Annotated in this window: 67 protein-coding genes and 2 tRNA genes (2 of these 69 cut by a window edge); 36 read left to right on the top strand and 33 right to left on the bottom strand. The window is 31.1% G+C overall.

Features of this window, described 5'->3' with window-relative positions; translation table 11 throughout:
- The 4 genes from radB to K4897_RS03610 all read left to right on the top strand — a co-directional run.
- Positions 1–408: the 3' portion of a DNA repair and recombination protein RadB gene (gene radB / locus K4897_RS03625; RefSeq protein ID WP_019265676.1), read on the top strand. Its footprint begins 297 nt before the window's first position; only the last 408 of its 705 coding nucleotides appear in the window; its start codon lies off the left edge, out of view; the stop codon is at positions 406–408.
- 65 nt (positions 409–473) lie between these two features.
- The gene (locus K4897_RS03620) at positions 474–1,661 is read left to right on the top strand and encodes a pyridoxal phosphate-dependent aminotransferase (protein ID WP_250416750.1); all 1,188 of its coding nucleotides are present in this window, start codon (positions 474–476) and stop codon (positions 1,659–1,661) included.
- Between the two features lie 2 nt (positions 1,662–1,663).
- Complete coding sequence (locus K4897_RS03615; protein ID WP_019265674.1) at positions 1,664–2,419, top strand: DUF362 domain-containing protein; 756 nt, start codon at positions 1,664–1,666, stop codon at positions 2,417–2,419.
- A gap of 5 nt (positions 2,420–2,424) precedes the next feature.
- Positions 2,425–2,802: a putative zinc-binding protein gene (locus K4897_RS03610; RefSeq protein ID WP_019265673.1), complete on the top strand. Its 378-nt coding sequence runs from the start codon at positions 2,425–2,427 to the stop codon at positions 2,800–2,802.
- On the opposite strand, the gene K4897_RS03605 is transcribed toward K4897_RS03610, so the two are convergent.
- Both K4897_RS03605 and K4897_RS03600 read right to left on the bottom strand, forming a co-directional pair.
- Complete coding sequence (locus K4897_RS03605) at positions 2,799–4,577, bottom strand: ribosome biogenesis/translation initiation ATPase RLI (protein WP_019265672.1); 1,779 nt, start codon at positions 4,575–4,577, stop codon at positions 2,799–2,801. The two genes, K4897_RS03610 and K4897_RS03605, sit on opposite strands and share 4 nt — an antisense overlap.
- 150 nt (positions 4,578–4,727) lie before the next feature.
- Entirely contained in the window at positions 4,728–5,090 is a 363-nt protein-coding gene (locus K4897_RS03600) for a hypothetical protein (RefSeq protein ID WP_019265671.1), read from the bottom strand.
- Between the two features lie 125 nt (positions 5,091–5,215).
- Here K4897_RS03600 and pth2 point away from each other — a divergent pair, with 125 nt between their 5' ends.
- From pth2 to K4897_RS03570, 6 genes are all read left to right on the top strand, one after another.
- Positions 5,216–5,554: an aminoacyl-tRNA hydrolase gene (gene pth2 / locus K4897_RS03595; protein WP_250416747.1), complete on the top strand. Its 339-nt coding sequence runs from the start codon at positions 5,216–5,218 to the stop codon at positions 5,552–5,554.
- 67 nt (positions 5,555–5,621) lie between these two features.
- Positions 5,622–6,278 (top strand): delta 1-pyrroline-5-carboxylate synthetase, encoded by a 657-nt coding sequence (locus tag K4897_RS03590; protein WP_049780185.1) that lies wholly within the window; start codon positions 5,622–5,624, stop codon positions 6,276–6,278.
- Complete coding sequence (locus K4897_RS03585; RefSeq protein WP_011954006.1) at positions 6,279–6,440, top strand: zinc finger domain-containing protein; 162 nt, start codon at positions 6,279–6,281, stop codon at positions 6,438–6,440.
- Between the two features lie 24 nt (positions 6,441–6,464).
- On the top strand, positions 6,465–6,734 hold the full coding sequence (locus K4897_RS03580; protein WP_019265668.1) for an elongation factor 1-beta: 270 nt from the start codon (positions 6,465–6,467) through the stop codon (positions 6,732–6,734).
- Between the two features lie 158 nt (positions 6,735–6,892).
- Positions 6,893–7,366 (top strand): MarR family winged helix-turn-helix transcriptional regulator, encoded by a 474-nt coding sequence (locus tag K4897_RS03575; RefSeq protein WP_019265667.1) that lies wholly within the window; start codon positions 6,893–6,895, stop codon positions 7,364–7,366.
- Between the two features lie 92 nt (positions 7,367–7,458).
- Positions 7,459–8,712: a tripartite tricarboxylate transporter permease gene (locus K4897_RS03570; protein ID WP_019265666.1), complete on the top strand. Its 1,254-nt coding sequence runs from the start codon at positions 7,459–7,461 to the stop codon at positions 8,710–8,712.
- Here K4897_RS03570 and K4897_RS03565 read toward each other — a convergent pair.
- Complete coding sequence (locus K4897_RS03565) at positions 8,709–9,662, bottom strand: SAM-dependent methyltransferase (protein WP_250416746.1); 954 nt, start codon at positions 9,660–9,662, stop codon at positions 8,709–8,711. The two genes, K4897_RS03570 and K4897_RS03565, sit on opposite strands and share 4 nt — an antisense overlap.
- A 112-nt stretch (positions 9,663–9,774) precedes the next feature.
- Here K4897_RS03565 and K4897_RS03560 point away from each other — a divergent pair, with 112 nt between their 5' ends.
- Together K4897_RS03560 and K4897_RS03555 are read left to right on the top strand one after the other, a co-directional pair.
- Positions 9,775–11,244, top strand: a complete 1,470-nt coding sequence (locus K4897_RS03560) for a CpaF family protein (protein ID WP_250416743.1) — start codon at positions 9,775–9,777, stop codon at positions 11,242–11,244.
- 4 nt (positions 11,245–11,248) lie between these two features.
- Positions 11,249–12,166: a type II secretion system F family protein gene (locus K4897_RS03555; RefSeq protein WP_250416741.1), complete on the top strand. Its 918-nt coding sequence runs from the start codon at positions 11,249–11,251 to the stop codon at positions 12,164–12,166.
- Positions 12,167–12,174: 8 nt separating this feature from the next.
- Here K4897_RS03555 and K4897_RS03550 read toward each other — a convergent pair whose 3' ends face one another.
- The 4 genes from K4897_RS03550 to K4897_RS03535 all read right to left on the bottom strand — a co-directional run bounded on the left by K4897_RS03550 (position 12,175) and on the right by K4897_RS03535 (position 15,595).
- Positions 12,175–12,897, bottom strand: coding sequence for an ABC transporter permease (locus K4897_RS03550; RefSeq protein WP_250416738.1), 723 nt, complete (start codon positions 12,895–12,897; stop codon positions 12,175–12,177).
- Positions 12,898–12,922: 25 nt separating this feature from the next.
- Positions 12,923–13,645, bottom strand: a complete 723-nt coding sequence (locus tag K4897_RS03545) for an ABC transporter permease (protein ID WP_019265797.1) — start codon at positions 13,643–13,645, stop codon at positions 12,923–12,925.
- 9 nt (positions 13,646–13,654) lie between these two features.
- Positions 13,655–14,599, bottom strand: coding sequence for an ABC transporter ATP-binding protein (locus K4897_RS03540; protein WP_019267736.1), 945 nt, complete (start codon positions 14,597–14,599; stop codon positions 13,655–13,657).
- A 279-nt stretch (positions 14,600–14,878) separates the two neighbouring features.
- Positions 14,879–15,595 carry a DUF4012 domain-containing protein gene (locus K4897_RS03535; protein ID WP_019265660.1) on the bottom strand — a complete coding sequence of 239 codons (717 nt, stop codon included), beginning with the start codon at positions 15,593–15,595 and terminating at the stop codon, positions 14,879–14,881.
- 1,873 nt (positions 15,596–17,468) lie between these two features.
- On the opposite strand from K4897_RS03535, the gene feoB reads away from it, so the two are divergent.
- From feoB to K4897_RS03520, 3 genes are all read left to right on the top strand, one after another.
- Positions 17,469–19,484: a ferrous iron transport protein B gene (gene feoB / locus K4897_RS03530; protein ID WP_250416734.1), complete on the top strand. Its 2,016-nt coding sequence runs from the start codon at positions 17,469–17,471 to the stop codon at positions 19,482–19,484.
- A 228-nt stretch (positions 19,485–19,712) separates the two neighbouring features.
- Positions 19,713–19,943: a FeoA family protein gene (locus K4897_RS03525; protein WP_004032343.1), complete on the top strand. Its 231-nt coding sequence runs from the start codon at positions 19,713–19,715 to the stop codon at positions 19,941–19,943.
- Between the two features lie 35 nt (positions 19,944–19,978).
- Positions 19,979–20,179 carry a hypothetical protein gene (locus K4897_RS03520; RefSeq protein ID WP_019264515.1) on the top strand — a complete coding sequence of 67 codons (201 nt, stop codon included), beginning with the start codon at positions 19,979–19,981 and terminating at the stop codon, positions 20,177–20,179.
- On the opposite strand, the gene K4897_RS03515 is transcribed toward K4897_RS03520, so the two are convergent.
- The 8 genes from K4897_RS03515 to K4897_RS03480 all read right to left on the bottom strand — a co-directional run bounded on the left by K4897_RS03515 (position 20,169) and on the right by K4897_RS03480 (position 26,470).
- Positions 20,169–21,014, bottom strand: a complete 846-nt coding sequence (locus K4897_RS03515; protein ID WP_250416731.1) for an ATP-binding cassette domain-containing protein — start codon at positions 21,012–21,014, stop codon at positions 20,169–20,171. The two genes, K4897_RS03520 and K4897_RS03515, sit on opposite strands and share 11 nt — an antisense overlap.
- Before the next feature lie 15 nt (positions 21,015–21,029).
- Positions 21,030–21,860 carry a cobalt ECF transporter T component CbiQ gene (cbiQ, locus tag K4897_RS03510; RefSeq protein ID WP_250416730.1) on the bottom strand — a complete coding sequence of 277 codons (831 nt, stop codon included), beginning with the start codon at positions 21,858–21,860 and terminating at the stop codon, positions 21,030–21,032.
- Positions 21,861–21,922: 62 nt separating this feature from the next.
- Entirely contained in the window at positions 21,923–22,228 is a 306-nt protein-coding gene (locus K4897_RS03505; RefSeq protein ID WP_019264512.1) for a PDGLE domain-containing protein, read from the bottom strand.
- Entirely contained in the window at positions 22,229–22,870 is a 642-nt protein-coding gene (gene cbiM, locus K4897_RS03500; RefSeq protein ID WP_019264511.1) for a cobalt transporter CbiM, read from the bottom strand.
- Positions 22,871–23,117: 247 nt separating this feature from the next.
- Complete coding sequence (gene msrA / locus K4897_RS03495) at positions 23,118–24,161, bottom strand: peptide-methionine (S)-S-oxide reductase MsrA (protein WP_250416727.1); 1,044 nt, start codon at positions 24,159–24,161, stop codon at positions 23,118–23,120.
- A gap of 36 nt (positions 24,162–24,197) precedes the next feature.
- The gene (locus K4897_RS03490; protein ID WP_250416726.1) at positions 24,198–25,484 is read right to left on the bottom strand and encodes an oligosaccharide repeat unit polymerase family protein; all 1,287 of its coding nucleotides are present in this window, start codon (positions 25,482–25,484) and stop codon (positions 24,198–24,200) included.
- A 12-nt stretch (positions 25,485–25,496) separates the two neighbouring features.
- Positions 25,497–26,285 carry an adhesin gene (locus tag K4897_RS03485; protein ID WP_250416723.1) on the bottom strand — a complete coding sequence of 263 codons (789 nt, stop codon included), beginning with the start codon at positions 26,283–26,285 and terminating at the stop codon, positions 25,497–25,499.
- 17 nt (positions 26,286–26,302) lie between these two features.
- Entirely contained in the window at positions 26,303–26,470 is a 168-nt protein-coding gene (locus K4897_RS03480) for a 4Fe-4S binding protein (RefSeq protein ID WP_019264507.1), read from the bottom strand.
- Between the two features lie 175 nt (positions 26,471–26,645).
- On the opposite strand from K4897_RS03480, the gene K4897_RS03475 reads away from it, so the two are divergent.
- Both K4897_RS03475 and K4897_RS03470 read left to right on the top strand, forming a co-directional pair.
- Positions 26,646–26,728, top strand: a tRNA-Leu gene (locus K4897_RS03475).
- A gap of 33 nt (positions 26,729–26,761) precedes the next feature.
- Positions 26,762–26,834 (top strand) — tRNA-Thr (locus tag K4897_RS03470).
- A gap of 51 nt (positions 26,835–26,885) precedes the next feature.
- Here K4897_RS03470 and K4897_RS03465 read toward each other — a convergent pair.
- The 7 genes from K4897_RS03465 to hmd form a co-directional block, all read right to left on the bottom strand.
- Complete coding sequence (locus K4897_RS03465) at positions 26,886–27,446, bottom strand: UPF0254 family protein (protein WP_094516212.1); 561 nt, start codon at positions 27,444–27,446, stop codon at positions 26,886–26,888.
- Positions 27,439–28,077 carry a hypothetical protein gene (locus tag K4897_RS03460; RefSeq protein WP_250416721.1) on the bottom strand — a complete coding sequence of 213 codons (639 nt, stop codon included), beginning with the start codon at positions 28,075–28,077 and terminating at the stop codon, positions 27,439–27,441. Before K4897_RS03460 ends, K4897_RS03465 begins: the two co-directional genes overlap by 8 nt.
- A 48-nt stretch (positions 28,078–28,125) precedes the next feature.
- The gene (locus K4897_RS03455; RefSeq protein ID WP_019266435.1) at positions 28,126–28,821 is read right to left on the bottom strand and encodes a Nif3-like dinuclear metal center hexameric protein; all 696 of its coding nucleotides are present in this window, start codon (positions 28,819–28,821) and stop codon (positions 28,126–28,128) included.
- Positions 28,822–29,607, bottom strand: coding sequence for an SAM-dependent methyltransferase HcgC family protein (locus tag K4897_RS03450; protein WP_250416718.1), 786 nt, complete (start codon positions 29,605–29,607; stop codon positions 28,822–28,824).
- Positions 29,608–29,610: 3 nt separating this feature from the next.
- The gene (locus K4897_RS03445) at positions 29,611–30,090 is read right to left on the bottom strand and encodes a DUF3236 domain-containing protein (RefSeq protein WP_250416716.1); all 480 of its coding nucleotides are present in this window, start codon (positions 30,088–30,090) and stop codon (positions 29,611–29,613) included.
- A gap of 9 nt (positions 30,091–30,099) precedes the next feature.
- On the bottom strand, positions 30,100–31,098 hold the full coding sequence (hmdB, locus tag K4897_RS03440) for a 5,10-methenyltetrahydromethanopterin hydrogenase cofactor biosynthesis protein HmdB (RefSeq protein ID WP_250416713.1): 999 nt from the start codon (positions 31,096–31,098) through the stop codon (positions 30,100–30,102).
- Between the two features lie 150 nt (positions 31,099–31,248).
- Positions 31,249–32,262, bottom strand: a complete 1,014-nt coding sequence (gene hmd, locus K4897_RS03435) for a 5,10-methenyltetrahydromethanopterin hydrogenase (RefSeq protein ID WP_004032326.1) — start codon at positions 32,260–32,262, stop codon at positions 31,249–31,251.
- Positions 32,263–32,771: 509 nt separating this feature from the next.
- Between hmd and hmdC the strand changes: the two genes are divergently transcribed.
- The 8 genes from hmdC to phoU all read left to right on the top strand — a co-directional run bounded on the left by hmdC (position 32,772) and on the right by phoU (position 40,230).
- Positions 32,772–34,274: a 5,10-methenyltetrahydromethanopterin hydrogenase cofactor biosynthesis protein HmdC gene (gene hmdC / locus K4897_RS03430; RefSeq protein ID WP_019264500.1), complete on the top strand. Its 1,503-nt coding sequence runs from the start codon at positions 32,772–32,774 to the stop codon at positions 34,272–34,274.
- Between the two features lie 98 nt (positions 34,275–34,372).
- Positions 34,373–35,179, top strand: coding sequence for a hypothetical protein (locus tag K4897_RS03425; RefSeq protein WP_019264499.1), 807 nt, complete (start codon positions 34,373–34,375; stop codon positions 35,177–35,179).
- Positions 35,180–35,184: 5 nt separating this feature from the next.
- On the top strand, positions 35,185–36,066 hold the full coding sequence (locus K4897_RS03420) for a phosphate uptake regulator PhoU (protein ID WP_019264498.1): 882 nt from the start codon (positions 35,185–35,187) through the stop codon (positions 36,064–36,066).
- A gap of 163 nt (positions 36,067–36,229) precedes the next feature.
- A complete protein-coding gene (locus K4897_RS03415) occupies positions 36,230–37,039 on the top strand; it encodes a phosphate ABC transporter substrate-binding protein (protein ID WP_019264497.1) in 810 nt (269 codons plus the stop codon).
- A gap of 15 nt (positions 37,040–37,054) precedes the next feature.
- A complete protein-coding gene (gene pstC, locus K4897_RS03410; protein ID WP_019264496.1) occupies positions 37,055–37,930 on the top strand; it encodes a phosphate ABC transporter permease subunit PstC in 876 nt (291 codons plus the stop codon).
- Complete coding sequence (pstA, locus tag K4897_RS03405) at positions 37,927–38,775, top strand: phosphate ABC transporter permease PstA (protein ID WP_019264495.1); 849 nt, start codon at positions 37,927–37,929, stop codon at positions 38,773–38,775. Before pstC ends, pstA begins: the two co-directional genes overlap by 4 nt.
- A 3-nt stretch (positions 38,776–38,778) precedes the next feature.
- On the top strand, positions 38,779–39,528 hold the full coding sequence (gene pstB / locus K4897_RS03400; RefSeq protein ID WP_019267721.1) for a phosphate ABC transporter ATP-binding protein PstB: 750 nt from the start codon (positions 38,779–38,781) through the stop codon (positions 39,526–39,528).
- A gap of 9 nt (positions 39,529–39,537) precedes the next feature.
- Complete coding sequence (gene phoU / locus K4897_RS03395) at positions 39,538–40,230, top strand: phosphate signaling complex protein PhoU (protein ID WP_019266431.1); 693 nt, start codon at positions 39,538–39,540, stop codon at positions 40,228–40,230.
- A 30-nt stretch (positions 40,231–40,260) separates the two neighbouring features.
- On the opposite strand, the gene K4897_RS03390 is transcribed toward phoU, so the two are convergent.
- The 7 genes from K4897_RS03390 to K4897_RS03360 form a co-directional block, all read right to left on the bottom strand.
- Positions 40,261–41,106 (bottom strand): fumarate hydratase, encoded by an 846-nt coding sequence (locus K4897_RS03390; protein WP_019264492.1) that lies wholly within the window; start codon positions 41,104–41,106, stop codon positions 40,261–40,263.
- A 90-nt stretch (positions 41,107–41,196) separates the two neighbouring features.
- A complete protein-coding gene (locus K4897_RS03385) occupies positions 41,197–41,442 on the bottom strand; it encodes a 4Fe-4S binding protein (protein ID WP_019267719.1) in 246 nt (81 codons plus the stop codon).
- 13 nt (positions 41,443–41,455) lie between these two features.
- Positions 41,456–41,959 carry a 4Fe-4S dicluster domain-containing protein gene (locus tag K4897_RS03380; protein ID WP_019264490.1) on the bottom strand — a complete coding sequence of 168 codons (504 nt, stop codon included), beginning with the start codon at positions 41,957–41,959 and terminating at the stop codon, positions 41,456–41,458.
- Positions 41,960–41,972: 13 nt separating this feature from the next.
- Positions 41,973–42,839, bottom strand: coding sequence for a pyruvate synthase subunit PorB (gene porB / locus K4897_RS03375; protein ID WP_019266429.1), 867 nt, complete (start codon positions 42,837–42,839; stop codon positions 41,973–41,975).
- Positions 42,840–42,841: 2 nt separating this feature from the next.
- The gene (gene porA / locus K4897_RS03370) at positions 42,842–43,987 is read right to left on the bottom strand and encodes a pyruvate synthase subunit PorA (RefSeq protein ID WP_019266428.1); all 1,146 of its coding nucleotides are present in this window, start codon (positions 43,985–43,987) and stop codon (positions 42,842–42,844) included.
- Positions 43,988–43,998: 11 nt separating this feature from the next.
- A complete protein-coding gene (gene porD, locus K4897_RS03365; RefSeq protein ID WP_019264487.1) occupies positions 43,999–44,241 on the bottom strand; it encodes a pyruvate synthase subunit PorD in 243 nt (80 codons plus the stop codon).
- 25 nt (positions 44,242–44,266) lie between these two features.
- Positions 44,267–44,791: a pyruvate ferredoxin oxidoreductase subunit gamma gene (locus K4897_RS03360; RefSeq protein ID WP_019264486.1), complete on the bottom strand. Its 525-nt coding sequence runs from the start codon at positions 44,789–44,791 to the stop codon at positions 44,267–44,269.
- A 215-nt stretch (positions 44,792–45,006) separates the two neighbouring features.
- Between K4897_RS03360 and K4897_RS03355 the strand changes: the two genes are divergently transcribed.
- On the top strand, positions 45,007–46,611 hold the full coding sequence (locus K4897_RS03355) for a dihydropteroate synthase-like protein (protein ID WP_019264485.1): 1,605 nt from the start codon (positions 45,007–45,009) through the stop codon (positions 46,609–46,611).
- On the opposite strand, the gene K4897_RS03350 is transcribed toward K4897_RS03355, so the two are convergent.
- Positions 46,608–46,856: a hypothetical protein gene (locus K4897_RS03350; RefSeq protein ID WP_250416710.1), complete on the bottom strand. Its 249-nt coding sequence runs from the start codon at positions 46,854–46,856 to the stop codon at positions 46,608–46,610. The genes K4897_RS03355 and K4897_RS03350 overlap by 4 nt on opposite strands.
- 90 nt (positions 46,857–46,946) lie before the next feature.
- On the opposite strand from K4897_RS03350, the gene K4897_RS03345 reads away from it, so the two are divergent.
- The 8 genes from K4897_RS03345 to K4897_RS03310 are packed head-to-tail and all read left to right on the top strand — an operon-like array spanning position 46,947 to position 52,798.
- Positions 46,947–47,804 (top strand): MoxR family ATPase, encoded by an 858-nt coding sequence (locus K4897_RS03345; RefSeq protein ID WP_019264483.1) that lies wholly within the window; start codon positions 46,947–46,949, stop codon positions 47,802–47,804.
- 13 nt (positions 47,805–47,817) lie between these two features.
- Positions 47,818–48,975: a VWA domain-containing protein gene (locus K4897_RS03340; RefSeq protein ID WP_019264482.1), complete on the top strand. Its 1,158-nt coding sequence runs from the start codon at positions 47,818–47,820 to the stop codon at positions 48,973–48,975.
- 8 nt (positions 48,976–48,983) lie between these two features.
- Positions 48,984–49,901 carry a TIGR00269 family protein gene (locus K4897_RS03335; RefSeq protein WP_250416707.1) on the top strand — a complete coding sequence of 306 codons (918 nt, stop codon included), beginning with the start codon at positions 48,984–48,986 and terminating at the stop codon, positions 49,899–49,901.
- A gap of 4 nt (positions 49,902–49,905) precedes the next feature.
- A complete protein-coding gene (locus K4897_RS03330) occupies positions 49,906–50,109 on the top strand; it encodes a MoaD/ThiS family protein (protein WP_250416705.1) in 204 nt (67 codons plus the stop codon).
- Positions 50,110–50,976: a DUF89 domain-containing protein gene (locus tag K4897_RS03325; protein WP_250416702.1), complete on the top strand. Its 867-nt coding sequence runs from the start codon at positions 50,110–50,112 to the stop codon at positions 50,974–50,976.
- 29 nt (positions 50,977–51,005) lie between these two features.
- Positions 51,006–51,446 carry a thioredoxin family protein gene (locus K4897_RS03320; RefSeq protein ID WP_019264478.1) on the top strand — a complete coding sequence of 147 codons (441 nt, stop codon included), beginning with the start codon at positions 51,006–51,008 and terminating at the stop codon, positions 51,444–51,446.
- 9 nt (positions 51,447–51,455) lie between these two features.
- Complete coding sequence (locus K4897_RS03315) at positions 51,456–52,067, top strand: cytochrome c biogenesis CcdA family protein (protein WP_250416700.1); 612 nt, start codon at positions 51,456–51,458, stop codon at positions 52,065–52,067.
- Entirely contained in the window at positions 52,064–52,798 is a 735-nt protein-coding gene (locus K4897_RS03310) for an NAD(P)-binding domain-containing protein (protein WP_250416698.1), read from the top strand. The genes K4897_RS03315 and K4897_RS03310 overlap by 4 nt, the downstream gene beginning before the upstream one ends.
- Here K4897_RS03310 and K4897_RS03305 read toward each other — a convergent pair.
- Positions 52,788–54,068, bottom strand: coding sequence for an adenylyltransferase/cytidyltransferase family protein (locus K4897_RS03305; protein ID WP_250416695.1), 1,281 nt, complete (start codon positions 54,066–54,068; stop codon positions 52,788–52,790). The genes K4897_RS03310 and K4897_RS03305 overlap by 11 nt on opposite strands.
- Positions 54,069–54,092: 24 nt before the next feature.
- Positions 54,093–54,575, bottom strand: coding sequence for a DUF308 domain-containing protein (locus tag K4897_RS03300; protein ID WP_250416692.1), 483 nt, complete (start codon positions 54,573–54,575; stop codon positions 54,093–54,095).
- A 137-nt stretch (positions 54,576–54,712) separates the two neighbouring features.
- Here K4897_RS03300 and K4897_RS03295 point away from each other — a divergent pair, with 137 nt between their 5' ends.
- Positions 54,713–56,005 carry a DUF6056 family protein gene (locus tag K4897_RS03295; protein ID WP_250416690.1) on the top strand — a complete coding sequence of 431 codons (1,293 nt, stop codon included), beginning with the start codon at positions 54,713–54,715 and terminating at the stop codon, positions 56,003–56,005.
- A 38-nt stretch (positions 56,006–56,043) separates the two neighbouring features.
- On the opposite strand, the gene K4897_RS03290 is transcribed toward K4897_RS03295, so the two are convergent.
- The gene (locus tag K4897_RS03290; RefSeq protein ID WP_019264472.1) at positions 56,044–57,126 is read right to left on the bottom strand and encodes an archaeosine biosynthesis radical SAM protein RaSEA; all 1,083 of its coding nucleotides are present in this window, start codon (positions 57,124–57,126) and stop codon (positions 56,044–56,046) included.
- 191 nt (positions 57,127–57,317) lie between these two features.
- On the opposite strand from K4897_RS03290, the gene K4897_RS03285 reads away from it, so the two are divergent.
- Positions 57,318–57,671: the start of a radical SAM protein gene (locus tag K4897_RS03285; RefSeq protein ID WP_250416944.1), read on the top strand. 438 nt of this gene lie beyond the right edge of the window; only the first 354 of its 792 coding nucleotides appear in the window; its start codon is at positions 57,318–57,320; its stop codon lies off the right edge, out of view.

The following is a 57,671-nucleotide window of genomic DNA, read 5'->3' as shown; positions in this document are numbered from 1 at the left end:
GAGCAAAATGAAAATCTTAAAACTATTGAGCTTTGGATTAGAAAACATCATGATGATGTTGATTTATGTGTTTTGGATTCTGCTGTTGCTCTTTATCGTGTTGATGATATGAAATCTTCAAGGCTTAATAAGGAATTAGGTAAACAGATGGGTATTTTAGCTAAAATAGCTCGTAATTATGATGTTGCAGTTGTATTGACTAATCAAATTTACAGCTCTTTTGATGATGATAACAAGGATGCTGTTAAAGCAGTTGGTGGAACTATTTTACAGTACTGGAGCAAAACCATAATTCAACTGGAGCGAAATGAAGAGTTCAATAAAAGAATAGCTACTTTAAAAAGACATAGAAGTATTGGTGAAGGTAAACAGGTTACTTTTAAAATAGTGGAAAGAGGAATTATTTAAACATTAATTTTATAAATAACTTAAAATAAATAATTACTTTGGAATTTTATTGTTATGTGATTTTTATGAAAAATAATTTAAGCAGTCATGGGGAAGACAGTATAAAACATCCTAAAAAGAAATTTGAAAAGGTTGTAAGAGTTCCCCCTGAAGGATATGATTCTTCAAATGATTTTTTTGAAGATGTATTCATGGATAAAGATATGATTTGGATGGGTCAAAACACAAATCATTTGCATGGTGATATTATAGCTGATGCTATGGCTAGTTGCGCTAAAGCTAAAGAATACTGTAAATATCCTCCTCCAGAAGGATTTTCAGAGCTTAAGCAATTAATTTTAGATGATTTAGGTTTTGAAAATTCAGATATTTTATTAACTGCCGGAGCTACTGAATCATTATACCTTTGTATGCAGGCATTATTGGGACCGCAGGATAATGTAGTCATGTCTGATCCGGGTTATTTAATTATCGGAAACTTTGCAAACAGATTTGCAGGTGAAGTAAGGTATGTGCCTGTTTATAATGAGGAATGCGGTTATAAATTAACTCCTGAACTTCTTCGTGAAAATATGGATGAAAACACCAAAATGGTAGTTTTAATCGATCCGTTAAATCCGTTAGGTTCAGGTTATACTGAAGAAGAAATAAAAGAGTTTGCTGAAATAGCTATTGAAAATGATATTTATCTTTTAGATGATGTAACCTACAAGGATTTTGCAAGAAATCATTATCTGGCTGCAAATTATGCTCCTGAACAAACATTGACTATTTACAGCTTTTCAAAAATATTTGGAATGGCTGGTGTTAGGATTGGAGCAGTTGTTTCAACTTCAGATATCATTGATGTTTTAAAAAATGCTGTTGTCAATGATTTGGGAGTTAATATAATTGCTCAGTATGGCGCAATTGCCGGTTTAAAATCCAAAAGCGAATGGGAAGATAAAATAAAATCAATCACTTTCAATAATCAAAAATTAATTAAGGAAGTTGTTGATGAGATTGATGGTGTATTTTTACCGGTTTATCCGTCTGAAGCTAATATGATGGCAATTGATTTATCTGGTGCAGGTATAAGTCCAAAAGACATGTCAAATTACTTACTTAAAAGAAAAATATTCACAAGGGAAGGAGAATACACCAGTAATTTATTTGGTGATAATTATTTACGTATAAGTTATTCCATTCCTGAGGAGCAAGTAAAAGTATTCTGTGAAGAATTCCCTAAAGCTGTTGAAGCATTAAGGAAATAATTATGTGTTTCGAAATTACGGATGAAGATTTTAGATTTAAATATCATCATCCGCTACCTGATTTTTATAAAGTTTCAAATCCTGCAAATCCCAAAACCCAAATTGATAATTCTATTTTAAAAGATTTGGAAAACTTAGCTATTGAAAATAATTGTGCAGGCATTAGCTATTCTAAATTAAGTGATGAATTTAGGGAAGAATGGAATATTGATTTTGACAATGTTATTATTTTTAAATATCTGATGTCTCCTGAAATTTTGGAAATGGAACCCTCAAAACTAAAATGTAAACTTACAGATGATGAATTTCAGGAAATCGGCCGTAAGATGTATGGGTTTGCTGATTTTTTAAGGAAAAAAGGATTTGCTGCAGAGTTGCTTAATCCGTTAGATGATGAAATCAGTTTAAGGGCAATAGCTATGCAGTCAAATGATGCGGTTATTACAAGAAGCAATATGTGTCTTTTTAAAGAGGGTTTAAATATCGGATTTTTTATGATTCACACATCAATTGAAAATTTGCCTTTCAAAAAAGAAAATGACATGTGCTGGGTTGGAGAATTTTGTAAAACCTGCGGAAAATGTATCAGAAAATGCCCTGAAAATGCATTTGATGAAAATGAGCTGGTACTGAAAAAAGTTTGCACTGCTCATAGGGAAGGATGCAGTCAGTGTATGCTGGTTTGTCCATTTTATAAAAAAGGTTATATTAAAATAAAGCAAAAATATGATAAAAGAGTAGCTAAAAAGAGAGGTTGATTATTATGAGTGATAAAATAGCATTAGTGTCATGTAGTGGATTAAGTCCCCTTGGTTTGGTAGTAAGAGCTGCTACGGTGGAATTAGCTCTGGATAATGAAAATATTGTTGCAGCATGCATAACTGAATATTCTGCACAACCAAATCAATGCAGTCCTATTCTGGAAGGTGCAAAAGTAGTATCAATAACAGGATGTACGGATGATTGTGTTTCAACTATTCTAAAAGAAAAAGACATTGATATAATGAGGAATATTGATGCTGAGTCAGTTGTCAAAGAAAATGATTTGAATCCTAATGATTCAGTCAGGTTAGATGATGATGGTGAAAAAGCCGTTAAGGCTTTAAAAGATTATATTTTAAAAGAATTGGAGAATATTTAATCTGATAAGTAGTAATATTCTCCTTTTTCTTTTTGTTCACGATCAAGATAGCTGTCTAATTTATTGACTCTTGGTCTTTTTGTTTCTTTATCTCTTCTGAATGTAATATTCAGATTTCCTAAAAATTCGTTCATGGAACTTCTTAAATCTGTTGGTTTGGATGCATGTCCTTCTAAACCCGGAGTACCGTTAAATACCATTGCCCTGTCTGATATATAATCGATAAATACAATATCGTGGTCTACAATAAGTGATGCTGCATTTCTGCTTTCTACCATCTTTCTAATGACTCTTGCAGCTATCAGTCTTTGTTCTACATCTAAAAATGCAGTAGGTTCATCGAAAAGATAAATTTCAGCATCTTTTGAAAGTGTTGCAGCTATTGCAAGTCTTTGAAGTTCTCCTCCACTTAACTTTTTAACTTCCTTTTCAAGCATATCTTCTAATTTAAAAGGATCCATAATCTCACTTTTAAAGATATTGCTTCCGAAACTTGGTGCATTCATGTATAAAAAGTCGCTGACAGTTCCTTCAAAATCAGAAACTATATATTGTGGTTTGTATGCTATTGTAACTTCTGTATCTACTTCTCCACTTGTTGGTTCTTCCACTCCAGCCAGCATTTTGGCAAATGTGGTTTTTCCGATACCGTTTGAACCGAATGCAGTTACAATTTCGTCATGGAAAATTTCTCCAGCATCTGCAGTTAACTTAAACCCTCCATAATCCTTACTTAAATCGGAATAGCTGGATAATGACTCCCCTTCATCTTCGGGAGTTGGTGGTCTGATTGTAAATTCAATAGGGTTTTTTCTTATTCTTACATTTTCTTCAGCTAAAAATCCATTTATGTATGCATTAATTCCAATTCTAACACCTTTTCTACCTGATACAACACCATATCCTCCAGGTTCACCAAATAAAACATGTATATTGTCAGATAATGCATCTAAAGTAGCTAGATCGTGTTCAATAACTAAAACACTTTTACCGTCTTGGGCAAGTGAACGAATTACTTTTACTGCATTTAATCTTTGTGAAACATCCAGCCATGATGTAGGTTCATCGAAGTAATAGAAGTCTCCTTCTCTTAAAACAGTTGCAGCTATAGCTACTCTTTGGAGTTCCCCACCACTTAAGTTTTTCATTTCACGGTCTAAAACATTATGAAGATCTAATTCATCACAAACATAATCTAATTTTCCTCTTTCATCAACGTTTGTAAGCAAATCACTTACTTTTCCTTTTACAACTTTGGGAAGCTGATCTACCATTTGAGGTTTTAAAATAGCTTTTATTTCTCCAGCAGCTAATTTTGTAAAGTAGTTTTGAAGAGCTGAACCTTTATAATGTTCAATTACTTTATCCCAATTATTCTGGGGGTTTTCATAATCTCCTAAGTTTGGAATTAAAGTTCCAGATAGTATGTTCATTATTGTTGACTTACCGATTCCATTTGGACCAAGCAAACCTAATACGCTGCCTTCAGTTAAACTGGGGAGTCCGAATAATTCAAATTGGTTTTGTCCGAATCTATGAATTGGTTCTCCTATAGCTTCAGGCAAGTTAATAATTGAAATAGCATCAAATGGACATCTGTTTGTACAAATACCACATCCTTCACATAATTCTTCAGAAATTAATGGCTTGTTAGTGTTTTCATCAATGATGATAGTATCTTCATCCATTCTAACTCCTGGGCAGTAATCAATACAAACAAAATTACATTTCTTGGGTTGACATTTGTCTTTGTCTAATATAGAAATACGACTCATTTATATCTCCTTTAATTAAATAATAATAAAAATAAAAATTAATAGTATTTTTATATTAGTTTTTTTTCATTTTTAAAGGATTTGGTCATATATTATTTAAGTTTTAAATTAAAATTTTAAAAAATAGTTATGGAAGGTTAAACTTCCATTTTAAGCTTTATGATAAAAGTACACAGTTGCAAACCCTTCGTTAGGAGCTCTTCCTCTATTTATAACAGTATCATCTCCGTCCAATAATGAAATTGTGGAAGGTCCGCCTCTATATTGATTAAATGTTATACTTGCAGAATCTATCTTTCCCAGGTTGATTGTTCTGGAACCGTTTCCTTCTATAAGTGAATGATGTCCGTCAACTATAAGGTCAAGTCTCCATGTTCCGCCACTTTCAATCTTGATTTTAAAATCGCTTTTGTCATCTGTTTTTGAGGAGTCATTTTCTGAAATAAATGCAGGTATTGTAAATGCAGCTATTATACAAATCGCAATTATTATTACAATAACTTTTTTATTCATAAGTACACCTCCTTATTTAAGTAAATTTTTTTCACTTAAAATAGTAATAATCTATATAAACATTATAGGTATTATACTTTATTGAAGCTAAAATTATTTAAATAGACACATAGAAAAATGTGTGTATGAAACAGGTGATGGTTGTAAGAAGAGATTTAAAAATGGGGAAAGGAAAAATTGCAGCTCAATGCTGTCATGGTTCTATAGGTTCCTATAAAAAAACAGATTCTAAAATAATTAAAAAATGGGAAACAGATGGTTATGCTAAGGTTGTTTGTAAAGTTGATTCTTTAGAAGAATTGCTGAACCTTAAAAAAGAAGCGGATAAAAACAATGTTTCCAATTATCTGGTAGTTGATGCTGGAAGGACTCAGTTACCTACATCAACTACAACAGTTTTGGGTATTGGGCCTGATGAGGATGAAATAATGGACAAGATAACTGGGGATTTAAAACTTTTGTGAGTTTCATTTAATTTAATGATAGCTATTTTTAATTAAACACATAGTAAATTAGGTTGGGGATATCATTATCAAACAAGTTGTTAAAATTGGGGGAAGTTTATTTCCAAAAGATGCAATAACTCTGGCTAAAAAACTGGAAAATACAAATTCTTTAATTATTTTAGGTGGGGGAGAATTTGCTAATTTGATAAGAAAATATGATTCATACTATCATTTTTCTGATGAAACTAGTCATAATACTGCGATTGAATGTATGGATATTTTATCTAAATTAGTCAATGATAAGGTAAACTCTACAAAATTGGCATATACTATTGATGAAGCTGAAGAAATTTCAGATAAGGGATTTACTCCTATTTTCAGTGTTTCTGAATTTTTAGAAAAAGAAGATCCTTTTGAATGTTCATGGGATGTAACTTCCGATTCAATTGCAGCTTATGTTGCACACTCTTTAAATGCAAAGCTTTTAATAGTAACAAATGTAAATGGTATATATACCCGAGAACCTAATGAAGAAGGTTCGGAATTTATTAATGTCATTGATGCAAAAAAACTACTGACTTTTGATGAAACATCAATAGACTTAATGTTGCCTTCTCTTTTACTTAAATTCGGGGCTGATTGTTTTGTTGTAAATGGAAAGTACCCTGAACGGGTGTTATCTCTTATTGATGATAATATAGATAATTATAATTTCGATTACACACAAATAATAGGTGATTAGATGAAAGAAGTAGAATGTATTTCATGTAAACAAGAAATTCCATTAACCGGACCTTTCGTTGAATTTGAATGTCCTGTTTGTGGAGCAAAAATAGCAAGATGTGAAAAATGCCGTACTTTCGGTCATGCTTATAAATGTGAATGTGGTTTTGAAGGACCATAAATACTTATTAATGGAGGAATATTGATGGGTGAAGTTGTAGCAACTTTAAAAATCATGCCAGAAAGTCCTGATGTAGATTTAGAAGCTTTAAAAGTAGCTATTCAAGCAGCTATGCCTGCTGAAGCAGAATTCCACAAAATTGAAGAAGAACCAATTGCATTTGGTTTAGTTGCATTAAACCTCATTTTCATTATTGAAGATGGTGAAGGTGGAACAGAATCTACTGAAGAAGCTATGGCACAATTAGCTGATGTAGCTAGTGTAGAAATTACTGATACTAGAAGATTAATGTAAATCTTCTTTTTAATTTACTTTTTTTTATATTTGCAAATTATTGTTGTACATAACAACATTTATATATTATTTTTCAAAAAAATTAAACCAGTTAATAATTATTGATTAGTTTCAATAGGTTATATATGGTTTTTTATAAATTTTAATGGTGTTTTTCAATGTATACAACAGATGATCTTATTAGATTAAGTCCCCATATGATTTGTCATATAATAAGCCTGCATTCTTTCCATGATATTTTTATTAATCAGTATCTCAAAGAATTTGATATTAATAAAAATCAGTATTATATGCTGATGCATATCTTTTATAATGATAGTTCAACCCAGTCAGATATTGCAACAGCCTGTTTTATGGACAGGTCTGGAGTTTCAAGGGCATTTGGTGAACTTGAAGAAAAGGGAATTCTGACCAGAACTTATACTGAAGAAAATAAAAGAGCTTATAAAATTGACCTCACTGAAAAAGGAAGAGTATGGGGTAAATTTTTCCGTGATAAAGAAGCAGAATGGGAAAATGAAATTGCAAATGAAATAGAAATGTCTAGGGGAGAGCTGCTTGTAACATTAGAGAGATTAGCTTTAAAGGCATTGGAATTTGACAGACAAAATGTTGATAATTTCAAATATTAATATTCTTTTTTTGAAGCATTTTTTTAAAACTAGCTAAATATTCTCATTTGAATTAAACAAAGTATAAATTATAGTTAGTTTAATCAATAGCTATGTTAGAATTAGTATTTGCTTGTTTTATAGGAATTTCAATTGGAACTTTAACTGGAATGATTCCGGGGATTCATGTCAATACTGCCGGCGCAATACTGTTTGCATCATCTACATTTCTTTTAGGGTTTCTATCTCCGGAATTTTTATGTGTTTTAATGGTATCAATGTCTGTAGCTCATGCATTAACTGAATTTGTACCTTCAATGCTTTTAGGAGTTCCACAGGAAGGAACTGCAACATCTGTTCTTCCCGGCCATAGAATGGTTTTGCAGGGAAGGTCAAAGGAAGTTATAAGAATAGTGGCTATTGGGGGATTTGGGGCAATTGTAATTACAATTTTGATGATGCCTGTTTTTGCAATAACCTTGCCTTTTTTACATGAGCTTACAAAGCCATACACTTGGATTATTCTGCTCTCAGCTTCAGTTTATTTAACTTATGCACTTACGAACTCAAAAAGAGACTTTGCATGGTCATTACTCCTGTTTTTACTTTCAGGAATTTTGGGATGGACTATTTTTCAGACTCCAATTTCATCAGGTGTTTCCTTGATGTGTATTTTTTCAGGATTATTTGGAATAAGTACTATTTTATTTAGTTTAAATGATAATTCAACTATTCCTCATCAGAACAATTTTTATGAGCTAAACATAGATTTAAATAAATTTAAAAGCATTTTTGCCGGAGGAATTACAGGAGCTATTTTGGGATTCCTTCCGGGTTTCGGTCCTGCTCAGGGAACTGTAATAGCTCAGGCAGCCAGCGGTACAAATGATAATTCTGAAGATGATACAGTTAATTTTTTACTGGCTACTTCAGGTTTGAATATTTCAGATTGTCTTTTTTCTTTAATGGCAATTTATATAATTGGAAATCCCAGAAGCGGCATTGCAGTTTATATGTCTTATTTAATTTCAGACATGTCCATTAACCATCTGATGATCTTTATTTTTGCATCATTAATAGCAGTTTCAATATCTTTGGTTCTATGTTTAAAATTAGGTGATTCTTTTTCAAAGTTAATGGGTGGAGTTGATTATCGTAAATTATCAGTAGCTGTGATTATTTTACAAATTGGGATTTTATACATTTTCACATTATATTATAAAGCCCCGATTTTTTATATGGTGCTGGCTTTAATTACATCAACTGCTCTTGGAATGCTGCCTCATTATATTGGAGTTGGAAAATCTCATCTGATGGGAGTTTTAATAATTCCAGCTATTGTAATTTATATGCAAATGTTTATTTAGATTATTAATACATTGTCAGCTATTTTCTCGGCTTTTTTGATAATTTCTTCAATATCTGTCTGGGGATAGCTGTCAATTACACACAAATCACATTTTTCAACTTCCAAATCTTCAAATGCTTTATTGTAAATTTCATAATTTCCGAGTATTTCATTAACTTCAAGATTAAATTTCAGATTTTCAATAGCTTCGCTGTAAATATCATTGAATATTACTTTTTCAAATCCGTATTTGAGCAAATAGATTCCAATTGATCCGTTACCGCACATTCCATCAATAGCTATTCCTTTTTTGATATTGCTGTTTTCCAGGTAATTGTGAAGCTTAATCAGCTTTTCTTCTGTTGTTGGTGCTACTTCAATATGGTGCTGGTGCTGATTTTTGTTTATAATTATTTTTTCCAGTTCGGCCTCATTTTTAATAAGTGTTCTCATAACATCTGAACGCTTATCACAGCCGGAGAGTAATTCAAAGTTTTTTATAGGGGAATCTTTGTTTATCATGCCGTTTACTTCTTGAGGATTTCCTTTTAAAACTCCTTTTACTTCATCTACTTCATTGTTTAATCTTTCGGCAACTTTTTTATTGAAATCAGGGTGGATTAAAATTACTGAATCCTTGCCTATAAACTGTGCCATCTGTGTTGAATAATAAAAGCTTGGAAGTGGAATCGGGCTGTGCCTTCTTAATGTTGCATTTTGAGGAACTATTTCCTCTTCAATCATTATTTTTAGAATATGGCTCATTACAATGTCAATAGGCCTTTTTCCGCATTCGCATTTTTTATAATCTGAATCAAGCTTATTGAAGTCAATTAATTCATTTATTGGACTGAATTTTTTTATTGTAATGTCTTCACACTTTTCACATGGGTTTAAATCAGCTATTTTGTCAGCTATGTTTTCTTTTGTTGTAATACAGTTTTTTCCACAGAAGCAGTTTTGTGTCATATTCTTGTATATTGATGTTAGTATGTAATTATTATTTGGAAAGTAATAAAAAATTTATTAATTAGTATTACTAATGTCTAAAATAGATTTAAAATCGTTTTAGGTTGTAAATATGAACAATAATATAATTAAAAAGCAATTTGGCAGTATTGGGGGCAATTTTGATGTTGTACCACAATATAATGTTTTTAAACAAAAATACTCTTCTGAAGAAAAACTTCTTTTAAGTGAACTTCGTGAAAATTTAGTTGATTTAGCTATATCATCTGATGAATCTCTTCAGGTAAATGAAGACAAGCTATTGAATGATATTAAGAACTTTTTATTTGCAAAGTTGGCAAACAACTCTCAAAATAATGACATTTCAAATGAATATTTAGACAACTTAGCAAGAAAGCTGTTTCAGGATCTTGTAGGTTATGGTGAAATTGACCCGTTAATTCGTGATGATAATCTTGAAGAGATTATGGTAATAGGTATAAATAAGCCGGTTTTTGTTTATCATAGGGAATATGGTATGATGAAAACGAATATTCTCTTTAAAGATGCTGATGAGCTGATGAACCTGATTGATTCCATAGCCAGACAGATAAATCGCAGAATAGACCAGGAATCACCAATTTTAGATGGTCGCCTGTTGGACGGTTCAAGAGTTAATGCAACAATTCCTCCAATTTCAGCAGACGGTCCGTCAATGACTATACGTAAATTTAAAAGAGATCCGTTAACTATAATTGATTTAATAAACTCAAAAACAATTTCAGTTGAACTTGCAGCATTTTTCTGGCTGTGTTTTGACGGTTTGGGAGTAAAATCAGCTAATGCAATAATATCAGGGGGAACCAGTTCAGGAAAAACCACAACATTAAATGCATTATCTTCATTTATAAATCCGAAAGAGCGGATAATTACAATTGAAGACACTCTGGAGCTTCAAATACCTCATGAACATGTTATTAGAATGGAAACAAGACCTCCAAATGTTGAAAACAAAGGTGAATTAACAATGAATGACCTGGTTAAAAACTCACTAAGACAAAGGCCAGACAGAATAATCGTTGGTGAAGTTAGAGGAAGTGAAGCAATTACACTTTTTACAGCACTAAATACAGGACATTCCGGATTTGGAACACTTCATTCAAATGATGCAAGAGAAACAATCACAAGATTAACAAATGCTCCAATGTCTGTTCCGAATATTATGATTTCAGCTATTGATTTTATAATAATGCAGAACAGAATTTATAAACCGGATGGGGTGTCATTTAGAAGAATAAGTGAAGTTGCTGAAGTGTCTGGAATAGAGGAAGGTGTAGTTCAATTAAACAAAATTTTTGAATGGGATCCTCAAAGTGATACAATTAAAAATGTGGGAATTGCCAGTAAAACATTGGCTGAAATAGCTAAAGTCAGTGGAAATTCCTTAAACAGTCTTCATGAAGAAATCAAAAACCGTGAAATTGTTTTGCAGCATATGGTTAATCAGAATATCCGTTCAATCAGAGATGTCAGTACTGTTCTGGAGATGTATTATCTGGACTCTCAAAAGGTTTTAAATAGAATTTTATTGACTGGACAGTGATAATGTGTTTGGCAATTTCTTTATAATTGTAGCTGATGTGTTTTTAGATATTTTTAACTTTTTTAAAAATTTCAATTTTAAAAATATAAAACTTCCTAAAAGAAATAAGGTAAAAAAAGAGTTAAATCCCAAATTATTTGCTAAAATTAATTTCACTGAAGTCAAAAAACAAAAAGAATCCCAGAATAAACTGTTAAATAAATCACGAAAAGTATTCTTGAAATATTTTTTAAGAAAAAAAGCAATAGCTATTGGGGTTTTAATATTTTTCATATTGTTTATAACTGCAGAATTTGAAATTGCAGGAATTTATTTAACGTTAATGGTTATGATTTATATTTTTATGCTGTATTTTCCAAAAATCAGTCAGAAACATAAATATGATGATTTGAATTTTGAATTGCCTTATGCTTTAAGGCATATGGCAACTGAACTAAAGGCAGGAAAAGGATTGCATGATACATTGCTTACTGTATCTATGGCAAATTACGGATCTCTTTCAGGGGAGTTTAAAAGAGTTTTAAAAGAAATCAAATATGGTAAATCAAGTGAAGATGCATTGATGGGAATGTCGTGCAGAGTATCATCAGAGGGTTTGTCAAGAGCAGTTCATCAGATTGTAGGAACTTTGAGAGTTGGCGGAAATTTAGCCGGCAGCTTAAATGTGATTGCTGAAGATATTTCATTTGATATGCAGATTAAACTAAAAGAATACTCTCAAAAATTAAATGGTTTTATTCTGATTTATACTTTTGTGGCTATTCTGGCTCCTGTTATAATTTTAATCATGTTAATGGCAGCATCAACAGTTGTGGGGGATATTGTATCTGGAGAAATGGTACTCATAATGTATATGTTCTTTTTCCCGTTGATTGTAGTTTTCATGGCTTTGTTCATTAAAAAAATGGAGCCAAAAATTTAAAGGGATGTTTATAGGTAAACATCCTTTTTTGTAAAGTAGATATATGAAATTGTCATTCCGATTGCAAATGTGGCCAGTATTATAGCTAGTGAAGTTGCTGTGCTGCAGGAATAGTTGGATATTTCATTTGATCCGATCAGATAAGGACTGCACCATGGAATATATGGAGTATATTTGGTTGAATAAACAAATAAGTTTATAATACTGAATATAGCACCTGTAACCATTGAAAAAACCATATTTGGCATAATCAGTGAAAGAAATACAAATGGAGAAAAGCTTAAACAGAGTAAAAACACTGAAATTAACATTTCCTTATAGCTATTTAATCCAGCAGACAGTGTAATATCTGAAATTCCGCCGAAGTATGCAGCAAGTACAGTGCCTGTAAATGTAATTGTAGTGATTATAAATGTCCATATGAAAAACATCAGATATTTTCCAAACAGCAGTTTTGTTTTAGATAGTGGAGCAGTTAATACTGTTTTTAAAGTATGTTCCGTGTATTCTCTACCAAAAAGATAAGCTATAATAATTGTAAATATGATTATATAAAACAGTGCACATGCATAAGTGGCACAATAGTCAAGCAGACCCTGAAATGTTGCATATTCTCCTGTAAGAAGAGCAATATAGAGTAAAGCAGGAATGCTAAGTGCTCCAAGAACGGTCAGCAGGAATATTTTTGAATGTTTCAGTTTTATAAATTCTGTCTGAATAAGTGTTATCATTGTAAAAACCTCTGTTAAAGGATGTTTAAATGTAAACATCCTTTTTTGTAAAGTAGATGTATGAAATTATTGCTCCTGCTGCAGATGCTGCTAATATAATAGCTAGTGAAGTTGCTGTGCTGCAGGAATAGTTGGCTATTTCATTTGCTCCGATTAGATATGAACTGCTCCAGGGAAAATAGGGAGCATACTTGGTTGAAGAAATCATGAGATTTCCAATGCTGAATGCAGCCCCTGTAACCATTGCAGCTACCATGTTCGGCACAATCAATGATAAAAACACAAATGGGGTGAAACTTAAAAATAACAAAATATTTGTAATAAATATTTCTTTACAGCATCCAATAGCTCCTGTTAGTGTTATATGGTTGACTCCACCAAGATATCCGAAGATACATGTGGATAAGAATGTAATAGCTACTAAAATCATCGTCCATATGAAAAACATCAGATATTTTCCTAAAATGAATTTTCCACGGGATATGGGAATTGTCATCATTGTTTTTAAGGTATGTTCTGTGTATTCCCTTCCAAATATGTATGAAACTACAATTGCAAAAAGAACAATATTAAACATTGATCCTGTAAACTGATTACATGCCCGAAGCATACTTTCGAATCCGTCAGCAGTTCCGCTGATTAAACTTAAATAAAGCAGGAACGGAAATGTAAGTGCTCCAAGAACAGTCAGCAGGAATATTTTTGAATGTTTAAGTTTTATAAGTTCACTTTGAATAAATGTCATCATAATAATCACCTATGAAAAACGTACATCATTGCCTATGAGTCTTGTAAAGAATTCTTCCAGGTTTTCTTCACATAATATTAATTTTGATACTTTAATCCCGGATTTAACAAACTTTTCATTAATTTCATCTCTTGCATCCAAATGACTAATTAAACGGATTAAAAGAGTATTTTCTGGAGTTTTTGTAACTGCAAAATCAATGTTTTCTCTAAATCCTGTTTGTTTAAGAATTTCTGAAGCTAGCTGAATGTCTGAAACTTCAAAATCAACATACTTATTTAATCTGTTTTCCAGTTCTTTTTTAGACAGTTCTTCAATGAGATTTCCATGGTCCATAACGCCGATAACATCGGCAATATGTTCAATTTCACTTAGGATGTGGCTGGAAATAAGAATTGTTGTTCCGTAGTCATTCGCCAATGTTTTTAAAAGGGATCTTATTTCTTTAATTCCAACGGGATCCAGTCCGTTTATAGGTTCATCTAAAATCAACAAATCAGGACTGTGCATTATAGCTGCAGCTATTCCCAATCTTTGTTTCATGCCTAAAGAAAAGTCTTTAAATTTTTTATATTTTGCATCATATAAACAGACAAGATTCAGAACTTCATCTATTGTTTTTCTGTTGTAATTGCCTCTTAATTTAGCTATTATCTTTAAATTTTCAACTGCATTGAGGTTTTCGTAAAATCCTGGAGTTTCAATTATGGATCCTGTTTTGGAGTAATTTTCTTTTTGGTGTTTTTTGTAGTCTTCTCCAAAAAGCTTAATTTCACCTGATGTTGGTTCTGACAGATTTAGAAGCATGCACATAGTTGTAGTTTTTCCAGCTCCATTTCTGCCAAGTAATCCATATATTTTCCCCCTTTCAATTTTCATATTAATTGAATTAACTGCAATATCTTTTCCAAAGCGTTTTGTTAGGTTTTTTGTTTCTATAATGTATTCTGTCATAGTATTACCTTTTTGTAATAGCAGTAGGGTCTTTGTTATTAGCTATTTTATAACTTGTAAATGTAATATATATTTTACATATGTGGCAGGTAGGAAGTGATACCTGCTGTAATTTTGATTTAAAATTCAGGATTTTAAAAAATAAAATATGTAATATATACATTACATATGTAAAAATTAGTTTACATTATATATAAAGTTTTCTTATAAAAATTGAAAATATGCTATTTAATTTTGTTTAAATTTTAAAAAATAAGGATATAATGAAAGTAATTTCCATTATATTAAATTATTAATTCCTTTGGAAGCAAGTAAACCTACAAATGCTCCTTGAGGTTCCATTACAATATTTCCTTTTGAATATTGGTCTAAAGCAGCATTAATCATTTCTGCTTTTTTAATAGGGTCGCTTGCTGCGTGACCTGCAGCTTTTACAATATCCATTACTGCAGCTCCTCTAGTTTGCCCACCATTATATTGTTCTTCTCTTATTAGGTCAATACCACTTGCATTCATTTGAGTACCATTAACATCTAATGTTCCAGCACTTTTCAATATTGCATCTAATGCTTCACTGTTAACAGCTACAACAGCATCAATATTTTCACTAGTATTGTATTCTACAATTTCTTTTGCTAGTTGCATTGATTTTTTAGTGTCATTATCCCAGAAGGAATCATGAAGTAACAATTTTTCGCCAGCTCCTTGTTCTTGAGCTTCTTGTGGCTCTGAAGCATTAGGGTGAGTCATTCCATGAGGATATATTTCAGTATAATTGACAAGTTCACCATCTTGTAGTGATACAATAAATGCCATATCACAAGCACCCATTCCAGGTCTTGGTTCACTTTCATCAATTGCACATACAAGTATATTCTTTGAACCTTGAGCTAATTCATTGTCCTGTGGTAAGAATAATGCACCGGCAATTACTGATATTAATCCAATTAGAATAACAAGTAAAATGGCGATAATCAATTTTTTTCTTCTTCTCATATTACGCCTACTTAAAATTTTATTAATATTGTAATTTATTTATCCTTTTCATTATACTTAAATGTTTATTCTGTTTTTATCATGTTTATTGTTTATATTTTTTTTAAAAAAAGCCTTTATTGTATTAGTTCTATTAAAATAATGCTATTAAATAATGGTTTTGTTTAGTTTTTGAAATATTTTAAAAAAAGTTTATAATAAAATTAAATAATTTTTATAATTGTTTATTTTTTATTTTTGCAGCATCCGAAGAAGAAATTAAATACTTTTTTAATATTCTTTTTTACTTTGCTTGTTTCTTCTTTTGGTGCTTCGCAACAACTTGGTCTTACACCCATAAGATCATCTCCATATACTTTGATTATTCTGTTTAATCTTAAAAATAAATATTTTATTTGATAGGTGAAATTAAATATGATAATACATATTTAATTTCGTGAGAGTAGTTATATGCTTTTTATTAAATTAGAGAAAGAGAGTATAAACTAATTTAATAACAATCGGAGTGTAGTAATATGGTTTTAAACCAACAACACATTAGTAATTTCAAATTAGATATTTTTAGGTATACCTAATTTTCATCACCAGTTATACTGTAGTTCATGATAGTATATAAATGTTTTTATTTTTTTAGGTTTACCAAAAATTCATATATAAAAATAAAATTAATTTTTTAAAAAGAGAGAAGTAGGTGTTTAAATTGATGTTTGTCCGATTTTAAACACCTAATTTGAGGAAAATAATATGGAGGTAAAATATTAAATTAGGGAGTGGATTGTTTTAATTTAATATCTATTTGGAGACCATATTCATTTTATTTTGACTGATATAGGTAATTTTAAATTAAGATCCCAATAAATTTAGGCATGCCTAATTTCAATCACCATTTATACTGTAGTTCGTGATAGTATATAAAGGTTTTCATTTTTTTAGGCATGCCTAAAATTTTCAGATAAAAATTAATTGTTTTTTAAAAAGAGATAATTGGTGTTTAAATCTAAGAATTCATGTTTTTTAAACACCCTGTGTTTTTTTGCCATGGAAACTTGGCAGTGTTGTTTCCATGTTTTTTATATTAAATTAGAAAATTGTGAAAACCAATTTAATATAATATAATTTTGGAGTTTTATTATTTGACTAATAATGTGTTTTTTTAAGTAGTTGTAATTTAGGGATCCTATAAGTTTAGGTGTGCCTAATTTTACACCACTATGTATTAGGTTAGTTGTTGTGGTATATAAAGCTTCCTATTTTTTTAGGTATACCTAAAATTTTCAGATAAAATTTAATTGTTTTTTAAAAAGAGATAATTGGTGTTTAAATCTAAGAATTCATGTTTTTTTAAACACCCTGTGTTTTTTTGCCATGGAAACTTGGCAGTGTTGTTTCCATGTTTTTTTATATTAAATTAGAAAATTGTGAAAACCAATTTAATATAATATAATTTTGGAGTTTTATTATTTGACTAATAATGTGTTTTTTTAAGTAGTTGTAATTTAGGGATCCTATTAATTTAGGTGTGCCTAATTTTACACCACTATGTATTAGGTTAGTTGTTGTGGTATATAAAGCTTCCTATTTTTTTAGGTACGCCTAAACTTTTTACTTACTTTTAATAATTAATATAACTATTGTTATTGGATAGTATATAAATTCTTCGATATTTTTGGCTTACCTAAACATTTAAATAGCATTAAAACAAAAGTTAAGTGTAGGTTTAGGCAAGCCTTATTTTTAAGTTGCAAATATTTGATAAATTATAATAAATTTTTAAACTTAAATTTAGGTATGCCTAAATTTAAATTTTTATTTAATTAATATAAAATAGAATTTTTAATAAAAATTCGTTCTAACAAAAATAGGAGAATGGTTAATGAAAGAATGTATTGTAGGATTAGCAGGAAACCCGAATGTGGGTAAAACTACAGTATTCAATCAATTAACAGGTATGCATCAGCATGTAGGTAACTGGCCTGGTAAAACTGTTGAAAGGGCAGAAGGTCATTTTGATTATGATGCTACTCGCTTTGATGTTGTTGATTTACCTGGTAATTATGCATTAAGTGCTCATTCTATTGAAGAAATCGTTTCAAGGGATTTCATTGTAGATGATGATTCTGATGTGATTGTTAATGTGGTAGATGCTGCTAATTTAGAACGTAATTTGTATCTGACTGTTCAAATGATGGAATTAGGTGCAAACTTAGTAATGGCTCTTAATATGAATGATTTTGCAAAGAAAAAAGAACATATTATTGATATTAAATTAATGGCTGAGTTATTAGGTTTCCCTGTTGTTGAAATTAATGCTAAAAATAAAGATGGTTTTGATGAGTTATTGTCTACAGTTAAAAAAGTAGCTAATAAACATATTGATACCACTCAAAAATTGGTTTATGGCCCTGAATTAAAAGAACATTTAGGAGATCTTCAATCATTAATTGAAAAAGATAGTAATTTAACTGACGTTCCAGCAATGTGGACAGCAATAAAATTATTGGAAAAGGATGCTATTGTAATAGAAAAAGTTCAAAAATCTAAAAATGCTTCTCAAATATTGAGAGAAACTGATAAAGTAGCTGCACACTTAGCAGATATTTATAATGAAAGTGCAGAAGAAGTAATAGCTAATGCGAGATATGCATTTATTGATGGACTTATGAATGAAGCAGTAAGTAAACCTGCTGTGGAAAAACCAACAGTATCTGATAAGATTGATAAATATTTAACTAACAGAATTTTAGGAATTCCTATATTTTTAGTTATTATGTATATTATGTTCCAGCTTACTTTTACAATTGGAGCGCCTTTCCAAGATCTGATTGATGAAGGTTTTGGTTTATTAGGTGAAGCAATTGGCGGAGTATTAGGTGATTCAGTACTTTCATCTTTTATTGTTGACGGTATTATTGGAGGAGTAGGTGGAGTATTAACCTTTTTACCAATTATTATCATTATGTTTTTATTCATAAGTATTCTAGAAGACAGCGGTTACTTAGCTAGAGCTGCTTTTGTTATGGATAGAGTTATGCATAAATTAGTTGGTCTTCATGGTAAATCTTTTATTCCTATGATTTTAGGATTTGGTTGTGGTGTTCCAGCAATTATGGCTACCAGAACAATGGAAAACGAATCTGATCGTTTACTTTCCATGATGCTTGTTCCATTCATGTCATGTACTGCAAGATTACCGGTATATGCATTATTAATTTCAGCATTTTTCGCTGCAAATCAGGGTCAGGTATTATTCTCAATTTATTTATTGGGAATCGTTGTTGCACTTATTGTTGCAGCTATTCTTAAAAGAACTATGTTTAAAGGAATGTCTTCCCCATTTGTTATGGAACTTCCAACATATAAAGTCCCATCCTTAAAAGGTGTATTATTACATACATGGGATAAAACTAAAGGATTCCTTAGAAAAGCAGGAACTATTATTCTTGCAGCATCCATTATTGTATGGGTTTTAAGTAGTGTACCATTTGGTGTTGAATACGGATCTCAGGAAAGTGCAATTGGTCAAATAGGTACTGCAATAGCACCAATTTTCGCTCCTCTTGGTTTCGGAGAATGGCAACCAGCTGTAGCAATCTTATTTGGTTTAGTTGCTAAGGAGGTTGTTGTATCTACATTCAGTTCACTGTTCGGTGTAGAAGAAGAGGGTTCGGGTATTGATGCAGCTGTTCATCAATTGTTCACTCCGCTTTCAGCATATGCATTTATGGCATTTGTACTGCTGTATGTTCCTTGTTTCGCGGCTATCGGTACAATCAAACAGGAAACCAACAGTTGGAAATGGCCGTTAACTATGTCTGTTATCACATTAGCAACCGGTTATATTGTAGCACTTATAATATATCAAGGCGGTTTGTTACTGGGTTTTGCTTAGGTGATGATTTTGCGTAGTAAAAGTGGTATTAGGGGTATCAGGATCCCTAAAAATAAAAAAGTGGGAGGAAAATCTCCTTCCAAATAATTTTTTATATTATTTTTGGATTACCTAAATATTTATATACTATTTTTTCTAAATATTAGATTAGATTTTAATTAGGTATAACTAAAAAACTTTATTTTAGGTAAGCCTAAATTTTTATAGATATGTCATGGAGTTGATAAAATGGTAAAATCTTTATTAGATGTGAACGCTGGTGACGAAGTAACTATTGTAAAATATAATGATGGTGGAAACACTGATTTAAAAAGACATTTATTAGGTATGGGATTCGTTAGAGGTTCAAAAATTAAAATCCAAAAAGTTGCACCTTTAGGCGATCCTATTGAATTCAAAATTAAAGGATATGATGTTTGTCTTCGTAAAGAAGAAGCTAAAAACATCATAGTAGAATAAACCCTTTAATTTTTATTTTTTTCTGGATGATTTTTATGAAATGTAGAATGTGCGGATATGAATTTGACGAAAATAATGTTCCCAACAGGGGCTGCTCTGGTTGTGGAAAACACGGATGTCAATCTGTTCATTGCCCTAATTGTGGATTTGGTAACTCACCAGAACTGGATGAAGAATTTGATTTTATTATAAAACTTAAAGATAAAATTAAAAATAGAAAAAAAGCTACTCATTAATTTGTTTAGCTTTTATAATTTCTGCACACGTGTCTGCAACGCTTATTTTTTCGGTATTAACATTTAAACCGGATTCTTTTAAATTATACAGTATTTCTGTTGTTATCGGTGTTCTTAAATGAGCTTTTTTTAATAATTCTTTATTTGAAAATATTTGGTTTTTATTTCCGGATTCAATTATCTCACCATTATAAAGAATAAATATTTTATCTGCATATTTGCTGATCATATCTATATCATGAGATGAAATGATTAAGGTCATTCCTTCTTTATTAAGCTGATTCATGATATTCAGAACTTTTTCTACTCCATCAGGGTCAAGTCCCGCTGTCGGTTCATCTAAAATCATTATTTCAGGTTTCATAGCTATTATTCCGGCAATAGCTATTCTTTTTTGCTGTCCTCCACTTAAATGGTGAGGGGTTTTGTTTTCATAATTTTCCATTCCAACCATTTTCAGTGCATCTTCAACACGTTTTTCCACTTCGTCGTAGCTTAAACCTAAATTCATAGGTCCGAAAGCAATGTCTTCTTTAACTGTTGGTGCAAACAGCTGGTCATTTGGGTCTTGAAATACAATTCCAACTTTTTGTCTAACTTTAAGCAGTTCATCCTTCTCAAAAGAGATAGCTTTTCCTTCTATTTTAACACATCCTGAGGTAGGCTCTGTCAAACCGTTGAAGTGTGAGAAAAGTGTTGATTTTCCTGCACCGTTAGGTCCGATAATAGCTACTTTTTCTCCTTTTTCAATTTCGATATTGATATTTTTTAAAGCCTGTGTACCGTCAGGGTATGTGAAACTTAAGTTTTCAGTTGATAATTGTATATTTGTCATGTTATTTTCCTAATTTTAATTAATTGTAAGTTTCATTCCTAAATAACCTAACTGATTTGTGTACTTGTATAATATAACTTCAATAACAATCATGAGGGTTATTATGGAAATTAAATAAATGTAATCTGATTTTTCAAGCTGTGTTTTTTCATTGAATAGCTGGGAAGTATCTGAAAATCCACGGCTGATCATGCTTTTATGAACTCTTTCTCCCTGTTCATAAGATTTTAAAAACATCATAGCTATTGTATAGCCAACTTGCCTTACTATCCATCTGTAAGGAACTAACTTGGAATGAATATTAAAGTTTCTGGATTTTTGAGCATTTCTGATAGTTGTTAATTCATCAATAAATACAAATAAAAATCTTACTGTAATACTTAAAATCATAGCTAACTCTTTTGGCATTTTTAATTTTCTAAATGATGCCACAATTTCCTGCATCGGACTTGTAGAAGATAAAAGTACGATAGCTGTAAGTGATGTAATCAGTCTTCCGAATAATAAAATCGCCCAGTTTAGCCCGGCATCAGTTATTTGTATCCATGAATATGCCCAAAGTACATTTCCGGGATGGATAAATGGTTGAAATATTATGATAGCTCCACCAAAAGGCAGCAATAATACTATTCTTTTAAATGCATCTTTTATAGACACTTTTGATAAATATAAAATAAGCAGTAAAAATATTTCCATTATTATTGGAACAATAATCTGCTGTGAGAAAACAGTAAAAACAATGATTATAATTGCTGAAATTAGTTTTACAGGTCCATTTAAGTTATGAATTATGCTATCTCCTGATGCAATATCATCTAACTTAAGTGTTTGAGTAATGTCTGCCAATTATTAATCTCCAAAAAATTTCTAAAATATAGTAAAAAATATGAAAAAAAGAAGTTATAAATTTAACCTCTTTTTTCTATAATTTTTCCAACAATAAATCCTCCTGCAAGGCATATTACAGCACCTAAAATGAGGACTCCAATTTCACCAAGTGATCCTAATGGTTCAAAAGTGTAGTCTGGGAATGGGGATGAGTAAATTTCATTTAATCCGTCAACACCATAGTCTTCAGCTAATCCAGCATCTTCTGCAGATTTTTCAAGACCATCTGGGTTTCCAGAGGCAATAAATGGGGATAAACAGCTAATTATAATACAGATAATAACTGCTACAATTATTAAGTATCCGTCTTTTTTACTAAGATTCATTTATTTTCCCCCTTGTGATTGTTTGTTCCACATAAGTAAATCCGGTCTGTATTTTTCTAAAGCCATTATTACAATTACAGTTAAAACAGCTTCGATAATTCCTATAAACACATGGTATAATACCATTGAGTAGATTCCTAAAGTAAGTGGGAATGTTCCAGCTATTGCGAGTTCAACAGCAGCTGCTGCTGCAGCTACTACAGTTGCTAACCATGCAGCAACTCCAACTGCAGGGTATTTTCCGATTGTATTTTTTAATCCTTTAAATGTGTATAATCCAACACATCCTCCAATTATCCCCATGTTCAATACATTGGTTCCAAGGGCAGTAAGTCCGCCATCACCGTAAATTAATGCCTGTATAAGCAATACTATAGTAAATACTAAAACTGCAGCTTCCGGAGCACAGAATACTAATGCCACTAAGCATCCACCAACCATGTGTCCGCTGGTTCCGAATGGTATTGGCATATTCATAGACATGATTGCAAAGATTCCCGCAGCAAGTATTGCCATAAGTGGGACATGTTTGTCATCAAGGTTCTTTTTAGCCCATTTTGTTGCAAAATAAAGAGCTACAATTAAAATAACATAGTATATTGCACATTGTGTCCATGGTATAAATCCATCAGGTATATGCATATTTTTTCCTCCATTTTCCTATATTGAGTAATACTTTTTTTTAAAGAAATTATAGAAAAGTATTACTTTAATTGGTTTATTTGTATTGATTTATTAAAATATCATGTATTCTCTACTTATTCAAGAAATAACCTTTTTGTAGTTGTTTTTATCATGATACCATATATAATTATGGAGAATTGTCTTATATAAAGGTTATTAAAGTATTACTATTTTATATTATTTTTTGATAAAAGTAATACTTAATTTACTTTTCAAAATATTTGATATATTCTCCATAACCTTCTTTTTCCAAATATTCAAAAGCTATGAATTTTAAAGCTGCAGAATTGATGCAGTATCTCATGCCTCCCAATTCTGAGGGTCCGTCATTAAATACATGGCCTAAATGAGAATCTGCTTTTTTACTTTTCACTTCTGTTCTAATCATATTGTGACTGGTGTCTTTTATTTCTTTAATGTTGTTTTTTAATAGAGGTTTTGAAAAAGAAGGCCAACCACATCCTGAGTTGAATTTGTCTAGGGAAGTAAATAATGCTTCACCACTTACAATATCGACATACAATCCTTTTTTATTAAAATCATTGTATTTTCCGCTAAATGGAAGTTCAGTAGCACTGTTTTGTGTAACTTCATATTCAATATAATCCAACTTTTTGATATTTTCCTTTATTTTTAATTTTTCTAAAGATTCATCAATTGCCGGAAGTTTGCTTAAATCAATATGGCAGTAGCCATTAGGATTTTTTTCCAAATATTTCTGATGGTAGGTTTCTGCGGGATAAAAATAAGTTAAAGGCATTACTTCAACAACTATTTTTTTGGAATAGTTTAACTGTTTTTCTTCAATAAACATTTCAGCTATTTGCTTATCTGCAATATCTGTGTAATAAATTCCTGTTCTGTACTGTGTTCCTATATCTGGGCCTTGTCGATTAATTGCAGTCGGATCTATTATTTTAAAAAATTCTTCCAATAACTCTTTTAGGGATATGAAATCTGGTGAGTAAATCACTTTTACGCATTCTGCATGTTTTGTATCAAAGTTGCACACTTCTTCATAAGTTGGATTTTTTGTGTTCCCGTTTGCATATCCGACTTCTGTTTTATATACTCCCAATATTCGTGATATATAGGTTTCAACACCCCAAAAACAGCCTCCTGCCAAGTATATTGTTTTCAGGTTTTCTTTGTTAAATTGTATTTTATTGTTTATGTTTTCTAAAGACATACCAAAACCTCCAATAATTGGGGATTTTTTCATAAAATAGTATATAATATTAAAAAACATTTAGTATATAAAGATTTTTATTAAAAAATAGTGGGATTAGCATTTATCTGATTTAATAATAAATGCCAAATAAATAAAAATAGCTACTGCAAAGTATAATAAAACCTGAATATCTAATATTCCTGTTTCAACACCTAAAATTGAATATGTTAAAAGTAAACTGTAGAGTCCAGTGTATGCAAAGTCATTGGTTTTTTTCATTATTTTATATCCAATACCTAAAATAAATCCAAGTCCGCACATTTCAACAGCTACTCCGACTTTACCGAAGTCAATTACCATTTGTCCAATTAATGTTGGTGTTACAGTAACTTCTGTTCTCCAGGCTATTAATTTTCCAATCATCATTCTTGGTCCAAGGTCACTTCCGGGTATGGAACTGGCCAGTACATTTCCATGTGTTACTCCAAAGTTTCCTCCAATAAAATCAAGGAGGTTCAATACATTTAATGTAAAATCAGCCCTGCTTTCTAATGTGTAAAAAGGATTGGTAGCTGAAGTGATAGTATATTCTTCAACTGATCGGAAATAACCAATTCCTATAATTGCACATACACCAATTAAGGCACCTACCACAACTTCCCACACAGCTAAGATATTTCCGTAGTAACCCATAATTATCATGATAAGTAATACTGCAAGTAGTGGTGTCCTGTAACCTAAAGCCAATAAAAACACACTGCTGATGACTATCAAAATCAGGAATCTAAATCTTGTCTGTGAACGGGTGATTTTGTTTTCCTGAAATTTTTTTAAATAAACACTTGCCAGTATACAGACTCCTGGAATTATTAAAAACACCGGCATTGTAAATAAAGGTTTTAACTGATATCTTAAAGAGGTTTTAAGAATTGGAATTCCGCCAACTGACGCTACACTTACAAAAAAGAATAATATACTTATTAAAACAAGGCAGAATCCGATTGAATACAAATCTTCACTTTTAAATTGGATTGCCGGTTTTTTGAAGTCTTTATTTAAGAAGTATCTTGGCAATATTGCAGAGCCTATAAAAAATGCAATAAATGCAATAGCTAGTGTAATAGCTAAACTAGCTGAAACAGCATTTATAGACAATATTAAAAAGACTCCAAATACAATAAGTACAATCAGAGGATTAAATACTTGTGAATTTAATATTTTATTTTTTTTAATAAATCCTAAAAAGTTTTCATCAGGATAAAGTCCTTTAAAATAGCTATTGACCCATGCTTTTTCAAAATAATTTAAAATTGAAAAAATAATTGTAAATAAAAGGGATTCATGAAACAGCTGTGATATTTTATTTACAATTGATGTTAATTTTGCATATATTAAGCTCATAAGCTACACATCTTAAAATGTTTTGATATTTGTAACATTATAGTTATTTTCAATAGTTTTTAAGTCTTGTTCACTGCAGTCATAAATTCTAATTGTTATTGGGCTTGTTTTACCATCAAAATTTCTTAAAATATTGTCTGCAAGATTTATTTCTTCGCTAGTTGCTCTAGTTATAATTAATTGGTTGTATAATCCGGTATTTGATCCTTTTAGGGATATTCTTTTATCATGTGAATAAAGGTTGTTAGATAAATCTTGATAATCTATTGTACTTAATTCATCAACTGATACCGTAGTTGTAATTTCATAATCGGTATTGTTGTCAATTCCTGAAATTAAATCACTTAATGAAGTAATATTTTCCGGATTAATTGTTACTTCTGTTAAATTGTTAAATTTATTTCCGTCACTCTCAAGAGAAATAGTATCTATATAAATGTCTGCATTAGGAATATCTTTGTATAATCCTGCTAGGTATTCTTTTCCATTTGAATTGATTAATACTTTGACATTTGATCCTTTATCATCATCAATCCATGTTATATTTCCATGTAATTCAACTGATTCTCCAGTACTTGCATTATATCCGCTGACAGTTGTTTCTACTATATTTCCTTCCATATATAATTTCAAATAATTTTCAACTATTTTATTCATTGTAGATGAGTCATATGAAGATGTTTTTACATCATCTGAATCATCAGTAGTAATATGGATAAATGCAAAAACAATTGCACATATTACTGCGATAATTATAATGTAGTCAACAATTGTAAGTTTATTTAATATTCCTTTTTTCATAATCTCAAAATCCTTGGTTATTCATCAAAAATAGCACCTACTGGACAAATGTCTACACATTCTCCACAGTCGTCACATTTATTTTCATTAATTTCAACTTTAAATGCTTTTTTTATGATAGCTTCTTCAGGACATACGTCTATGCAGTCTTCACAAACTCCGCATTCTTCATTATCGATTTTCAAGGTAAACACCAATTTTTTAATTTAATATTATAAAACCGTAATATTTATATATTTAATTAACTCAATATTAATATATCTTTTCTATGTACTTTTAGTTATGTTTGTTTAATTTAATGACTGAAACATAACATTTATATAGTATTAGATACAATCTTATATTGTATGTAAATCATATGCAAGGGTGCCCGAGCGGCCAAAGGGGGAGGACTTAAGATCCTCTGGTATAGGCCTTCGAGGGTTCGAATCCCTTCCCTTGCACTATTCTTTAAAACTGTATTTTTTCTCGATTTTGCCTTAGTGGCTCAGCCGGTAGAGCGCCACCTTGGTAAGGTGGAAGTCGGGGGTTCGAATCCCCCCTAAGGCTTCTTTAAAAACTATTTTTCTTAATTAATTTTATAAAAAAAGTTTTGATAATTTATTTTTCTATAATTTTTATATTATTCATAGATTCAATAGAATCAAAATCATCATTTAGAAGAAATAAAAGGATTTTTACACATTTTTCAATTCCATTTTCCTGTCTTTGGAATAATTCTTCGCTGTTGTTTTCTCTTAAATCACTAGCAATATCACTGGTTGTTATAATTGTATAATCATTAGTTACAATAGCTATTCCACCTCTTCCGATTCCTGCAGTAGTTCCAATAGCTATATCACAATCAGTTATTTTTTTTACAGCTTCAGCCATAATTTTGCTGACCTTTTTATCTTCCGCTTCATTGTAGCATTTGATTCCTTTAATTAATGTTGTAGGTTCCGGAGGATTTTCAATTTGCAGAACACTTTTTACAGCTTCAATAGTTGGTATAAAAAGACTGCATGTTACACTAAGTTCATTGTAGTTAAAATTTCCGTAGCTTTCAGGATTTTCAATGTAATCTCTCCCAAAATTACCTGTGTATCCCTGAGCTATTGCATGAAGTTCTCTGCCTATTTTTCCATGCGTGAAACATTCTGCTGTAGCTATTTTAATCATATGAATCCTTCAATAATTTTAAAGAAGTTTTTGTTATCTGTTTTGCAACTTCATCTAATGTATATGGAGTAATTGGCTCTTTGTCTCTTAACAATTTATTTGTAGTAACAATTAGATGGTTTTCGGTTATTCCTTCTTTTCTAAGCTCATCTACTGCAGGGTTGTCTTCAAATTCTGAAATATCTCTTACTTCCACAGTTTCATCTCCAAATCCAAATATTCCGGCAGTGCTTATTGTTTTAGCACCCCTTTTTTGTGCATGTTTTATAATTTTAGCAGCAATTGGTATTGTATTTCCGCCAGCTATCTGTATTGCAACTACATCTCCTTTAATTAAATCCAGATTATCTGGAGTAATGTCTTCACAAACGCTGATGATTTTTCTAAAGCTTTCATTATGGGTGCATAATTTATTTAGGAAATCTGATTTATATTCTCCGACTTTTGCACCTTTCATTGTAAAAATAATATCTCCACCATCTATCTTTTGCCCATCAAAAACTCCAATTTCTTTTGGCCCGCCTCTGTGTACTTGTATTAAATGGATTCCAACTCTTAATCCTAATCTTCCAAATCCAATTAAGTCTATTCTGCCTTTTGGAATTCTTGAATTTTCTATTTCCTGTATCATTTCAATATTCTCCAGATTTTGTATAACTATTGTTATTCTAATTATATTTTATATATTTTCCCAGGGATTTATATTAACAACTTCACATTTAACATTAAGCGGTTTTAACAATTCTTCTAATTTGTATAATCCGGGAACTTCGCTGCTGTGATGGCCCAGGTCAATTAAAGCAATATCCAAGTTTTTAGCTAAAATTGCACTTTCCTGAGTTAAATCTCCAGATATCAGTAAATCTAAATTTAATTTCTTGGCTAATGTGACATACTCTGGATTTTTAAGACCGAAGCCTGAAATTATTCCAATTTTATTAAGTTTTTTGTTGTTGGGAGGTTTATTTACAATTCTGATTTCTTTAAAACTATCTGAAATATCTTTTTCAAATTTACCAAATGTTTTGTCTGTTTTGCAGATTCTTCCAATATTTGTAGTTTTGTCAAATGGTGATATAACATCTAATTTTAATGTTTCAGCTAGTGCTTCATTAGCTCCTCCATTAATAATGTCCCAATTTGAATGAATTGTGTAAGTTGGTGTTTTCGGATTGAATAATGGTGGATGATGAGTTAGAATTAAAGTATCTGCTTTTTGAGTATCAAATTCAGGATATAAATCCATAAATATTTCAATGGAGTTTATATTCTGATTCAAATCATATTCTTTTCTAAAACCTATTTCATCATTTTTCAAAGCCAGATTTTTAGGTATATTCTCATCTATAAACTCAATAATTTCTTTAAGTTTCATTTAAATCATTTTAGATTCAATTTTATCTAATTGTGTTTTTATTAAATCATCACAGCTGAAGGGGTTGATAGTTGATATTTTCATAGCATTTTTGCTAACTAATTCGACAAACTTTGGAATATTTTTTTCTTTGAAAATAACCTCTTCAAAAAAGCCCATTTCGCAGGCACTATAAAGAACACCTTCTTTTTTTTGGGATTCCTGTAATGCATTTGTCAAAACACCAATAGTTAAAGTCATTGTTCCTGATGTTTTAGTATTTATTCCTTTAGTTTTTAGGATAGCTTTATTTGATGAATTAACTGAATTTATTCTTTCATGAATATTGTTTTTATCTTTAAGTAAGCTATCATTATCTTCAGCTACTGGGTCTTCTATTAAAAATACTTCAGCATTAATTTCAGATGACTGTTCAACATTTAATCCTCCAAAACCTGTAGTGTCAATAACCACATCTCCAGATTTAATCAGCTCCAGATCTGTTGAAAAATTTATACTGTTTTTATAATTTCCACCAATATTTGTGTCCAATAATTCTTTTAAGTGAGGATAAATATCAATTAGCAGAATATTGTTGTATTTTTCGCTTAATTTTTTGACAATTCCCATTCCAGTAAAATAAGTTCCCACAACAACAATTTTAGTGTTTTTATCTAAATTCAAATTATCAATATAATTTAGACAAGCTTCAGATTTTTTGTTAATTATATTATTAAAAATATCTATTAGTCTGGTTTCAGATTTTATAGTAAAAACTTCAGAAGTTATTCCTGTGTCAACATCCATATTTTAGCCTTCTTTTTTAAATCCGATTTTTTGCAGAGCCTCATTTGCTTCTTCATACACAGCATCTTCAAGAGTTTTTTGACTAATTGCATGAGAGGGGGATGTTCCGCAGGTCAGTATTCTTCCTTTGTTATCTACAAAAAGTAAAAGTGATCCTGAACCTGGCAATCCTAAACGACCTCTTGCTATTATTAAATCAGCATCACACACATCCAATGCCATAATAGCTTTTGCAAAAGCAGGGCTGCGATTGCTGTCTGCTTCATTGGTGTTTATTTTGAGTATTTTGGCGACAGGTAAATTATATTCTCTTAAAACTTTATTTAAAACATCAACTTTAATTCCATTTTTGTTTGGAATATAAATCTTTTCAGCATTTTTAATATAGTTTTGAATTTCCTGTACTTCCTCTAAAGTATCTCCTAAACGGCAGTTATTTCTGGATTCGTCTAATGCCTTTTTAATCATCTCTTCAAAAGCCATAGTTTAGCCTCAAATTCTTTGTGGTGTTAATCCTAATTTATTTATAACAAAAACCACATCATCATAGTTTCCGCAAATAGGGGATCCTACACCTTTTACTTCTAATGGATAATTATCAGCTATCACGGTAGCTAAATTATTAGCTCCAGCATTTAAAGAATATTCCACATTTTTAGGACCGATAGTTGGAGTAGGTACTGTAATCCTTATCTCAGGATACATTATACGTACTACTGCAATAATTTTCAACTGTTCTTCCAGTGGGGAAGGTGGATGATTTGCCATTGGAGTATCTTTATATGGGTTAAATCCCATTATTGGAATTTCCCCAAGTGTTTCAAAATTATTTAAATAACGTAAGTGAGCTATTCTGTCTTCCAGAGATTCTCCAAGTCCAATTAATAATCCTGATGAAAGTTCAATTCCGGCATCACTAACTCTTTGACAGGTTTCAATTCTGTCTTTTAAGGTTTCTCCAGGTTTTACAAAGTTAAAAACATCTTCATTAATGGTTTCCAAATTACAACATACAGTATCTGCATTTAAATCAGCTAGTTGGTTAATTGATTTTTCAGTTAAATCTCCTCCAACATTTACTAAAATCTCTAAAGAAGTATTGCTTTTAACAATTTCTGTTGCATTAACTGCTTGTTTGCCTTTGTAACCGTAACCTCCAGAGCAGCTTACTCTAGGGATTCCTGCTTCTTCAATGGATATTGCAGCTTTAAGTATTTCTTCATCTGTTTTATAAAAAGAATCATAATATCCTTCGCTAGAGGTTTTTGGTGCAAATCCGCAATATTTGCATCTTGGTTGAATGGTACATTTATTTGTAATATGTACTGTTGATGTCAATTTAATTAGTTTTGAATGTTTGTTTCTGATAGCGACAGCAGTTTCGCATAATTTTTTCAAGTCTTCTTCTTTATTTATTTTTAATAATTGAAGAAATTCTTCATCACTTATTTTTTTATTATTTACAGCCTTTTTTAAAATTTCATCAATCAATTTCGAACCCTCGGTTGAGAATATTAATATAATAAAAATCCGTATAAAAATAGTAAACTTATTTTTTAATAGCTAATTTGACTCAATTATTAAAAAATAAGTTTCATATGTTGATATAAAATCAACATGAACTTATTTTAAGTGTTTCACTTAGCTTCTTTTTTCTAAGTTTTCTAAAACAGTAGGTACGATTTCTGCTAATGGACCGAAGTTCATTGAGTCAGCAGTACCGAGTAATGCACCAGGGTTTAAAGCTTCATCCATTTTGTCAATACCTTCATCTTGCATTAAAGCAGTAACTTGGGTTAAAGCTTCGTTAGCCATCATTTGTGCAAATCCAGCAGGTGCACCTAAAATTTGAGTTACAGTGTCTCTGTAAGCTAAGATACCTGCGTAAGTAATTGCAGTTACAGCGGAACACATATCACATACAGGACCTAATAAGTTTGCAGGTAATGTGAATGCAGATCCTCTTGCTTTTTCACCTAATTCTAATAAAGTTTTGATGGATGCTTCATCAGCATATCCTTCACCGATGTATGCTTGACCTTTCATTTCAGGTACAGCACCTGGGTGGTATGAAGCTACGTTTACGTTTGCTCCACATTCGTCGAATATTTTTTTGAATTCGGTGGTAGGAATGGTACATGCGTGAGTGAGGATAGCTCCTTCTTTGAGTTCTCCTGCGAATTTTTCGATGATAGGTTTTTGCATTCCACCTTCTGGTAACCAGGTCATTACCCAGTCAGCGTCAGCTACTGCTGCTGCATCATCGTTCATGGTTTTCATTCCTAAATCTTCAGGATCTACGAAGTGTATAGCTGCTTTAGGTGGTGTAGGGAGGGATTCAGCTAACTCATTTACTTTTGCTCTGATGTCAGGCATTACATCTTCTGCTTTACCAGCTTTGTGTGCTGCAATTACTTCTTGGAAATCGAAGTCATCTACTACAGTAAAGTCGTTGTCAAATACAGGGTCAGATACAACTACTTCGTCTACTCCAGCAAGGTGTAATAATTCTGCACCCATTTCGATAGTAGAGTGAGTCATTGCGATTTTTTCTTTTCCGGTTTCTTCTGCAACTTCACAAGCTCTTGTAAAGTTTGTAATACCACTTGCAGCATGAGTTCTGTAACATCCTGCACCTAAAATTGCTACTTTCATTATTTTGTCTCCTTTAAAACATATATACATTTTATTTTTTAAGTTTCTTAAAAAACATTTACTACATAATAATTATTTAAAATGTGCCTTAATAATCTCCCTATTAATTATATAAAAGAACTTCATGTTTGTTAGCAAACATCTATTCTAATTTTTAAATAATTTTCGCTGAATTCAGCAGTTGTAGTAACAATTAAATTATTATATCTTTACAATATATAAGTTTTTATATCTGTTTTTTTAGTAGTATTAACTTATATTTTCGTTTTTTTATTTTTGTATTACTTTTGATTTTTTTAAGTTATTTTGGCCTTTTTTTAAGTATTGCTATTATAATTCTATTCGTTATAGCTTGTTTTTTTATATACGATTTTTAAAAACTTATTATCGTACTTAAGTTAGGATATTTTTAGCTATTGGGAATAAATTGTTCTTAACTTATAAAACAAAATTTATTTATTTGATATGTTCATATAATATATTTAATTAAATTTAGAGGTTGTAATCAAATGTATGATTTAATTAAAGAAGCTATTGTTGATGACGATGCAGCTATTGAATTATCTAAAATGGATAAAAATGTAGTTGAAGTTGTTGATGCAATTTCTGAATTGTCTTTAGAGGACACAATGAAATTGGGAATGAAATTTAAAAGATTTCCATTAGGCTGTGATTTAACTGAAGCTGTTGTTGGAACATGTGCATCTGACTTGGAATTAATGGAATTACTTGGAAACTGCCGTTTATCAGATATGTTGGGATTGCCTATTCATATTTGTGCATATGCATTTGCAGATATTGCTGAAAAACATGGGATGCGTGGCATTGAAGTAATGAGGAAGGTATATGATAGTGTTGATGTTCCACTTGATTTAGATCATTTTGGTGAAAACGGACCTATGAGACTTCCACAAAATATTGTAGGATGTGGTGGTGAATGTTATAATAAAGGACCGGTTTATACTGAATGTCCGAGAGACAGAATTCATGAAAGATTAATTGATAAGGAAAAAGCAGAATCTTCAGATAAGGAAGAATGGGTAAAATTATCCTCTTCAGTAGCTATTAATTTAACTAGTGAGCAAACTGGTGAAGGTCATGCAGCACCTTACAGAGAAGCAGTTGATATAGCCGACTTGGCTAAAAAATATCAGAGAGGCCTTGAAGCCATCATGTTTATTGGTGATGGTTATGATGATCTCATTACCGGTTTTGAAAAAGCTATTGAAATAGGTGCGGATGTTTTTGTACTTGAAGGAGGACCATATAATGCTGCTAAAAATCCTGTTGAAGCATTTGCAAAAGCAGTTGCAGCTTCAAGAATATTATGTCCAGGTAAAGTTGTAGGTACTAATGGTGCTTATGAAAGGGAATGTAGAGTAGGCCTCAGATCAGGTCTGAATGTTATTATAACTGGTTTTCCAAAAAATCATCATGGATATATGTGTGGTTATGAGCCTGGAACTGCAAGAAGAGGTAAATTTGGTCTTCCAAGAATAATGCAAATAATGAAGGAAGAAGTCCATAATCCTAATGTTCAGGTCCCGGTTTTAAAAGAAGATTTAATACCTCTTACAACAGCTATTAAAATAGCTGGAAGAGATTATATTTATCCAAAAAAGATTGGTGCATATACTGTTGGGGATGCACATTGGGCTACTTTAATTAATTCAAAAATGTATAAAAATCTTACTTTAAAAAATGATTTAAATGATATTGTAAATTCTGTTAATGGAAATAGTGTAGCATTGCTTGGTGGAAGGTTCCTTTCCTGGGTAATAGCTAATGAATTAGATAAGCAAGTTGATGAAATTATTATCTCTGATGCAGACCCATGGGTTCAACGCATGACTGTTGAGAATTTACAGGATGCATTAGATGCAACTATTATTCCTGGAGATGGTGATGTAAATAGTGCCAATCAAGCAGACAGTTCTATTATATCTTCAACAGTTCCCGGCATTAGTAATAAAATTTTAAATAAAGTCCCAAATGCATTTAATATTGTATAAACCTAAACTTATAAATTAATTAAATAATAAAATGTAATAAGTGATAAAAATGTTTATTACATTTTTTTAATTATATTAAATATAATGAAGGTGAAAATTTGAATCATTCAAAAATTATTTTAGTGGCTTTTATTTCAGCATTTGTAGCTATTACTACTGCAGTGCTTGGAGTTGCGGGGACTATTATTGGTTCTGTATTGTCTTCCGTACTTTACAATGTGCTTTCAGAAGCATTGCAAAAACCGGTTGATAATGCAAAGCTTAAAGCTAATTTTGAGTGGGAAATAGCATATTCATTTCCATTAATTGTTATGGCATTAATTCAGCTATTGTTAATTTTTGCTATGTTGTCTGAAATGGGATTTTTACCGTCAACATTTTTAAATGTGTATTTATCTCTTCAAAATGTTGCAGATAATAATTTATATAGAGTTTTAGGTTTCTCTTTGTTAGCTATGAGTGTTTATCCATTTGTATTAAAACCCGATTTTATTAAAAAATCTCATGGAGGTTTAATTGCATTTATTGGATTGATATTTTTAGCTAAAGGTTTCTGTGATAGTGGATTTTTAGTGTTATATTATATATTCCATTATTTTGGTTTCCCAATAGCTTTAATTGCATTTATATTATTATCCTCAGTAATTTATAAGATTTTAATGTCTGCTAAAGAAGCTAAAAGCGAAATTAAAAAACGTCCAGTTAGTCAACAAAATTTGGACGACCTTAAGTTAATACAAATTCATCAAAACAGAAGGAATGTATCTTCAAGGGATAGTAGTTATAGGGAGCATGGTTATAGGGAAAAACCAGTAACACATAAAGTTAGACGAAATCAAATAAACAAATCTTCTGAAAACATTCAATTTGAAACTAATGAGTTTTTAGATGACTATAAAAAGTAGATAGTATGAGTAAAAAAAATAAAACATTGAAAGATATTTTGGATTGTATCTTATATGAAAACCCCGCTACTCAAGATGAAATAGCTGAAAAACTGGGGATAACACGCCGTTATGTTACTCAGCTACTTCAGCCTCTTGTAAAAGATGGAACTGTTAAAAGAGCATACATGGTTGATTTAAAAGTATACGAAAAGTTAGCAGAATCTTTTGGAGATTATGCTCCAAGTAATGATTCAGGATATGTTTTAGTTAATGATATGTTGTCTAACATGGCTAAACATGTTCAATCTCAATTACAGGAGTCATTTGATGCTGTTTATGAATATGATGAAAATAAAGCTAATGCTGCTTTAGAAATGGATTATACTACTAATAATATGGTTGAAAAAGTAAGAACATCTGTTGAAACTATTGTTAGTATTAATCAGCATTCTGAATTATCAAAATCCATGCTTTATAATGAAGTGGCTTATGATTTGGAGCGTATAGGTGATTATTGCGGGCATATTGCAAAGTTCGTAATTGAAGATGTTTATGAAGTTGATGAAACTATTCTTAAAAATTTAAAGAAAATGTATAAAACTGCTCAAAAGATGATCAGATCAGCTATGCTTGCATTTTTAGAAGGAAAAACTAATCTTAAAGAAGATATTATGGATTTTGAAGAATCTATGCATATGCTTCAAAACAAATCCATTAATATAATAGCTACTCAAATGGCTGAAAATTCATTTGATGAAAAAGAACGTTCTAATTATTTCATGTACTTATTTAGGGTTGTTAAAGCCTTTGAAAGAATAGGGGACATTTCTATAGAAATTATTGATGTAGCTATTGAATTCCATAAGAATATACCTAGATCTACCACTCCCCGCACATTTAGGTAATCTCATTATTTTTTTTATTTTTCTATTTTTATTCACTTTTTGAGAATTTTATTTCATAAAAAATACAGTCTTCTAAGACCTTAATTTCACTAATTGGGAACATTTATTCACAAAAAGCAACATTTATATATGGCTTTGTTAAAACAGTTATGTGAGGAGAAAAATGAAAAAGAAAAATAAATATTTAATTGGTATTATAGCAATTATTGTTATAATTGCAGGTGCTTTGATTATTTCTGCAGATGCAGGATCATCAAAAGTTCAAGTGGCAGGATCAACCTCAGTTCAACCTGTTGCTGAAAAGTTAGTAGAAGTTTATAAAGAATCACACCCTGATGCTCAAATCAATGTGCAAGGTGGAGGATCTAGTGTAGGTATCAAAAGTGCTGAAGATGGATCTGCTGATATTGGTATGTGTTCAAAAGCTTTAGACAATAACAGTTCCTTAAAACAATATGAATTAGGAAAAGACGGAATTGTAATTGCAATCAATCCTCAAAACCAAGTTTCAGATTTATCCGATGAACAGCTTCAAGGAATTTTCTCTGGTAACATTACCAACTGGAATCAAGTAGGTGGAAGTGATGGAAAAATAAATGTCATCACACGTGAAGAAGGTTCAGGTACTTTAGATGCATTTGAAAGTATTGTTATGGGTGACAGCAAAATTAAAGATGATGCTGTTGTTCAAAGTTCTACTGAAGCAGTAAAACAATCTGTTTCCCAAGATCCTAATGCAATTGGTTTTGTATCTTATGCTCATATTAGTGATGATATTAAAGCAGTTAATGTAAATGGAGTTGCACCGTCTGATGCTACTATTGCAGATGGTTCATACGAACTTCAAAGACCATTCTTATTCTTAACCAATGGTGAACCTACTGGCGAGACCAAAAACTTCATCGATTGGGTATTAAGTGATGATGGTGGTAAAGTATTAGCTGATGAAAAAATTATTAAGACTTCAAAATAGATTCATAGTGGTTTGATGGAAACTAAAAACTTTAGTGAATTTTTTATTGAGAAAGGATTGTTTATAACAGCAATCTTTTCCATTTTTGTTATTTTTGTTATATTGGCATTTATTGTTAGTGAGGCAATTCCTGCATTTCAGTCATATGGATTTTTCCATTTTTTAACAGGCAGTAACTGGGCTCCTAATGATGGTCAATTTGGTGTTTTCCCAATGATTATAGGTTCAATATTTGTAACTTTACTTTCATTGGTGATAGCTGTTCCATTATCTTTATTATGTGCTATATTTATGGAAGAAATAGCTCCTGATAAAATAAAATTGTTTTTAAAACCGGTTATCCAAACATTATCTGGAATTCCTTCAGTAGTTTATGGATTTTTTGGTTTAACAGTTTTAGTGCCTATTGTACGTCAAAATTTTGGAGGTACCGGATTTAGTGTATTTACAGCTGCTTTAATTTTATCTGTCATGATATTACCAACAATCATATCAGTTTCCCAGGATGCAATTAAAGCAGTTCCTGGTGAGTATAGAGAAGCCGCATTAGGTCTTGGATCTACTCATTGGCAAACAATTCGTCATATAATTTTCCCATCTGCATTGCCAGGAATAATTACCGCAATCATTCTTGGTATTGGAAGGGCGATTGGTGAGACTTTGGCTGTAATTATGGTGGCAGGTAATGTTGCTCAAGTTCCAGGATCAATATTTGCTCCGGTTAGGACACTTACAACAAATATTGCATTGGAAATGGGTTATGCAACCGGATTACATTATAATGCATTATTCGGTACTGCTGTTGTATTATTTATTATAATCGCAGCTTTATTATTAGTAGCAAATTATGTTCAAAATAAATATGGTATTGGTGCGGAGGGGATTGAATGAAGAGTTTTTGCTCTCCTAAGACTTCCCAGAAAATAATGAATGGTGTATTTGTATTATCTGGTGTTGTTACATTACTTATATTAATTATCATATTAGGTTATATTCTTGTTAAAGGAATTCCGGTTATTAATTTTGAGTTTTTATTCTCAGGTCCGATTGATGCCGGAAGAGAAGGCGGAATATTCCCTATGATTATTTCAAGTATATATGTAGTTTTCATTGCTGCAGTAATAGCTACTCCGTTAGGTGTTGGTGCAGCTATTTACATGTCAGAATATGCATCAAACCAAAAAATTATCAAATTTATCCGCTTCGGATCAGAAACATTAGCTTCAATTCCATCTATTGTATTTGGTTTATTTGGTTTAGCATTTTTTGTTGTGTTCCTGAAATTAGGCTGGTGTATATTATCTGGAGGATTAGTTTTAGCATTAATGGCTATTCCAACTATTTTCCAAGTTGCTGAAGTTACCTTAACATCCATTCCAAATTCCTATAAAGAAGGAAGTTACGGATTAGGTGCTACAAAATGGCAGGTTATCTATTCAGTTATATTGCCTGCAGCATTACCTGGAATAATTACTGGTGTTATTTTAGCTATGACTAGGGCTATTTCTGAAGCAGCTGCAGTTATGTATGCTGTAGGATCTGCATTAACAGTACCTATATCTATATTTGATCCAGGTAGGCCTTTGCCGCTTCATTTGTATGTATTAGCTACTGAAGGTGTTTCACTCCAGAATGCATATGGAACCGCTGCAGTACTGGTAATTATTGTATTAATATTAACTGTTGCAACTAATTTAATTGTTGAGAGATATCAAAAGAAAATTATGGGGAAATAAATAATGAAATTGGAAGTTAGAAATTTAAACACATTCTTTGAGGATGTTCAAATTTTAAAAAATGTAAATATGGATGTTCCGGAGAATTCTGTTACTGCACTTATTGGACCTTCAGGTTGTGGTAAATCTACATTCATCAGGACAATTAACCGTATGAATGACTTAATTCCAACATTTAGTCATGATGGTAATATTTACCTGGATGGTGTAGATGTTTATGATGATTCTGTAGATGTTGTTGATTTAAGAAAAAAAGTAGGTATGGTTTTCCAAAAGCCAAATCCATTTCCAAAATCTATATTTGATAATGTTGCATATGGATTAAGAATTCATGGAGAAGAAGATGAGGATTATATTGCTCAGGTAGTTGAAGAAAGTCTAAAATCAGCAGCTATCTGGGATGAAGTTAAAGATAAATTGGATAAGTCTGCAATGGGATTATCCGGTGGTCAGCAACAAAGATTATGTATAGCACGTACAATTGCTGTTAGTCCGGAAGTAATTTTAATGGATGAACCCTGTTCTGCATTAGACCCAATTTCCACATTGAAAATTGAGAATTTAATCCATAAACTTAAAGAAAAGTATACTATTGTTATGGTTACACATAATATGCAACAGGCTACAAGGGTATCTAAATACACTTCTTTCTTCTTAAACGGAGAAATAATTGAAAGTGGTTTAACAGATAAACTATTTGTAAATCCAAAAGAGGAAAAAACAGAAGAATATATTACTGGAAGATTTGGTTAAGGTGATTTGATGGAGAATAAGGAATATCCTACTTATGTATTTGAAGAAAGGATGGAATCAATTAAGAAAAATCTTAGAAATTATTGTAATGACACATTAGAGTTACATAGAAAAGCAACATCTCTATTATCTAACTTTGATGAAGAAAAAGCTGCAGAGGTTGTTGAAAAAGCTAAAGAATTAGATATCTGCGGTCATGAAATTGAAAGGAGTTGTATTAGATTTATAGCTATGGAACAACCATTAGCTACAGATTTAATGTATATTGAATCATCAATTAGAGTTATTTCTCATGTAAAAAGAATAGCTTATTTATGTAGAAATATTGCAGAATCAGCAGCTACTATTGAAGGAATGAAAGTTTCAAATAAAATAATGAGGGACTTGGAGTACATGGCTGATTATGTTCAAATCATGTTAACTAGAGGATTTGGATCTTTTTGTAATCAGGATATGGACGTTGCAAGAGAGTTAGCTAGTGATGATGATAAAGTAGATGATTTATTTGATATTATATTATCCCACACTACTGAATTATTAACTGAAAAAACCCAGGATGCATTAGAAATAGTTAATATTATTTTCATTGCAAGGTATCTGGAAAGAATAGCTGATAGGGTAGTTAATATTGGAGAAAGAGTTATTTTCATCAATACTCATAAAAGACCTCGTATTGAGAAATTAAAAAAAGAAGAACAATAAATTGATTATTTTAAATAATCAATCTTATTTTTATTTTTTATCATAAATTTTAGTTGTCGCATGTCTGTCTGCCCAGCATTGCACACAAACACCAATAGGCAGTCCTGCAGTATGTGTATGGGCTTTTAGAATTTTAACATCTAATGTTGTTGTTTTACCCCCAAGACCCATCGGACCGATTCCGGAATTATTGATTTCTTCAAGAATTTCTAATTCTAGTTTAGCTATTTCCGGATCAGGATTTCTTTTACCAACTTCTCCGAGAAGTGCTTTTTTACCTAATTTTAAACATAAATCAGAGGTTCCTCCAATTCCGACCCCTATTACTGTTGGGGGGCAAGGTTTTCCTTTTGCTTTTAGGACAGATTCAACTACAAAATCTTTTATGCCCTGAATTCCTTCAGCTGGAAGAGCCATTTTCATAGCATTATTGTTTTCTGAGCCAAATCCTTTAGGTAAAATTGTTATTTCGAGATAATCTTCATCTATTAACTCAATATCTATTGGAGGGATGTATGATCCAACATTGATGTTTGTATTTTCTCTTGTTAAAGGATCTACAATATTTGGCCTAATTGGAATTTCTTTTGTAGCTTTTTTAATTCCTTCTTCAATTCCTGCTCTTAAATTTTCAACTTCAACATTTCCTAATTTGACAAAAACTACTGGCAAACCTGTATCTTGACACATTGGAATTTGTTTTTCTTCAGCAAGTTCAATATTCTTTAAGATAGCTTCAATATTTAACCTTGCAAGTTCATTATCTTCTACTTTAAGAGCATCTTCTAGTGCTTTTTTCACATCATTTCCTAAAACGATTACTGCTTTTTTGTAAAGTTCATAAACAGCATCTTTTATCATGTCTTGTGTAATCAAAATAAAAACCTTATTTAATATTTTTTTATAAAAAGAAAAGTTAATTATAATTTTATATTTTAAGCTTTAATAAATTTTTTTAAAAAACAGCTATTTTATAATTGCATCTAAAATGCCTAAAGGACATACTTTTGTACATTCTCCGCATTTATTGCATTTATTTTTATTTAAAGTAATTGCCCCTCCAATGATTTCTATTGCTTTTTCAGGACAAACTTTTAAACAAGGAGCTTCATTAGGAGCACATTCCATGCAAAATAAGGAAATATCATCAACATCCATAGGATGTTGACATTTTCCACAGTTTATACAATTTGCATGAAGTTCTCCAGCCATGTTTTTTCCTTATTTATTCATCAAGAGCTAATCTTGCTCTTGCAGCACTTGTGATGAAGTGTACAAAACTGCGGTTGGATGTGCTTCCAATATCATATTCTCCAGCAAGTTTTGCAAGATATTTTTCCTGATTTTTAATTTTGATTTTTGCAGGATCAATAACTGAAATAGCTCTTTTGGTACATGCTTTTACACAAGCAGGACCTTCTTCTCTATCTGCACAGAGGTCACATTTTTCAGCTACACTTTCTGCAATAGTAATTGCACCAAACGGACAAACAATACTGCATAAGCCACATCCGATACAATCTTCAGTTTTAACACCTTTTGTAGTCATTGCATTTGTCGGACAAATTTTTACACAAGGTGCATTTTCGCAATGTTGACAAACTAAGGAATAATATGCGGAATCATGCTCTATAATTTTAATTCTAGGAGCAGAGTGAATAGATGCACACATGTTTACACAATTGTTACATCCATCACATGCATCTCTATTTACAAATATTTTTTCCACTATTATTCCCCCTTTATAAACCTAATTCTTCGCAGGATTTATCAACATATTTTTGTATTTTGTCTATGTGTTCATCATCAAGATGTTTGAATCTTTTTTGAGGAGCTAAATATTCTTTTACAGGTTTTCTTTCTTCAGGTCTGTAAGTGATGTTAAATTCACCATTTTCAACTTCATATAAAATCCATGATCCGGTTTCAACAGCTAATCTTCCCATTTCAATGGTTTTTTCTGAAGCAAATCCCCATCCTGTAGTACATGGTTGGTGTAAATGTATGTATGCAGGACCTTTGATTGCAGCTGCTTTTTTAACTTTATTGACAAAGTCTTCAGGATATGCAATAGATGCAGTAGCCACATATGGGATTCCATGTGCCGCCATTATCATTGGCATGTCTTTTTTAGGTTTGTCTTCTCCGAAACTTCCGCTTCCTTTTGGTGAAGTTGTAGTACTTGCACCATAAGGTGTTGCACCACTTCTTTGGATACCTGTGTTCATATATGCTTCGTTATCGTAACAGATGTAAGTTAAGTTGTGACCTCTTTCCATTGCTCCGGATAATGATTGCAAACCAATATCTACAGTACCTCCATCTCCTCCGAAAGCAATAACATTAATGTCATCTTTTCCTTGAATTCTTAAAGCGCTTTCTACTCCAGATGCAACTGCTCCAGCATTTTCGAAAGCTACATGCATCCATGGAATTTCCCAAGCAGTTTCTGGATAAGGAGAGGTCATTACTTCAAGACAACCAGTAGCTGAAATAGCTACAGTGTTTTTTCCTAATGCATTAAGAGCTAATCTAACTCCAATGGAAGCTCCACATCCTGCACATCCTCTGTGTCCTGGTGCTAAATATTCTTTATCAGATATCTCCATTTTTATTCCTCCTTAAGTCCTATCCAGGTAACTTCTTTTTCTGGATTTTTTGTTTTTTCATAAACTTCCAAGATTGATTCTGGAGTAATGTCTCTTCCACCTAAACCAATAATAAATCCGTATGCTTCTTTATGGATTTTTGCTTTAATATCAGTGTAAAGAGCACCACCAATTCCGAATGTTACATTTTTATCAAGAACTGCTAATTTTGAAGCATTTTTAACAGCTTCATCAATAGCTTCAACAGGGAATGGTCTGTAAGCTCTAACTTTAAGCAAACCTACTTTTTCACCTTTGTTTCTTAATTCATCAATCATAACTCTTAAAGTACTGCACATTGAACCCATAGCCACGAAAATGATGTCTGCATCGTCTGTTTTATAAGTGTCAATAAGACCATACTCTCTGCCAAATATTTCGGCAAATTCTTTGCAGGTTTCTTCAATAACTGGAATTGATTTTTCCATAGCTACTTGCATATCATGTCTTGCTTCAAGATAGTAATCAGGATCAGCTAATGTACCTATAGACATTGGTTCATTAGGATCCAAGAAAGCATGTTTTGGAACATATGGAGGTAAGAATTTATCTGCATCTTCCTGAGTTGGAATTTCTACAGGTTCTACAGTATGGGTTAAAATAAATCCATCTAAACATACCATTGATGGAAGTAAAACATCATAGTTTTCAGAAATTTTATATGCCATTAATGTAGTATCTAAAGCTTCCTGTGCACTTTCAACATAAATTTGCAACCATCCTGCATCTCTTTGTGCAATTGAATCTTGTTGATCATTCCAGATATTTAATGGTGCAGATATTGCCCTATTTGCATCAGCCAATACGATTGGAGTTCTCATACCTGCTGCTGCAAATAATATTTCATGCATTAACATTAATCCTTGTGAAGATGTTGCAGTAAATACTCTTACTCCAGCACTACTTGCTCCGACAGATGCACTGATTGCACTGTGTTCAGATTCCACTTTCACATATTTTGCATCAATTTTTTCATCTGCAACATATTGTGCAAGGTATTCTGAAATTGTTGTTTGCGGTGTAATTGGATAAACAGGAATAACTTGTGGTTTAGCTAATCTTACAGCTTCTGCAACTGCTTTATTTGCTGTCATAACTTCTTTTGTCATTTCTTCACTCCCTATTCTTTAATCATTTCGATTGCATCTGAAGGACATTCATATGCGCAAATTCCGCATCCTTTACAGTAATCGTAATTAATGTCATGTTGTTTATTTACACTGGAGTCCGGACAGAAAATAATACAATTGTCACAATCGATACATTTTTCTTTATCTAAAACAGGTTTAAAAGTTCTCCAACTTCCAGTTTTGTTATTTTTACTACTTCCAGGTGTTTTTATTACACATCCGATAGCTACCATTTTTAATTCACCTTCTCCTTATGTTTTATCCCATGTCATAAGCTTTTTTTGTAGCTTCTGCATTTAATTCCCCAACTTTTCCAGGGAATGTTTCTTTAATTACTTCAATAAGTGATTCGATACTTACAACGTGAGTTTTTTTAGCAAAGTATCCTAAGATAATTGTGTTAACAATATTGCGGCCTAATAAATCTAATGCAATTCCTGTTGCATCAATGCTGTGAACTGGATGTTCACCAGATCCTTTAAATTCTTCAGCAATATTGATAATTACTTCAGTATTTTCTTTTATTCCAGAAAATACATCCACCACATTCATTAATCCATCATCAAGAACTAATACATAGTCTGGATTGTATACTTGGTATCTTATGTCAATTGGTTTGTCATCAATTCTGGTAAAAGCCATTACTGGTGCTCCCCTACGTTCAACTCCAAAGAAAGGGAAAGATTGAACATATTTACCATCTTTAAAAGCAGCTTTTGCCAAAATCTCAGCAGCAGTTACGGACCCTTGTCCACCACGTCCGTGAAAACGAATTTCAATCATTTAGTCTCCTCCATAGTTTATCATGTATAATCATTATAAATTACAAAATATATAAAGTTTATCATGGATAATCATTATAGATTTCATAATCGTTTTTTAGTTAATATTTTATATTATTTATGTTGCTAAATGATGTATATTGCTTTGTTTTGTAGTTACTTATAATAATTAAATAGTCATATAACTATTAATATTATGAATAGGTGGGGGAGTTTATGAAAGTTTTAATTATTACTGGAAATTTAGCATATCCTTTAATTAAAAATGTTGTAGCTAATGCTAATGTTGAGGTTATAATTCATATAGCTGATAATACACAGGTAGCTGCATTTTTAACTCCTAGAATTATTATTAATGAAATAAAAACTCATTTTGCTAATCAGTTAGATGAAATTGATATGATTTTAGTTCCAGGTTTAATAAAGAAAGGAACCAGGGAAATAACAAAAGAATTGGGAATTCCTACTTTTAAAGGTTCAACTGACGGAGCTGATTTGGCTATGGTTTTAAATTTAATTGATCAAATTGAATTGTCTGAAGATAAACCTGCAGATAAACTAATTGAAGAGGAAAAAAGAAAAGAAGCTTTAAAATTCATTGATGATTTTGAAAATGATGAAAAAACCATTGAAAAATTATTGGAAAAACCTAATAATATTCTGGTTGGAAATCTCCCGGTAGGTGAAGATTTTCCAATGAGAGTATTGTCTGAAATAGCTAACGCCCCATTTTTATCAAAAGAAGCTTTAATTCATAAATGTCAGTATTTTGTTGATTCAGGAGCTGATATGATTGATATTGGTATGGCAGCAGGTGAAGATTTTTCAGATAAAGTTCCGGAATTGATTGATACATTAAGGCCAATTGTTGGAGATAGGCCATTAAGTATTGATACATTAAATGCAAAAGAAATTGAAGCAGCTGCAAAACATGGTATTGATTTGGTATTAAGTTTGGATTTGGGAAATAATTCTAAAGTACTTGATATTTTAAAAGAAACTAATACTCCGGCTGTTTTGCTTCCAACTAATTTTTCAGAAGGTTTCACTCCAAAAACTCCTGAAGAAAGAGTTGATGCAATGAAACAGCTAATTGAAGATACAAAAGGCATTGATTATGTTGCAGATTTAATTTTGGACCCTGTAAACAGCAGCAGTATTGTTGAATCAATTATGGCCTGTTTCGAATTTCATAAAATAAATAAAGCACCAATGTTTTTCGGAGTTGGAAATGTTACTGAACTGATGGATGCAGACTCTGGAGGAGTCAATGTTCTGCTTGCAGGAATAGGGATGGAATTAGGTGTAAGTATATTATTTACTCCAGAAGAAAGCGGAAAAACAAGAGGCAGTGTTTATGAATTATCAACTGCATCTAAAATGATGTTTTTAGCTAAGCATAGAGGTTCTATTCCAAAGGATTTGGGAATTAACCTTGTTGCATTTAAAGATAAACATAAACGACTGGATATTATTGAAACTGAAACTGATGGAGTTCCGGAAGTTAAACAGACTAAACCTATGAAATTTGTAAGAGACAAGGCAGGGAGCTTTAAAATCAGTGTTGATTATGGAACTACAGTTAAAGCCAGCAGAATTATAGCTACACATTTTAAAAAGAACAAAGCTGATTTGGTGATTGTTGGAGATACTGCAAAAGAAATTTATGAAGAAATAATAGATAAAAAACTTGTAACAAGAATGGAGCATGCTGCATATTTGGGAAGTGAGCTTCAAAAAGCACAAATAGCCATGATTACTGGAAAGGAATATGTTCAGGATTTTGATTTATTTAAAAATCCTGATGAATTCAAAACTTAATTGGATTCACTATCTGCACTTTCCTGAACACTTTCTCCACTATCTTCACTTTCACCAGCTGCTTGGGATGGTTCTTCAATTTGACTGGAGCCACCGGAATCAATAGAATTGGAACTGTCGTAAGAAATTTCTGAATTATCACTTCCAGAGTCGGTATGTATGTTAATGTTTCCAAGTGTAAAAATTCCAGTAGCAACTATAATAATCATGATTAATGTTATAATAATTGCATTTTCTGTTTTCATAATTCAACCTCATTATCTATTATTTCAAAACTTTTAAATAAATGCATCATTAATACTTGTAATTATATATAAAATAAAGAAGGTTTGATTGTGCAAATTGACGATTTATCTGTTAAAAAAATTGACAAAATTCTTTTAAATGAAAATTATGTCCCGGATAACGAGATTTCAACAACATTATATTTATCTTTTTTACTTGGAAAACCAATGCTTATTGAAGGACCTCCAGGTGTTGGAAAAACACAGTTAGCTAAAGTAATAGCCAGTGCTTTTGACATGGATTTCTTTAGGATTCAGTGTTATGAAGGTATTACTTTTGAACAAATTGTTGGAGAATGGAATTATCAAAAACAATTGCTTCACCTTGAAGCAGCTAAAAACGAGTCTGATAATGAAGAAAAAATATTTCATGAAGAATTCTTTATAAGACGTCCTTTATTAAATGCTTTTTTAAATGAAAAGGATTCTGTTTTACTTATTGATGAAATTGATAAAGCAGATGAGGAAGTTGAAAGTTTTTTACTTCAGGCATTAGGTGAAAAAGAAATAACTATAAATGATTTAGGAACATTCCAGTTAGCAAATGATTTAATTGTTATTTTAACTTCCAACTCTCAAAGGTCTTTACTTGATGAAACTAAGGACAGATGTTTATTCTTATATATTCCATATCCTTCAGTTGAACGTGAAATTGAAATTGTTAAATCAAGACTTCCTGAAGCTGAGAATGAAACAGTTTCAAAAATAGTTAAAATAGTGCATGAGATACGTAATCTTAATTTAATGAAAAAACCGTCTGTAAGGGGAACTGTAGATTGGGTTAGATCAGTTTCCAGTTTAGGTACTAAAAATTTCAATAAATCTTTAGAGGATAGTATTGGTGTTGCTATTAAAACTGAAAGTGATAAAAAAAGAGTTTTAAAAGACGTAATTCATAAGAAATATTAATTGTAATGATATTATGATTGATAAAGTTGCAGAATTGTCTCATCAGTTAAGAGAAGTAGGTTTACCTGTCAGTATTAGGAGTACACACTCAGCTGCTCAAGTTTATCAGGATTTGGGCGAAAATGATAGAAATCTTTTAAAAACAGCCTTAAGAGCAATTTATGTTAAAGATAAGTATGATATTCCTAAGTTTAACAAGATTTTTGAAAATGTTTTCAAAAAAGAAGCCCGAAAAAAAGAGGTTCTTGATGCCGAACAGAGAGGTAAAGCTTACAAAGGAACAGGACCTAAATCCAATAAGTATATTATTAAAAAACAGGGTAATGTTTCCACCAAACTCAAGAAAGAAAAAATCAATAATGAAAAACTGAAACAGTTATCAGGCCAGCCTTTACTTGATGAAGTTCAAAAACTTGAAAGAGACGGGGAATTATTAAATAAGGATTTGACAAAACTTAACAAATTCGATCCAAGAATGCTTGAAATCTGTCAAAGATTAGGTAGGAAAATAGCTAATAAACGTTCAAGAAGGAAAATCCAGACAAGTTCAAATAGAATAGACATTAGAAGAACCATAAGAGTAAATATGAAATATGGTGGTGTTCCTTTTGAACTGATTAAGGCTAAACCACGTCCTCACAAAAATGAACATTTGTTTCTAAATGATATCAGCGGGTCCTGTGAATGGATCAGCAGCTGGTTTTTCATGTTGATGTTTTCAGCTCAAAGTGCATTTAAAAATTCAAGAACTTTTGAATTTGATAATAAGGTTATTGAAACAACTAAAGCTTTAAAAGAAGAGTATTTAATTGATGCATTTACAAAAGTTAAAGATATGAGACTTAAAAATGCAATGGTTCACGGAACATCTAATATGTATACTTCATTTGAGAAATTTATGGATTTGGCTAAGTTAAATAACAAGTCTTATGTTATTATACTGTCTGATTGCAGAGATTGGGCAGGACCTAAAGTAAAAGGTGTTCCGGCCAGTGTAGATTTAGTTGGTGAAATGGTTAAAAATTCTAAAAAAGTTGTAATATTAAATCCTGAAGACAGAAATAAATGGGATATTGTAGATAGTTGTGTTTCATTATATGAAGATGCAGGTGCCCATATATTTGAAGTAAATACTTTAAATCAATTAGCTCAATTTGTAGAGCAAATGTAGGTGTAGTTATGCAGTGCAGTAAATGCGGTAATTCGCAGGTTATTATTAAAAAACACCAATCCGGTCAATATTTATGTAAGGATTGTTTTATTGAATCAATTGAAAAAAAAGTTATTAAAACAGTTAAAAAGGAAAAATTATTGGATAAGGGAGACAAAGTTTTAGTTGCACTTTCAGGAGGTAAAGACAGTGTAACAACTTTGGAAATCTTGAACAGTTTCCGTAAAAGAAATATTATAGACATCTGTGCAGTAACTGTTGATGAAGGAATTGATAACTATCGTCAGGAAGGTGTGGACATAGCTACCCGTCATGCGAAACGTTTAGGTATTGAACATAAAGTAGTTTCTCTTAAAAAGGAATATGGTATAACATTAGATGAGATAATGCAAAAAGAGAATCATATTGGATCCTGCAGTTACTGTGGCGTTTTCAGAAGAACTATAATAAATAAGGCTGCCCGTGAAATGGGAGCTACTAAAATAGCTACCGGTCATAATTTGGATGATGAAGTTCAGGCTATTATGATGAATTATCTTGAGGGAAACACTGATAATTTAACTAAGTTAGGTGCTAAAACATCTTCAAAAGCTAAAGAATTCACAGTTAAAATTAAACCTTTACGTGAAATTCCGGAAAGGGAAATAGGTTTGTATGTAGTTGCAAAAGAACTGGAAGTTCATTTTGACAGCTGTCCTTATGCACAGCAGTCATTTAGAGGCGAAGTTTCAGATTTGATAAATAAACTTTCTGAAAAACATCCTACAATAAAATATTCAACACTTAGGGGATATGATAAGATTAAGGAAGTTATTGGTGACGGTTTTAAAAAAACTTATCCTCAGTCAAGGTGTGAAAGGTGTGGTGAACCTTCAGCCAACAGATTATGTAAGGCATGTACATTTTTAGAGGAATTGGGAAAGTGATAATATGACATTCACATTAAAATTTAAAGATATTGATGAGAAAAGGGAAATACCAAAAGAAAATTACACAATTAAAGATTTATTAAATGATTTGGAGTTATCTTCACAAACTATTGTTCCAAAACAGAACGGGGACTTGGTTATTGAAGAAAGTGAAATCCGAGATGATGATGAAATACAGTTAGTTCAAATTATTTATGGTGGTTAAGTGAAAATCAACTATGAATGTGGTGCATGTTTTTTAAGACAGGCAAAAGAGGCTATGGATTTGGCTAGTGATGATGAGGACCTTAAAATAGAACTTATGAATGACATTTTCACATTTTTAAGTTCTAATTTCTATAAAACAACCAATTCAAATAAAACAGGTTCAGTTATTCATAACATGATTCAGGAAAAAACAGGCTGTGAAGATCCGTATATTAAAGAAAAAATTGCAGGTAATCAGATAGCTTTAAAATATTTGCCGACAGTTAAGGAAGTTCTCAAAAAGAATAACAGTTTGGAAAACTATGTTAAAATAGCTATTATAGGAAATATTCTGGATTTTGGAGCATTTACTATAGATACTGATGTTGGAAGTTTAATAAGTTCTGCTTTAGAAAGAGATTTGGCTGTTAAAGATATTGGCGAGTTTGAAAATGCCTTAAAAAAATATGATAAAGTATTGTATTTAGTGGATAATACTGGTGAAATTGTATTTGACAAACTTTTACTTTCTAAAATGAAGCAGTACGACTTGGATATTACAATAGCTGTCAAATCCAGACCAATTATAAATGATGCATGTATGGAAGATGCAGTCAATGTTGGATTAGATGAATTTGGAGAAATTGTTGAAATAGGTGCTGGAACTGTCGGATATGTGGACAGTGAAATTTCAGAGGAATTTAGAGAAATTTTTTCATCTCATGATTTTATAATTTCTAAAGGAATGGGAAATTATGAGGGGCTAACTGAAATAGATTTGTCATCTAAGGAAGTTTTCTTTTTATTATGCTCAAAATGTACAACAATTTCAAAAGATATTGGTGTAAACTTACATGATATGTTGCTTTTAAAAAATAGAAACTAATATATTTGATAATTTATTATAATATATTCATGAAAAAATGTAGTTTATATTTCATTATTTTCATAATACTTGTCATTATTGCATTAAGTGGATGGTTTTCAATTAATGGGGATTTTGAAAAAGAAGAAGCTTCCGAATCAGAGTTTAACATTATTGATACTGCAGGAACTTTGTCTGAAGCACTTCAAAAAGCTAAAACTAGTGATAAAGAAGTTTTTGCTGTTTTTGAATCAGATACCTGTACTTATTGTCATCAGTTAAGGCAGAACACCCTGAATGATGCACAAATTATGGATAAGCTTAATGAAAGTTATGTAGTTGTTATAATTAATGTTAATGACAATCCTGAAATAGCTGGTAAGTATAATGTTTATTCAACACCTACTATGCTTATTTTAGACAGTGAAGGTAATGAATTAAAGTCTATTGAAGGTTATTATGGTCCGAAAGATTTAATAAACATGATTTGAGGGGATATTGTGGAAATTGTTCTGGCGGTTTCTTTTATTACAGGAGTAATTTCAATTTTATCTCCCTGTATTTTACCCGTTTTACCTATTTTTATAGGATTTAATTTAAAAAAAAGAAAGAATACAGAGATCATTTCATTTGTTTTAGGTTTATTTGCTATTTTTATAGTTATACTATTTGCAACAGTATATTTTACAATAGCTATTTATAAATACTTAAATTATATTCGAGTTATATCTGCATTTTTCCTGCTTTTAATTGGAGGATTTTTATTAACTTCCTGTTCCTGCAAGTTTCCAGCATTAACTTATAAAAGCAGAGATAATGCATTTATTTTAGGATTTCTAACTTCTTTATCATGGGCACCATGTTACAGCGGTTATCTGATTTCACTTTTAACATTGCTTGTAAGTTCAGGAAATCCAGTATTTGTAGCATTCAACATTCTTTTGTATTGCATTGGTTTCGGATTAACATTATTAATCTTGGGATATATAATTTCTAACATTGATATCTCAAGGTTTGCTAAAAAAACTGAATATATTCAGAAAATATTTGCAGTATTAATTATAATTGGGGCTGTTTACATGTTAATAACTGCTCTTGGAGGAATTTTGTGAAAATAGGATTTATAGGTTTTGGAAAGGTAGCTAAAAACTTAACAGGATTGATTGACTCTGAAAATATTACTTTTTTAACATCTGCCCAAAACAGGTCAGAAAATACCATTGAAAATATGAAAAAGTCAGATGTGGAAATTTTAGATACTTTTAAAGAGGTAGCTGCTTTTTCAGACATTTTAATTTCTGCTAATAGTCCCAGTCAGGCACTGGACATAGCTGCTGAATATGGAAAATATTCTAAAGGGATTTACATAGATTTAAATAATATTTCTCCTAAAACAACTTTAAAAATCAATGAATATGTGGATAATTTTGTAGACGGAGCAATTATCGGAAAAATAGATGCTCCAAATCCTGTATTGTATTTGTCCGGAAAAAACTTGGAAAAGCTGGATTTTCTGGATGATTTTTTGGAAGTTCACAAAATTAGTGAAAATCCCGGTGATGTATCTAAGCTGAAATTACTTAGAAGTATGTATACAAAGTCTCTTTCAGCTGTTTTAATGGAAAGCTTGGAAATAGCTGAAAATTTAGATTTGAAAGATGAATTTTTTGATATTTTAACTTTAACTGAAGGCAATGATTTTAAAAAAAAGGCTTTGTCAAGAATTAACAATACAAAAAATGCTAAAAAAAGAAAGGCGGAAGAATTAGAACAGATTATTGGTTATTTTGAAAATCATGATTTAACAATGGTTAAAGCTTCTTTTAAAAAGCTTAGCCAATAGTTATATCAACTTTATATCCTTTTTTATCCTTTCTGATGCTGGCACTTGTCGGGATAAAGTTTGAATCCATAATGTATCTGAGGTAAGTCACTTCTTTTGCAGGTAATCTTAAATTGGTTTTAATCTTTTTACCGTCTGCTTTTAGCTGAACTGAAATTTTATTGTCTTTATCAATATATAAATCAGCATTCAGTCCTTCTGAAATAATTTTAGTTTCGAATTTAGTTAAATTTAAACCGGCATGAATATTTAAAGGAGGATTATCAACTTTAATATTTTTGCTTCTAAAGGTTTCATTGGCTGTTTTAGCATTTACTCCTTTTTCACCCTCACTTGCAACATACCATGCTCTGTCAATTACTTTTTGAACTTTCTGACCTTCAGGAATAACGCCTTTTGCTTCATAACTTTTCATCAGGTCCATTACTTCTTTTTTAGTGACTTCTTCTTCAATAGCACTTACAGCCAGTCTTGTCATAACAGGTCCGTAATTAGCTCTTCTAAATACTGCCCAAATTGACTCGGGATCTCTGTAAACTCTTCTTTTAATTATTTCATTTATGGTGTTCCCGTTCAGGTAAGCTATCTTTTCAAGATTTCCTCTTGAATATGTATTCATTCTTTTATAAATTTCAGCCCAATTGCGCTGGCCGGGAATTCTGCCTGCAGCTATTTCATCTTCAAGAATGTCAATAGTTGTTTTTGGAAGTAATTTTCTGGTTTCTTTAGGAATTACCATATCATTATCTAAAATAGATTTTCTGATTTTTCTTCCGGAATATTTTTCTTTGTTAAACTCAGGAATCACATGATATTCTAAAGGAGATCCCAGAAATTCATTTAATGCATACCAGCGTATTTCATTTCTGTTGGGATAATTTTTAGGCATTCCAACGAAATTTCTCTCTTTAACAAATTTTTGAGCTTTGTTTTTAATTTCATCAAGTGAAATATGTGCTGATGTAATATAATCAGTAGCACCATCTTCATACATTTTATTTAATCTGATTGGAACACTATAAGATAAAACAAGTCTGTGATGAAGTCCTTCAAATGATTTTACTTTATCTGCCCCAAGAGCTAAAGCCATATCTCGCCTGGCTTCAAAATTTACAAAAAATGGGCCGTGATTAGCACTGTATCCTTTATTTAAATATACTACTAGCTTTTTTTGCTTTTCATCAGCTAGTTTTTTTGCTTCTTTAATTAATTTTTCATGACCTTTGTGTACAGGGTCAAAGTCTGCACTAATAGCTATCAATTTCAACACCAAAAAAGAAAAAGTGGATGGGGATTAACCATCTATAATTTTTAAAACACCGGTTATTACTAACCATAATCCGATTAAAGTACCTAAAATAATAGGATCTGCAACATAAGTACCAATGATTATGTAAACTAAACCTAATATTATTCCGCTTATACCTATATAAAATCCGAATCTTGCATGACGGTTGTTAACTAAAGCAACAACTCCCACAATAATCAGTACAATTCCTGCAAGATAAAGTGAAATTTCTGCAAGAAATGCAAATAGATTAGGATTGAATATTAAACCAAGACTTAAGAATAATAGCATAATTCCTAAAATTAAATCGATAATTGCTCCGGATTTATTATAATCTATAATAGCTACTCCTACAACAAGCAGATAAATAGAGATTAAAAGAACAGATAAACCTATTAAGGAACTAGTTCCAATAACACCAATCATTGGAAATGCGATGATTATTATTCCTAAAATGATAGCCAGTAAACTAACAAATTTATTTTTCATCTTTTTCCTCCGTATTAATTTTAATATTTTATATATTCATATATTTTTTCTTTAAAGTAGTTAAAATTATCCATGCAAAATTTTATCATACTGTTTGGATAATATTAATAATTATTGATTTAGCCGGAAATAGTGATATGAATTTTAAAAAATATATTAAGTATATTCCTTTTTTGATATTTTTAATGATTTTGTTGTGTTATCATTGGAAATTAGCAGTAGTTACTGCAGATTATCCTACTTTCCAAACAATAGTTTCAAAGCATCCTTTATGGTCATTAACTAAAGACGGATTTTTAAGCTACAGGTATGCAACTTGGAGTTCAAGGTCTCTTATAGAATTTGATGTAGGTATATTGGTATCTGTTCCTGCAGAAATTTGGAGAATAGTGGATTCAGTTATTTTTGTAGCTATTGCTATACTGTTAAGTAAATTACTGGTTAATGATGATGAAAAAAGCTTCTTTTATAATTGTCTGGCTTGCTTTTTTGTAGGTTTATTCATAATATCTTTTTCTAAGATTTTGGAATCTGCAGGATGGTTAGCAACTACAACAAATTACATATGGCCAATTTGTTTTATATTGCTGCATTTTTATTTGCTGAAAGAATATGTATTTAAAAATAGGGATTTGTCTAAATTTAAAAAAATAGCACTATATCTGATTTTAATTGTCACATTAATGGAAGCTGTCAGCTCTGAACAGTTACTGGCAATGGTTGGTGGAGCATATGTATTTGTTATAGGTTACTGTCTGTATAAAAAGATTGAAATTCCGAAGGTGATTTATTTATTTGTAGGTTTAATAGTTTTGAATTTCATTTATGATTTCTGCTGTCCGGGAAATGTAAACAGGGTAAATGTAGTTACTAAACTTGGATTTCCAGATTATTCCAACTTCAATATTATAAATAAACTGGATGTAGGAATTAATTATTTCTTCAGCTGGATTTTAATGGCAAAAGACATATTTTCAGTAATTTTCCTTGCTTTACTTGCGGTTTATAGTTATCTGATATCTGATAAAAGGAAAATAATGCTGCTTACTTTTATTCCTGCTTTGATTGTATTGTTTTTTGCAGCAGCAGGATTTGCAAATTTCAGTGATGTCTATAGCTATTTTGATTTGACTAATCTGAAATACGGTTTATTAAGTTTAGGATTTATAAGAATGATAAGCTGCGGTGTTCTCTATCTTATAATTGCATTGGTGCCGTTATATTCAGTTTATATGATTTATAAAAACAATAAAGAATTGGGTTATTTTATATTTGCACTATTGGTGCTGGGTTTCGGATCTGTGATTATTTCAGGTTTTACACCTTCATTAACAAGTGATGATAGAATATATCTGAATTATCTGTTTATAATGGTGATTTTGGATTATCTGCTGATTAATAAACTATTGGAATTTAAAAATAAAAATTAAATCTGATACTTTTATCATATCAGAAAAAAACACTTTTTTTAATATAATGGGAGATGTTTTACAGGTACAGCTGATTTATTCATATCTGCATTATTAACTTCAGCCAGCCATTTGTTTTTACAATCACAGTCATAGTCAATTGGAGTTTGTGTTAAGTTATTGGCTATTATCATGTGTTTTAAATCTTTATTGCATTTTTTACAATTGTAAGGACCACGTCTTGAACCGAAACCTGAAGTGTCAAGTAATGCAGGAATATTTAACTCTTTACGTACAGTATTTATAATTTCAATACAGCTCCAAATCCATGGTGGCTGATATGCTCCTTTTCTCCACATTCTTTCAATTAAAGTTCCTCCATGTATTGTAGCCGGACAAAAGGACACTCTGTCAACATTATGGTCGGCACAGTATCTTGCAGTTTCAATAGCTTCATCAATAGCTTCTTTTTCATTTAAAAGAATAGGTTTTACAAAAATATATGCTTTGGATTTAAGATTATAACCTTTTTTGCTGTTTAATTTTTGAATTAATGAAACTGCTTTGTTGAAATCATCAAGAGTGAATCCTTTATTTATTTTTTTAAGTCTGGTATAATCATTGGAAGTTTCTAAACCCATACTAATTTCAAATAAAGTATCTCCGATAATATCTGTTATTTCATCAATGTATTCTTCCTTAACATATTCTGCTCTTGATTCAACTACAATTTCATGAACATTACCTAAATCCATTAAAATATTTAAAATTTCATCACGGGCATCTTTTGGAAGTTCACGAGGATTTAAAAAACTTCCTGAAGCAAATAATTTAACGGTTATCTTATCTTCTTCGTTAATAGGAAAACGGTTAAGGTGCTCTTTGAATATAGTTACTATAGTTTCGCTGTCAATCGATTCCAGTGTGCAGTCTGAAACATAGCTGCACATTGTACATCCTCCGCTGTCACCTATTGCCCAGGAACATCCTGGAGTAGGTAAAATAATAAACAGGGTTTTTGCAACTCCGTCATAAGTTAAATCATCATTATACCAGCTAGCAGCTACCTGATTAGGTGTTTTCGGATCTTTTCTCTCAAATGCCCTAGCTCTAATTTCTTTAGTTAAGTTTTCAATCTCCATTATATATACCTTATAATAAAATTAATATTAATATTTAAGGTGTTGATATAATTAAAAACTTTGCTAATAGTGATGATATAATCCTGAAAAAATACGGATTCGAAAATAAAAAAGTAAATTCAATTTTCAATAAACGAAAAGGGAAAAGAAATTTTAATCTCTTTTTGGAAGATTATACTATTAATCCCTATATGGGATGCTCATTTGACTGTGTATACTGTTATATAAATGGAAGCAAATATGCAAAGAAAACCAATAGCTATTATGTAAAATCCAATGCCTGTGATTTGGTTTATAATAAATTAAAGAAATTATCCAGAAATCACGAAAGAGCATTTTTGAATTTAGGTTCGGCATCTGATCCATATATGGAAATAGAAAAGGAATTGGAATTAACCCGGGAAATTTTAAAGATATTTCTAAGGTTTAAATATCCGGTACATATTATAACAAAATCTGACTTAATCTTAAGAGATATGGATATTTTAAAGAAGCTGAATGATACAGCTGTATTGCCTGATGATTTGAAAAACTTGAAATCAAAA

The organism is Methanobrevibacter sp. TLL-48-HuF1, assembly GCF_023617305.1.
Classification (GTDB): domain Archaea; phylum Methanobacteriota; class Methanobacteria; order Methanobacteriales; family Methanobacteriaceae; genus Methanocatella; species Methanocatella intestini.
The sequence above is the reverse complement of the archived record's forward strand: the minus strand, read 5'-3'. Positions and strand labels throughout refer to the sequence as shown.

Coding starts and splice junctions, on each gene's coding strand:
- K4897_RS03620 (WP_250416750.1), top strand. CDS start 474: ATGAAAAATAATTTAAGCAGTCATGGGGAAGACAGTATAAAACATCCT.
- K4897_RS03615 (WP_019265674.1), top strand. CDS start 1,664: ATGTGTTTCGAAATTACGGATGAAGATTTTAGATTTAAATATCATCAT.
- K4897_RS03610 (WP_019265673.1), top strand. CDS start 2,425: ATGAGTGATAAAATAGCATTAGTGTCATGTAGTGGATTAAGTCCCCTT.
- K4897_RS03605 (WP_019265672.1), bottom strand. CDS start 4,577: ATGAGTCGTATTTCTATATTAGACAAAGACAAATGTCAACCCAAGAAA.
- K4897_RS03600 (WP_019265671.1), bottom strand. CDS start 5,090: ATGAATAAAAAAGTTATTGTAATAATAATTGCGATTTGTATAATAGCT.
- pth2 (WP_250416747.1), top strand. CDS start 5,216: ATGAAACAGGTGATGGTTGTAAGAAGAGATTTAAAAATGGGGAAAGGA.
- K4897_RS03585 (WP_011954006.1), top strand. CDS start 6,279: ATGAAAGAAGTAGAATGTATTTCATGTAAACAAGAAATTCCATTAACC.
- K4897_RS03580 (WP_019265668.1), top strand. CDS start 6,465: ATGGGTGAAGTTGTAGCAACTTTAAAAATCATGCCAGAAAGTCCTGAT.
- K4897_RS03575 (WP_019265667.1), top strand. CDS start 6,893: ATGTATACAACAGATGATCTTATTAGATTAAGTCCCCATATGATTTGT.
- K4897_RS03570 (WP_019265666.1), top strand. CDS start 7,459: ATGTTAGAATTAGTATTTGCTTGTTTTATAGGAATTTCAATTGGAACT.
- K4897_RS03565 (WP_250416746.1), bottom strand. CDS start 9,662: ATGACACAAAACTGCTTCTGTGGAAAAAACTGTATTACAACAAAAGAA.
- K4897_RS03560 (WP_250416743.1), top strand. CDS start 9,775: ATGAACAATAATATAATTAAAAAGCAATTTGGCAGTATTGGGGGCAAT.
- K4897_RS03550 (WP_250416738.1), bottom strand. CDS start 12,897: ATGATAACACTTATTCAGACAGAATTTATAAAACTGAAACATTCAAAA.
- K4897_RS03545 (WP_019265797.1), bottom strand. CDS start 13,645: ATGATGACATTTATTCAAAGTGAACTTATAAAACTTAAACATTCAAAA.
- K4897_RS03540 (WP_019267736.1), bottom strand. CDS start 14,599: ATGACAGAATACATTATAGAAACAAAAAACCTAACAAAACGCTTTGGA.
- K4897_RS03535 (WP_019265660.1), bottom strand. CDS start 15,595: ATGAGAAGAAGAAAAAAATTGATTATCGCCATTTTACTTGTTATTCTA.
- feoB (WP_250416734.1), top strand. CDS start 17,469: ATGAAAGAATGTATTGTAGGATTAGCAGGAAACCCGAATGTGGGTAAA.
- K4897_RS03525 (WP_004032343.1), top strand. CDS start 19,713: ATGGTAAAATCTTTATTAGATGTGAACGCTGGTGACGAAGTAACTATT.
- K4897_RS03520 (WP_019264515.1), top strand. CDS start 19,979: ATGAAATGTAGAATGTGCGGATATGAATTTGACGAAAATAATGTTCCC.
- K4897_RS03515 (WP_250416731.1), bottom strand. CDS start 21,014: ATGACAAATATACAATTATCAACTGAAAACTTAAGTTTCACATACCCT.
- K4897_RS03505 (WP_019264512.1), bottom strand. CDS start 22,228: ATGAATCTTAGTAAAAAAGACGGATACTTAATAATTGTAGCAGTTATT.
- cbiM (WP_019264511.1), bottom strand. CDS start 22,870: ATGCATATACCTGATGGATTTATACCATGGACACAATGTGCAATATAC.
- msrA (WP_250416727.1), bottom strand. CDS start 24,161: ATGTTTTTTAATATTATATACTATTTTATGAAAAAATCCCCAATTATT.
- K4897_RS03490 (WP_250416726.1), bottom strand. CDS start 25,484: ATGAGCTTAATATATGCAAAATTAACATCAATTGTAAATAAAATATCA.
- K4897_RS03485 (WP_250416723.1), bottom strand. CDS start 26,285: ATGAAAAAAGGAATATTAAATAAACTTACAATTGTTGACTACATTATA.
- K4897_RS03465 (WP_094516212.1), bottom strand. CDS start 27,446: ATGATTAAAATAGCTACAGCAGAATGTTTCACGCATGGAAAAATAGGC.
- K4897_RS03460 (WP_250416721.1), bottom strand. CDS start 28,077: ATGATACAGGAAATAGAAAATTCAAGAATTCCAAAAGGCAGAATAGAC.
- K4897_RS03455 (WP_019266435.1), bottom strand. CDS start 28,821: ATGAAACTTAAAGAAATTATTGAGTTTATAGATGAGAATATACCTAAA.
- K4897_RS03450 (WP_250416718.1), bottom strand. CDS start 29,607: ATGGATGTTGACACAGGAATAACTTCTGAAGTTTTTACTATAAAATCT.
- K4897_RS03445 (WP_250416716.1), bottom strand. CDS start 30,090: ATGGCTTTTGAAGAGATGATTAAAAAGGCATTAGACGAATCCAGAAAT.
- hmd (WP_004032326.1), bottom strand. CDS start 32,262: ATGAAAGTAGCAATTTTAGGTGCAGGATGTTACAGAACTCATGCTGCA.
- hmdC (WP_019264500.1), top strand. CDS start 32,772: ATGTATGATTTAATTAAAGAAGCTATTGTTGATGACGATGCAGCTATT.
- K4897_RS03420 (WP_019264498.1), top strand. CDS start 35,185: ATGAGTAAAAAAAATAAAACATTGAAAGATATTTTGGATTGTATCTTA.
- K4897_RS03415 (WP_019264497.1), top strand. CDS start 36,230: ATGAAAAAGAAAAATAAATATTTAATTGGTATTATAGCAATTATTGTT.
- pstC (WP_019264496.1), top strand. CDS start 37,055: ATGGAAACTAAAAACTTTAGTGAATTTTTTATTGAGAAAGGATTGTTT.
- pstA (WP_019264495.1), top strand. CDS start 37,927: ATGAAGAGTTTTTGCTCTCCTAAGACTTCCCAGAAAATAATGAATGGT.
- pstB (WP_019267721.1), top strand. CDS start 38,779: ATGAAATTGGAAGTTAGAAATTTAAACACATTCTTTGAGGATGTTCAA.
- phoU (WP_019266431.1), top strand. CDS start 39,538: ATGGAGAATAAGGAATATCCTACTTATGTATTTGAAGAAAGGATGGAA.
- K4897_RS03385 (WP_019267719.1), bottom strand. CDS start 41,442: ATGGCTGGAGAACTTCATGCAAATTGTATAAACTGTGGAAAATGTCAA.
- porB (WP_019266429.1), bottom strand. CDS start 42,839: ATGGAGATATCTGATAAAGAATATTTAGCACCAGGACACAGAGGATGT.
- porA (WP_019266428.1), bottom strand. CDS start 43,987: ATGACAAAAGAAGTTATGACAGCAAATAAAGCAGTTGCAGAAGCTGTA.
- porD (WP_019264487.1), bottom strand. CDS start 44,241: ATGGTAGCTATCGGATGTGTAATAAAAACACCTGGAAGTAGTAAAAAT.
- K4897_RS03360 (WP_019264486.1), bottom strand. CDS start 44,791: ATGATTGAAATTCGTTTTCACGGACGTGGTGGACAAGGGTCCGTAACT.
- K4897_RS03355 (WP_019264485.1), top strand. CDS start 45,007: ATGAAAGTTTTAATTATTACTGGAAATTTAGCATATCCTTTAATTAAA.
- K4897_RS03350 (WP_250416710.1), bottom strand. CDS start 46,856: ATGAAAACAGAAAATGCAATTATTATAACATTAATCATGATTATTATA.
- K4897_RS03340 (WP_019264482.1), top strand. CDS start 47,818: ATGATTGATAAAGTTGCAGAATTGTCTCATCAGTTAAGAGAAGTAGGT.
- K4897_RS03335 (WP_250416707.1), top strand. CDS start 48,984: ATGCAGTGCAGTAAATGCGGTAATTCGCAGGTTATTATTAAAAAACAC.
- K4897_RS03330 (WP_250416705.1), top strand. CDS start 49,906: ATGACATTCACATTAAAATTTAAAGATATTGATGAGAAAAGGGAAATA.
- K4897_RS03320 (WP_019264478.1), top strand. CDS start 51,006: ATGAAAAAATGTAGTTTATATTTCATTATTTTCATAATACTTGTCATT.
- K4897_RS03300 (WP_250416692.1), bottom strand. CDS start 54,575: ATGAAAAATAAATTTGTTAGTTTACTGGCTATCATTTTAGGAATAATA.
- K4897_RS03295 (WP_250416690.1), top strand. CDS start 54,713: ATGAATTTTAAAAAATATATTAAGTATATTCCTTTTTTGATATTTTTA.
- K4897_RS03290 (WP_019264472.1), bottom strand. CDS start 57,126: ATGGAGATTGAAAACTTAACTAAAGAAATTAGAGCTAGGGCATTTGAG.